General features: G+C 38.1%; 42 protein-coding genes and 1 pseudogene. 21 read left to right on the forward strand and 22 right to left on the reverse strand.

Annotated elements, in window-relative coordinates; all coding sequences use genetic code 11:
• Nucleotides 1-573: FadR/GntR family transcriptional regulator (locus GVN22_RS21330; RefSeq protein ID WP_166553038.1), on the reverse strand; the 573-nt coding region annotated here is incomplete at its 3' end.
• A gap of 354 nt (nucleotides 574-927) precedes the next feature.
• Between GVN22_RS21330 and GVN22_RS21335 the strand changes: the two genes are divergently transcribed.
• From GVN22_RS21335 to GVN22_RS21385, 11 genes are all read left to right on the forward strand, one after another.
• On the forward strand, nucleotides 928-4,200 hold the full coding sequence (locus GVN22_RS21335; protein ID WP_166553039.1) for a TonB-dependent receptor: 3,273 nt from the start codon (nucleotides 928-930) through the stop codon (nucleotides 4,198-4,200).
• An 18-nt stretch (nucleotides 4,201-4,218) separates the two neighbouring features.
• Nucleotides 4,219-5,754 (forward strand): SusD family outer membrane lipoprotein NanU, encoded by a 1,536-nt coding sequence (nanU, locus tag GVN22_RS21340; RefSeq protein WP_166553040.1) that lies wholly within the window; start codon nucleotides 4,219-4,221, stop codon nucleotides 5,752-5,754.
• Nucleotides 5,755-5,870: 116 nt separating this feature from the next.
• A complete protein-coding gene (locus tag GVN22_RS21345) occupies nucleotides 5,871-6,800 on the forward strand; it encodes a dihydrodipicolinate synthase family protein (protein WP_166553041.1) in 930 nt (309 codons plus the stop codon).
• A gap of 3 nt (nucleotides 6,801-6,803) precedes the next feature.
• The gene (locus GVN22_RS21350; RefSeq protein WP_166553042.1) at nucleotides 6,804-7,946 is read left to right on the forward strand and encodes a hypothetical protein; all 1,143 of its coding nucleotides are present in this window, start codon (nucleotides 6,804-6,806) and stop codon (nucleotides 7,944-7,946) included.
• Nucleotides 7,947-8,173: 227 nt separating this feature from the next.
• Nucleotides 8,174-9,394, forward strand: coding sequence for an MFS transporter (locus GVN22_RS21355; protein WP_166553043.1), 1,221 nt, complete (start codon nucleotides 8,174-8,176; stop codon nucleotides 9,392-9,394).
• Between the two features lie 112 nt (nucleotides 9,395-9,506).
• The gene (locus tag GVN22_RS21360; protein WP_166553044.1) at nucleotides 9,507-10,691 is read left to right on the forward strand and encodes an AGE family epimerase/isomerase; all 1,185 of its coding nucleotides are present in this window, start codon (nucleotides 9,507-9,509) and stop codon (nucleotides 10,689-10,691) included.
• A 30-nt stretch (nucleotides 10,692-10,721) separates the two neighbouring features.
• A complete protein-coding gene (locus tag GVN22_RS21365; protein ID WP_166553045.1) occupies nucleotides 10,722-11,876 on the forward strand; it encodes an exo-alpha-sialidase in 1,155 nt (384 codons plus the stop codon).
• Nucleotides 11,867-13,822 (forward strand): family 20 glycosylhydrolase, encoded by a 1,956-nt coding sequence (locus GVN22_RS21370; protein ID WP_166553046.1) that lies wholly within the window; start codon nucleotides 11,867-11,869, stop codon nucleotides 13,820-13,822. Before GVN22_RS21365 ends, GVN22_RS21370 begins: the two co-directional genes overlap by 10 nt.
• A gap of 6 nt (nucleotides 13,823-13,828) precedes the next feature.
• Nucleotides 13,829-15,370, forward strand: coding sequence for a sialate O-acetylesterase (locus tag GVN22_RS21375; protein ID WP_166553047.1), 1,542 nt, complete (start codon nucleotides 13,829-13,831; stop codon nucleotides 15,368-15,370).
• 41 nt (nucleotides 15,371-15,411) lie between these two features.
• Nucleotides 15,412-16,095 (forward strand): GDSL-type esterase/lipase family protein, encoded by a 684-nt coding sequence (locus GVN22_RS21380; RefSeq protein ID WP_205690992.1) that lies wholly within the window; start codon nucleotides 15,412-15,414, stop codon nucleotides 16,093-16,095.
• Between the two features lie 22 nt (nucleotides 16,096-16,117).
• On the forward strand, nucleotides 16,118-16,759 hold the full coding sequence (locus tag GVN22_RS21385; protein ID WP_166553048.1) for a YdcF family protein: 642 nt from the start codon (nucleotides 16,118-16,120) through the stop codon (nucleotides 16,757-16,759).
• Nucleotides 16,760-17,727: 968 nt separating this feature from the next.
• Here the strand turns inward: GVN22_RS21385 and GVN22_RS21390 are convergent.
• Genes GVN22_RS21390 through GVN22_RS21400 form a run of 3 tightly spaced genes read right to left on the reverse strand, consistent with a single transcriptional unit; the run spans nucleotide 17,728 to nucleotide 23,551 of the window.
• Nucleotides 17,728-18,870, reverse strand: a complete 1,143-nt coding sequence (locus GVN22_RS21390; protein ID WP_240915733.1) for an efflux RND transporter periplasmic adaptor subunit — start codon at nucleotides 18,868-18,870, stop codon at nucleotides 17,728-17,730.
• Between the two features lie 9 nt (nucleotides 18,871-18,879).
• On the reverse strand, nucleotides 18,880-22,155 hold the full coding sequence (locus GVN22_RS21395; RefSeq protein ID WP_166553049.1) for an efflux RND transporter permease subunit: 3,276 nt from the start codon (nucleotides 22,153-22,155) through the stop codon (nucleotides 18,880-18,882).
• Nucleotides 22,156-22,159: 4 nt separating this feature from the next.
• Nucleotides 22,160-23,551, reverse strand: coding sequence for a TolC family protein (locus GVN22_RS21400; RefSeq protein WP_166553050.1), 1,392 nt, complete (start codon nucleotides 23,549-23,551; stop codon nucleotides 22,160-22,162).
• Nucleotides 23,552-23,867: 316 nt separating this feature from the next.
• On the opposite strand from GVN22_RS21400, the gene GVN22_RS21405 reads away from it, so the two are divergent.
• Together GVN22_RS21405 and GVN22_RS21410 are read left to right on the forward strand one after the other, a co-directional pair.
• A complete protein-coding gene (locus GVN22_RS21405) occupies nucleotides 23,868-24,551 on the forward strand; it encodes a response regulator transcription factor (protein WP_166553051.1) in 684 nt (227 codons plus the stop codon).
• Nucleotides 24,552-24,724: 173 nt separating this feature from the next.
• Nucleotides 24,725-26,026, forward strand: a complete 1,302-nt coding sequence (locus GVN22_RS21410; RefSeq protein ID WP_166553052.1) for a HAMP domain-containing sensor histidine kinase — start codon at nucleotides 24,725-24,727, stop codon at nucleotides 26,024-26,026.
• Between the two features lie 153 nt (nucleotides 26,027-26,179).
• Here the strand turns inward: GVN22_RS21410 and GVN22_RS21415 are convergent, their stop codons facing one another.
• The 3 genes from GVN22_RS21415 to GVN22_RS21425 form a co-directional block, all read right to left on the reverse strand.
• A complete protein-coding gene (locus tag GVN22_RS21415; protein ID WP_166553053.1) occupies nucleotides 26,180-28,327 on the reverse strand; it encodes a c-type cytochrome domain-containing protein in 2,148 nt (715 codons plus the stop codon).
• A 120-nt stretch (nucleotides 28,328-28,447) separates the two neighbouring features.
• Nucleotides 28,448-29,905 carry a DUF1501 domain-containing protein gene (locus GVN22_RS21420; protein ID WP_166553054.1) on the reverse strand — a complete coding sequence of 486 codons (1,458 nt, stop codon included), beginning with the start codon at nucleotides 29,903-29,905 and terminating at the stop codon, nucleotides 28,448-28,450.
• 364 nt (nucleotides 29,906-30,269) lie between these two features.
• Complete coding sequence (locus GVN22_RS21425; protein WP_166553055.1) at nucleotides 30,270-32,660, reverse strand: PSD1 and planctomycete cytochrome C domain-containing protein; 2,391 nt, start codon at nucleotides 32,658-32,660, stop codon at nucleotides 30,270-30,272.
• 321 nt (nucleotides 32,661-32,981) lie between these two features.
• On the opposite strand from GVN22_RS21425, the gene GVN22_RS21430 reads away from it, so the two are divergent.
• Nucleotides 32,982-33,494, forward strand: coding sequence for a methylated-DNA--[protein]-cysteine S-methyltransferase (locus GVN22_RS21430; protein WP_166553056.1), 513 nt, complete (start codon nucleotides 32,982-32,984; stop codon nucleotides 33,492-33,494).
• Between the two features lie 90 nt (nucleotides 33,495-33,584).
• Here the strand turns inward: GVN22_RS21430 and GVN22_RS21435 are convergent, their stop codons facing one another.
• Nucleotides 33,585-35,741, reverse strand: coding sequence for an alpha-galactosidase (locus tag GVN22_RS21435; RefSeq protein ID WP_166553057.1), 2,157 nt, complete (start codon nucleotides 35,739-35,741; stop codon nucleotides 33,585-33,587).
• Nucleotides 35,742-35,884: 143 nt separating this feature from the next.
• The gene (locus tag GVN22_RS21440; RefSeq protein WP_166553058.1) at nucleotides 35,885-36,778 is read right to left on the reverse strand and encodes a LysR family transcriptional regulator; all 894 of its coding nucleotides are present in this window, start codon (nucleotides 36,776-36,778) and stop codon (nucleotides 35,885-35,887) included.
• Nucleotides 36,779-36,853: 75 nt separating this feature from the next.
• On the opposite strand from GVN22_RS21440, the gene hutH reads away from it, so the two are divergent.
• The 6 genes from hutH to GVN22_RS21470 all read left to right on the forward strand — a co-directional run bounded on the left by hutH (nucleotide 36,854) and on the right by GVN22_RS21470 (nucleotide 44,564).
• Nucleotides 36,854-38,422: a histidine ammonia-lyase gene (hutH, locus tag GVN22_RS21445; RefSeq protein ID WP_166553059.1), complete on the forward strand. Its 1,569-nt coding sequence runs from the start codon at nucleotides 36,854-36,856 to the stop codon at nucleotides 38,420-38,422.
• 4 nt (nucleotides 38,423-38,426) lie between these two features.
• A complete protein-coding gene (hutI, locus tag GVN22_RS21450) occupies nucleotides 38,427-39,671 on the forward strand; it encodes an imidazolonepropionase (protein ID WP_166553060.1) in 1,245 nt (414 codons plus the stop codon).
• 39 nt (nucleotides 39,672-39,710) lie between these two features.
• Nucleotides 39,711-41,717: a urocanate hydratase gene (locus tag GVN22_RS21455; protein WP_166553061.1), complete on the forward strand. Its 2,007-nt coding sequence runs from the start codon at nucleotides 39,711-39,713 to the stop codon at nucleotides 41,715-41,717.
• Between the two features lie 48 nt (nucleotides 41,718-41,765).
• Entirely contained in the window at nucleotides 41,766-42,563 is a 798-nt protein-coding gene (locus tag GVN22_RS21460; RefSeq protein WP_166553062.1) for an N-formylglutamate amidohydrolase, read from the forward strand.
• 10 nt (nucleotides 42,564-42,573) lie between these two features.
• Nucleotides 42,574-43,953, forward strand: a complete 1,380-nt coding sequence (gene hutF / locus GVN22_RS21465; RefSeq protein ID WP_166553063.1) for a formimidoylglutamate deiminase — start codon at nucleotides 42,574-42,576, stop codon at nucleotides 43,951-43,953.
• A gap of 248 nt (nucleotides 43,954-44,201) precedes the next feature.
• Entirely contained in the window at nucleotides 44,202-44,564 is a 363-nt protein-coding gene (locus GVN22_RS21470) for an FdtA/QdtA family cupin domain-containing protein (protein WP_166553064.1), read from the forward strand.
• Between the two features lie 118 nt (nucleotides 44,565-44,682).
• On the opposite strand, the gene GVN22_RS21480 is transcribed toward GVN22_RS21470, so the two are convergent.
• The 6 genes from GVN22_RS21480 to GVN22_RS21505 form a co-directional block, all read right to left on the reverse strand.
• Nucleotides 44,683-45,159, reverse strand: a complete 477-nt coding sequence (locus GVN22_RS21480; RefSeq protein ID WP_166553065.1) for a cyclophilin-like fold protein — start codon at nucleotides 45,157-45,159, stop codon at nucleotides 44,683-44,685.
• Between the two features lie 11 nt (nucleotides 45,160-45,170).
• Nucleotides 45,171-45,584, reverse strand: coding sequence for a cupin domain-containing protein (locus GVN22_RS21485; protein WP_166553066.1), 414 nt, complete (start codon nucleotides 45,582-45,584; stop codon nucleotides 45,171-45,173).
• 135 nt (nucleotides 45,585-45,719) lie between these two features.
• Entirely contained in the window at nucleotides 45,720-46,292 is a 573-nt protein-coding gene (locus GVN22_RS21490) for a DapH/DapD/GlmU-related protein (RefSeq protein WP_166553067.1), read from the reverse strand.
• Nucleotides 46,293-46,592: 300 nt separating this feature from the next.
• Nucleotides 46,593-48,770, reverse strand: a complete 2,178-nt coding sequence (locus tag GVN22_RS21495) for a xanthine dehydrogenase family protein molybdopterin-binding subunit (RefSeq protein WP_166553068.1) — start codon at nucleotides 48,768-48,770, stop codon at nucleotides 46,593-46,595.
• An 11-nt stretch (nucleotides 48,771-48,781) separates the two neighbouring features.
• On the reverse strand, nucleotides 48,782-49,300 hold the full coding sequence (locus GVN22_RS21500) for a (2Fe-2S)-binding protein (RefSeq protein ID WP_166553069.1): 519 nt from the start codon (nucleotides 49,298-49,300) through the stop codon (nucleotides 48,782-48,784).
• A gap of 3 nt (nucleotides 49,301-49,303) precedes the next feature.
• Nucleotides 49,304-50,068 carry a hypothetical protein gene (locus GVN22_RS21505; protein ID WP_166553070.1) on the reverse strand — a complete coding sequence of 255 codons (765 nt, stop codon included), beginning with the start codon at nucleotides 50,066-50,068 and terminating at the stop codon, nucleotides 49,304-49,306.
• 163 nt (nucleotides 50,069-50,231) lie between these two features.
• On the opposite strand from GVN22_RS21505, the gene GVN22_RS21510 reads away from it, so the two are divergent.
• Nucleotides 50,232-51,116, forward strand: coding sequence for an AraC family transcriptional regulator (locus GVN22_RS21510; RefSeq protein WP_166553071.1), 885 nt, complete (start codon nucleotides 50,232-50,234; stop codon nucleotides 51,114-51,116).
• Between the two features lie 192 nt (nucleotides 51,117-51,308).
• Here the strand turns inward: GVN22_RS21510 and GVN22_RS21515 are convergent, their stop codons facing one another.
• The 7 genes and pseudogenes from GVN22_RS21515 to GVN22_RS21545 all read right to left on the reverse strand — a co-directional run.
• The gene (locus GVN22_RS21515; RefSeq protein WP_166553072.1) at nucleotides 51,309-52,313 is read right to left on the reverse strand and encodes a type II toxin-antitoxin system HipA family toxin; all 1,005 of its coding nucleotides are present in this window, start codon (nucleotides 52,311-52,313) and stop codon (nucleotides 51,309-51,311) included.
• The gene (locus GVN22_RS21520) at nucleotides 52,310-52,639 is read right to left on the reverse strand and encodes a HipA N-terminal domain-containing protein (RefSeq protein WP_166553073.1); all 330 of its coding nucleotides are present in this window, start codon (nucleotides 52,637-52,639) and stop codon (nucleotides 52,310-52,312) included. Before GVN22_RS21520 ends, GVN22_RS21515 begins: the two co-directional genes overlap by 4 nt.
• 3 nt (nucleotides 52,640-52,642) lie before the next feature.
• Entirely contained in the window at nucleotides 52,643-52,852 is a 210-nt protein-coding gene (locus tag GVN22_RS21525) for a helix-turn-helix domain-containing protein (RefSeq protein ID WP_166553074.1), read from the reverse strand.
• A 708-nt stretch (nucleotides 52,853-53,560) separates the two neighbouring features.
• The gene (locus tag GVN22_RS21530) at nucleotides 53,561-54,439 is read right to left on the reverse strand and encodes a hypothetical protein (protein ID WP_166553075.1); all 879 of its coding nucleotides are present in this window, start codon (nucleotides 54,437-54,439) and stop codon (nucleotides 53,561-53,563) included.
• The gene (locus tag GVN22_RS21535; RefSeq protein ID WP_166553076.1) at nucleotides 54,440-55,408 is read right to left on the reverse strand and encodes a ParA family protein; all 969 of its coding nucleotides are present in this window, start codon (nucleotides 55,406-55,408) and stop codon (nucleotides 54,440-54,442) included.
• 69 nt (nucleotides 55,409-55,477) lie between these two features.
• Entirely contained in the window at nucleotides 55,478-56,836 is a 1,359-nt protein-coding gene (locus GVN22_RS21540; protein WP_166553077.1) for a replication initiation protein, read from the reverse strand.
• A gap of 586 nt (nucleotides 56,837-57,422) precedes the next feature.
• A pseudogene (locus tag GVN22_RS21545) lies at nucleotides 57,423-57,637 on the reverse strand (FadR family transcriptional regulator); the annotation flags it as partial.

Raw genomic sequence — 57,637 nt, forward strand, 5'->3', positions numbered from 1 at the left:
TAGCAGGCCGCTATTGTGGACATAATCAAAAATCGGGAGTAACATTTTCTGGAAACTTTTGAGCGTTTTGTTGCCAGTAATTTCATAGAGCTTCCCATGAAAATTTATTTCGTGTTCAATGTTGAACAAATGCGATTCGCTAGAAGTAGGTTCGTTTTTGACAATTTCCTTCAACTCATCGATATCCTTTTGCGTGATTTTTTGAAAAATCAAATCAGCCATACCGATTTCCAAAACCAGGCGCAACTCAAAAATTTCACGCAAAGTATCCTCATCCAGAATGTAAGGATTCATGCTTTTGCTCATGATGCTTACAATGTCGGGGCTTGTAATTACTGAACCTTTTTTCTTTTTGGATTCGATAATTCCCATGGTTCGAAGTCGAGTAATCGCTTCACGAATTACGGTTCTACTCACGCCCAAGAGTTCGACTAATTCCACTTCTTTGGGAATTACATCACCAACTTTAAGTTTTCTGCTTTGGAGCAACTCTACCAAATTGGCCTCAACTTTATCTACCAACGAACTATTATCTACTGCGATAAAGCTATCGCTAAAGTCTTCATTTGTCATAATATGTATTACTTATTTTTATAAAAGTAGTATAATCTATCGAATTTGAAAAGCAAAAACCATGAAATTTAGACCTGAAAGGCATTTAATAGCCATTTTATTATTTTGTCTAACATGAAGTATATATTTTTTGATAAATCAACTATTTTGTATAAATAAATCCTCATAGTTGTACTTATAAGTATTACATGTTATTGAATAAAATACATGAAAGTAAGTAGTAATGCCTCAATAAAGTAAGTATTTACTACTAAGTTAAAATAATTTATAAAAATTTTACTAAAAACTTGCATAAATGATTCGCTAGTCTATACCTTTGTTATGTCATACATAATACATTAACTAAGCTATATTATGAAAAACATTTATCAGAGAGTGGGTTTACTCATGATTTGCATTTTGTGGACATTTGTTTCATGGGGGCAAAGCAAAAAAGTGAGCGGAAAAATTACCGCCTTAGAAAGTGGCGAAGCGCTGCCCGGTGTTTCGATTCTCTTGAAAGGGAAAACACAAGGTGCCAGCACTAACGAAAAAGGAGAGTTTGCGTTGGTGGCTTCAGAAGGAGATATTTTGGTGATTAGCTATGTGGGATATATCAAGGAGGAAATCAAAATAGGAACTGCAACAAATCTGAGCATTCAGTTGCGTTCGGATGTTACTTCTTTGGGAGAGGTAGTGGTGGTAGGTTATGGCACACAATCGAGACGAAATATTACGAGTTCGATTGGAAAGCTTGAAAAAGATATATTGGCGAATGCTCCAAGGGCTAACCTTGGGACAGCCTTACAAGGATCTTTGGCAGGTTTGCAAGTCATCAACCGTTCAGGAACGCCAGGCGCTGCACCTACTATTTTGCTTCGTGGGGGAGCTTCAATCAACAGCCCTGGAGCGCCGCTAGTGGTAGTTGATGGTGTCATTAGAGCACTTAATGACATTGCTCCAGACGATATTGAATCGATGGAGCTTTTGAAAGATGCAGCCTCAACAGCCATTTATGGAGCAAGAGCCAACAATGGGGTTATTTTGATTACTACCAAACAAGGAAAAGCAGGTGTGGCAAGAGTGAATTACAAATTTACCTTGGGTTACAACCAAAATCGAGAAGGATATAAGTACATGAATGCTCGTGATTATATCTATTACAATCGTTTGGGAAATTTGAACTCAGGTAGAACATTGGCGCAAGTTAATGCCACTCGTGGGTATGGCTTATTGACGGATGTTGCCAATTTAGGCTTATTTGATATTCGTGCCAATACGCCTGCCAATGCGGGTTTGCTAGCGCAAGGTTGGCAATCGATGGACGACCCTTATGGTGGTTCAATTTTATACAAAGATCATGGTGGCGAAATTGAGAATTTGATTTTTAGAAATACCTATACGCAAGACCATTACCTGAGTGTAGAAGGTGGCAATGATAAAGGAAAGTACTTTGCAAGTTTTGACTATTACAACGAACAAGGTGTCATTGTGGGTTCTGATTACAAACGCTATACGGGAAATCTGAATGGTTCTTACAAAGTAAGACCTAATTTAGAAATTTCGACGGGAGCAACGTTTTCAACTTCGTCTCAAATCGGAACGCTTGGCTCTGAAGCCAATACTTTGTACAGAAGTTTAGCCATTTGGCCAACGATGAATCCTTGGTTAGACTCTTTGAAAACTCAGCCAAATCCTGGCAATGGAGTTACGGATGGAAATCCGCTGTATTGGTTACAGAAAACAAAGCGTGAAAATGAGGTAAATCGTATTACAGTTAATGCTTCGGCGAAGTATGATATTACCAAAGATTTGTATTTGAAAGTCTCAGGCAATGCGTATTTGTTTGAGTCACTGAATAACTCATTTAGTTTAGCCACTCAAAACTATACAAACTTGTACACTAATCCAGTGTCGTATAGTAATACTACTAGAAATGCGTCATCGCTATTCTCTCGTTCGTTCCAACAGCAATACAATGCGATTTTGAATTACCAGAAAAATCTTGGAGATAAGCATCATTTGACTGCCATGATTGGTACGGAATATTTCAAACAAAAAACTTTTGAAATGCAAGTTTTAGGTCAAAATGCACCAACCGATGACATTGAAACCGCCAATGCTTCGACCACATTTGCTGCTGGAAGTAATTATTCTTATAAAGATGAATATCGTATTTTCTCACAATTTGGTCGTTTGAACTATGATTTTGATGAACGCTATTTGTTGAATTTTGTGGTAAGAAGAGATGGTATTTCAAGTTTGGCTTCGGATAATCGATTTGGTATTTTTCCGGGAATGTCGGCAGGTTGGAATTTACACAAAGAGGAGTTTTTTAAAAATAGTAGTTTGAGTGATTACGTGAGTTCGGTAAAACCAAGATTTAGTTACGGGGTAAACGGTAACGTTGCAGGTATTGGAAATTATGAAGTGCAAGGAGTTTATGGTTCTCAAGGAAATTATAATACCAATTTGGGCTTTTTGAGTACAAGTATTATTAACACAGGCTTGCGCTGGGAGAAAAGTACTACTTTGGACGTTGGTGTAGACGTTGGTTTACTCAAAAATCGTATCAGCTTGATGGTGGATTATTATGACCGTCGTACCAGCGATTTGTTGACCAACTTGACCCTACCAAGTTATACAGGATACAGCTCTGTACGTACCAATTTGGGAACGTTCCAAAACACGGGGTTAGAATTGACTTTGAATGCAACAATTCTACAAAAACCAAACGGATTAGTTTGGAATGTAGGAGGTAATGTTTCATTTGTTGCAAACAAAATTTTACAACTTCCATACAACGGCAATGAAAATAATCGCCAAGGCGGATTGCAAGTGTATGACCCTGCACAAGGAAAAGTAGTGTGGGTAGGAGGTTTGCAAGAAGGTCAGCCATTGGGTGCTATTTATGGCTACAAACAAGTGTCGATTTTCAAAAATGATGAAGAAGTAGCTCGTATTGCGGGTAATAGAGTAGATAATATCGCAGGAATTGGCGGTCCATCGACAACGATGACTAATAAAATTGCCCCAGGAGATGTCAATTGGCTCGACGTAGATAACAACAATATCATCGACTCTCGCGACCAAGTGTATTTGGGCAATGTTAATCCCAATGTCATAGGAGGATTTACTTCAACCTTGTCTTACAAGCGTTTTTCTCTCTTTACCAGATTTGATTTTGCATTAGGACATACAATTTATAATGACCTTGTGGCTCGTACACTGGGTAACTATCAGGGAACTTTCAACTATCTCGAATTGCAGAAAAATGCTTGGTCACCAACCAATACCGATACTGATATTCCAAAAGTGTATTATGCAGATCAAGTAGGAGCACCAGCAGGAAAGAAAAACTATACGAGAGCCAATAACGCTGGAGCGGTTTTGAATGGCAACAATTCAAGATTTTATGAAAAAGGTGATTACTTAGCTTGCCGTGAAATTACGCTTTCTTATGATTTGTCAAAAAGTACCATCGTGAATAAACTATTCTCTCAAGCTCGTATTTACGCCAACTTCAATAACCTTTTCTATATCACGAAGTTTAGCGGTCCTTCGCCAGAGCCAGCTTCAGGAGGAATCTATTCGGGTACGTATCCAACGCCAAGAACTGTTGTGATGGGAGTACAAGTGTCATTTTAATATTAAAGAAACCGATTTATGAAAAAGATATTTAAGATAACCTTTTTAGGAATAGCGATAGGTTTGGGAATGACTGCTTGTAATACAAGTCTCGATCTAGCGCCCATCAGTAGCATCAGTGACGCTAATTATTGGAAAACAGCCGATCAATTCGATGCTTTTATTTCAGGAGTTCATTCAAGACTAAGAAGTCATAATGCCAATATTCAAGCTTTGGGCGAAATGCGCTCTGATATATTTGGTACTGAAGCTAATAGTGCCAGTACCTTCACGGGTGAGGCCACACAAGGCTTAGAAAGAATGTGGCAACATACCCTCGATTTAGACAATTCAGGCGTGAGCAATTTTGGAGGATTTTATACCAATATTGTGCAGTTGAATTTATTGATTAGTAAGTTAAATACGACCAATATCGTAAGTACTACCAACAAGAATTACTATTTGGGCATAGCCTACGGTATGCGTGCCTATTACTACTTCCATTTGTATCGTACATGGGGAAGCGTAGTGATTCAGACTGAGCCAGTTTTGTCCATTGATATTGCCAACTTGGCGAAGGAGGCTTCTCCAGAATCAGCAGTGATGGATTTGATAAAATCAGATATTGATAAATCTATTGCTAGTTTTGGTAGCGATTATTCTTTCAGAAATAATAAAGGCTATTGGTCAAAAGCCGCTTCATTGATGCTCAAAGCAGAAGTATCATTATGGAATAGTCAAAGAGGTGGTGGCGTAGCCGATGCTACAACAGCATTGAATGCTTTGAACGAAATCAGAACCAATATCCCAAACCTTACGCTGTTGCCAAGTTTTAGCAATGTTTTTGCCTCAAATAATAAAGGTAATAACGAAATCATTTTTGCTATTCGCTATGTGTTGAATGAAGCAAGTATGGGTTTTGTATCAAGTAGCTTTGTTCCACAAACAGGCTTAATTTCAAACTTTTATGACTTGAATGGCTCTCGCCAGTTCAACGTAAATGTTGACAACTGGAGTGGCTTATTGCGTGCCCCTGTGCGTATTGCCACATTCAAAAAATTTGATGAAGCTGATACTCGTCGTTTGTCTTCGATTCAGCCAGCTTTTGAGAAGCGTAGCACAGGTTTTGAGCTAGTAGGCTGTTTTACCAATAAATTCCAAGGCGAGCAAAATGCAGGCTCACGTGTATATACTAACGATTATCCGATTTATCGTTTTGCTGATTTGTTGTTACTTACTGCCGAAGCGAAAATACTGTTAGGTCAAGATCCTTCTACCGAAATCAATCAGGTGCGTGCTAGGGCTTTTGGGGCTAATTATGTGGCTAGTAAATATGGCTTTCCGAATCAAGCCAGAGATAAAGACCCTAAAAATGCTATCTTAGATGAACGTTTGTTTGAGTTCATTTTTGAAGGAAAACGTTGGTACGACCTTCGTAGATTTGGTAATAGCTATGTTTTTGCCAATACGACTTTATCAAGCAACGAAGCTTATAAAGTGCTATGGCCAATCGACCGTAACTCATTGACAAATAACCGTTCGTTGGTACAAACAACGGGGTATCCAAGCTTTTAATTTGAATTAAGAAAACTATAAAAAAGGCAATTATAGAGGTACAAGTGAAAAGATTTTAGTGTGAAACTGTACCTCTATACCTTTGATTCATTATCCCAGAAATAAATAATACTAATATGAAAATAGCTCATCTTCAAGGACTTATTGCTGCTCCTTTTACTCCTATGCACTCAAATGGAAGTTTGCATCTGGAATTGATTGAAGAATATTACCATTTGCTCAAATCCAATGGTGTGACAGGTGCCTTTATTTGTGGCTCAACAGGCGAAGGGGTTTCGTTGACGCATACCGAAAAACGAGCGGTTGCTCAGGCTTGGGCGAACGCAACTTTAGGTGATCCAGATTTTAAAGTAATGCTTTTTTTGGGCGGTACAAGTATTGCCGATTGTAAAGAGTTGGCGCTATATGCTCAAGAATTAGGCTTGTATGCTATTTCGTTTACTTCGCCCTTTTATTTTAAACCAAGTTCTGTAGAAAAGCTTGCAGAGGTTTGTCAAGAAGTAGCTTCTGTAGTGCCTGAGATGCCTTTTTACTATTACCATATTCCTGTGTTGACTGGCGTTAACTTTGCCATGTATGATTTGTTGAAAGCCATAGATGGAAAAGTACCCAATTTTGCAGGAATCAAATATACGCATGAGGATTTCATGGATTATCAGTCATGTCTAGAATTTCAAAGCAGGAAATATGATATGCTTTGGGGGCGCGATGAAAATATGCTGGCGGCTTTGAGTTTAGGGGCAAAAGGTGCCGTAGGAAGTACCTTCAACTATGCCGCACCTTTGTACCATGATTTGATTGAGGCTTTTGACAAAAATGATTTACCTAAAGCTAGAGCCTTACAAATGCAATCTATCGAAATGATTCGTTTGTTGGGCAAATATGGAGGAATCGCAACAGGAAAAGCCTATATGAAATTAGTTGATATGGATTGCGGAACGTTTAGGCTACCCGTTAGAAATATGACAGATACTCAATTCGAACTTTTCAAGAAGGATGTTGAAGCATTGAATTTCTCTGTATTTTGTTCAAAAATGCATGCTTAAATTATGAAAAATTTACTTATGTCTACGATTATTTCTTGTATAGGATATACCAACGATGTGCTGAGTGATGTACCGCCTCAAATTCAGTGGTCGGTATTACATTCATTGCCAGTAGCCAATGGACATACCAAACAAGCGGGTTTGGCTGGACCAATCGTTGGGGTATCTCAAAATGTGTTGATGATAGCTGGTGGAGCTAATTTTGAAGATGCTTTGCCTTGGGAGGGTGGAAAAAAGAAGTATTTCGATGACATTTATGTATTACACAAAGATACTAACAGGGCGCTTTTCTGGCATTCTCAAACTTTTCGACTGCCTCAAAAAATGGCTTATACGACCACCGTTCAGTCTTCTCAAGGGCTGATTTGCATCGGTGGTGAAGACCAAGAAGGTTATCGAAAAGAGGTTTTTGTTCTCAAATGGAATCCGCAGAAGGAACAACCAGCCATAGAATCTTTACCTGATTTACCACAAGGAATTAGTAATGCGGCAGCCACCATAGTTCATGATTCGGATATTTACTTGGCTGGTGGCGAAACCCCAACGGGTGTTTCGAATCAATTACTCAAATTAGATTTGAAACACATATCACTTGGTTGGCAACTCGTTGCAGTGCTTCCTGTGCGTCTTTCACATTCTTTACTGTTTAATCTCAACCATCAATTATATCTAGTTGGCGGACGCCAAAGGCAAGCCAATGGCATAAGCGACTTTTACGATTCTTGCTATTTTTTTTATAGTCATAAAAAAGCTTGGACTGCACAGAAATCTTTGCCTTATGCTATTTCGGCAGGAACTGGGGTTGTGGTAGGCAAAAATCAATGTATGTTATTTGGTGGAGATAAGGGCGAAACATTTCATCAGGTAGAAATTTTGTTGGCACAAATTGCCCAAGAATCAGACCCTGAGAGGAAGGCTAAACTCATTGCCCAAAAAAATAATCTACAGGTCAATCACCCAGGTTTTAGTCGAGAAATATTACTGTTTGATTCCCAGAAAAATACATGGAAAAAGCTTGGGAAAATTCCTTTTTCTGTGCCAGTAACCACTACGGCAATTATTTGGGATAACAAAGTCATTATTCCCTCAGGCGAAATAAAAGCAGGAGTAAGAAGTGTAGGAATATTAGTAGGAGAAATCAAATAGGGTTTTAGAAAAGGTATGTGTTAGTGATGAGTTATGAATTGTGAGTGGTGATTTAAAGTGTTAGTAGTCAGAATATTATATTTAAAAATCAATGCTAATTAAAATCGAAGTTCCTAGTTCAAGACTTAGTCTTGGACTCACTATTTTAAACAGTTTAAAATTGTTTTTCATAAAACACAATACCGAGGTTGATGTCCGCAATCAGAAATCCAAAATCACCAATTAAAATGTTATCGAATTCCAAAAACTATAAATGGCTTGTTGTAGCGCTACTTTGGGTGGTAGCATTGCTCAACTATCTCGACCGACAGATGCTTTCGACCATGAAAGCAAGCATGCAGGTGTCGATTGTTGAGCTTCAGACTGCTACAAATTTTGGGCAATTAATGGCCATTTTTCTTTGGATATATGGGCTTATGAGTCCTATCTCAGGATTGGCTGCCGACCGGATTAATCGCAAATGGATTATTGTCAGTAGCTTGTTTGTATGGTCTGCTGTGACATTATTGATGGGTTTTGCTCAAAATTTTCCTCAATTATTGGCTCTTCGGGCATTGATGGGCTTTAGCGAATCGTTGTACATTCCTGCCGCTTTGTCGCTTATTGCTGATTATCATGATTCTAAAAGTCGTTCAATTGCCATTGGCATTCACATGACGGGCTTGTATATAGGTCAATCGCTCGGTGGATTTGGAGCAACGATTGCAGCATCTTTTTCATGGCAAGCAACTTTTCAACTATTTGGTTTTGTCGGTGTGGGATACGCCCTTTTACTAATGGTTTTATTAAAAGAAAATCGAAAAAAAATAGAAGATAGTAGTATTGAATTGTCAGAAAATCAGATAGTTAATAATTTGAAAAGCTTGTTTGGGAATACCGCTTTTATCTTGTTATTACTTTATTTTACGATTCCTAGTTTGTCAGGCTGGGGTATCAAAAATTGGCTTCCTACGCTATTTTCTCAAAGTCTCAGTATTGATATGGCTCAGGCGGGTCCACTGTCTACCATCACCATGGCATTTTCCTCTTTGGTTGGCGTTCTTGCAGGAGGATATTTATCTGACCGATGGATACAAACGCATATTCGAGGACGAATTTTTGTGAGTACCATAGGTTTGGGACTCACGATTCCTGCCTTGTTTTTACTCGGTTTTGGTACGGAAGTTTGGCATTTGGTAGGAGCTGCTATCTGTTTTGGGTTAGGATATGGCATGTTCGACGCCAACAATATGCCTATTCTTTGTCAAATCGTTTCCGAAAAACAACGCGGTACTGCCTACGGACTTATGAATATGTGTGGGGTATTCGCAGGAGCATTGATTACCAATATTCTAGGAAAATCTACCGACCAAGGAAATCTAGGATATGATTTAGCGAGTTTGGGAGGCTTAGTTTTTATCGCCTTAGGGATTTTTCTAGCATCAATAAAGCCCAAAATAGCAAAGTGAAAATTGGATAGTTATGGACAAAGAGAAGAGCGATTGATTACCTGATGTGTACATGCTTCATCAAGGTAAGGCTCTCCCTTTTCTTTCAATTTCTAAAAATATACAATCCAAAATGAACATCCAACGACTTACAACATTAAGAGATTTTTATAAAAAACAATTACTAGAAGATACCATACCCTTTTGGTTTCCTCGAAGTATAGATTGGGAATATGGCGGTTATCTGCTCATGAGAGATCAAGATGGATCGCTCATCGACGATGATAAAGCTGTTTGGATTCAGGGAAGGGCAAGTTGGACACTTTCGACTTTGGTGAATACTTTTGGCGAAAATGAAATGTGGCTCAATGGTGCCAAAAATGGGATAGATTTTCTGAACAAACATTGCTTTGATACCGACGGACAAATGTTTTTTCATGTAACTCGACAAGGCGAAGGTATTAGAAAACGTCGTTACTATTTCTCTGAAACTTTTGCTGTAATTGCTCACGCTGCTTATGCCAAAGCATCGGGCGATGAGGCTGCGGCTCAAAAAGCTCGTGAGTTATTTGGTAAATGTTTGGAGTACGCTACCAATCCAACCTTACTACCAGCAAAGTTTACAAATACTCGTCCAACGCGAGGTATAGGTGTACCGATGATTATGATGAACACCGCCCAGCAACTTCGTGAAACCATTGGTGATGAACGCTGTGATGTTTGGATTGAAACTTGGATTCAGCAAATAGAACAGTATTTTGTCAAAGACGATATTCGCTGTGTGATGGAAAGTGTGGCGCTCGATGGTAGTATTATCGACCATATCGACGGGCGTACTCTCAACCCTGGACATGCGATTGAAGGCGCTTGGTTTATTTTGCACGAAGCTCAATACCGTCACAACGACCCACATCTGATTGAATTAGGTTGTAAAATGCTCGATTATATGTGGGAAAGAGGTTGGGATAAAGAACATGGTGGTATTTTGTATTTTAGAGATGTTTACGACAAACCTGTACAAGAATATTGGCAAGATATGAAGTTTTGGTGGCCACATAACGAAACCATTATTGCCACTTTATTGGCTTACTTGATGACAGGAAACGAAAAATATGCACAGTGGCATCAAATGGTACATGACTATGCCTACCAGCACTTTCATGACCCTATTAATGGTGAATGGTATGGGTATTTACACCGTGATGGAAGCCTTGCGCAAACTGCCAAGGGTAATTTGTTTAAAGGACCTTTTCATTTACCTCGCCAAGAATGGTATTGTTATAAAATTTTGAATGACTTTTTAGAAAAAAGAGGATAGAACATCAGCGTTAGATATTTAACTATAACTATGAAAAAAATACTAGTAATCATTCTGAGTGTCTTGTTGACAAGTCAATTGTGGGCGCAAGTGCCTGTTTTTACCTCAGGACAAGAGGGACATAAGTCTTTTAGAATACCTGCCATAATTGGTTTACCTTCGGGTGAATTATTGGCTTTTGCCGAGGGGAGAGTCAACGGAAGTGGTGATTTTGGAGATATTAATATTGTTCTGAAACGTAGCAAAGACCAAGGAAAAACATGGGGTAATATCGAAGTTGCTATCAATTATGATTCTCTTCAAGCGGGTAATCCTGCGCCAGTCGTTGACCTTACCGACCCAAAGTATCCGCAAGGACGTATTTTCTTGTTTTACAATACTGGAAATAACCACGAAGGAGAAATTCGAAAAGGGCATGGAATTAGAGAAGTTTGGTTTGTAACCTCTGTTGATGCAGGTCACACGTGGTCGAAGCCTCAGAATATCACCACGCAAGTACATAGACCTAACCAACCGAAGATTAATCCTGCCTATCAGTTTCAGGAAGATTGGCGTTCGTATGCCAATACGCCTGGGCATGCTACACAGTTTTTGAAAGGCAAATACAAAGGGCGTATCTATGTGGCTGCCAATCACTCGCAGGGCGAACCACAGGCTCATTTTGTAGATTATTTTGCGCACGGATTTTATAGCGATGACCACGGAAAAACTTTTCATTTGAGCGAAACCATCAACATTGCAGGAGGGAATGAAGCTACAGCAGCTCCTTTGTCAGGCAATAAATTGATGTTTAATGCTCGTAATCAAAAAGGAGATATTCGTCAGCGAATTGTAGCGATTAGTAACGATGGGGGACAACATTGGCACGATACCTATTTTGACCCAAACCTTCCAGACCCTGTATGCCAAGGAAGTATTCTGAGCTTTACAGAAGGCAAAAGGACTATTCTTGCTTTTTGTAATGCCGCAGATACCAAAAATAGAGATAACCTTACATTAAGAATTAGTTATGACGAAGGAAAAACGTGGGTGAAAAATTGGGTTATCGACAAAGCCGAAGCAGGGCATTCACGCGACAATGCCGCCTATTCGGATATTGTGCCAGTGGGAAAAAATCAAATTGGGATTTTGTACGAAAAGGACAACTATAAGCAAATTATTTTTCACACTGTGTCATGGAAGTAAGATTGATAATGGTAAGCTTGTGGATGTTCTTGAGCCATTTTTTTGCTTTGAGTCAAACACCACAGTATCCAAGTTTGATTCCTTTGCCCAAACAATTGACTTGGACAACACAAGCATTTGATTTGACTCAGGCAATGGCCGTTTACTACAATGATAAAAGTTTAAAATCCGAAGCAATTTTTTTACAGAAACAGCTTTCAAAAAAGGGATATAAGCTAAAAGTTCTTTTTCAAAAAAATGCTCCTCTACAAGGCATCAGTTTGAGTTTAGGTCAAGTTATTGCCAGCCATTTACCTGAAGAAGCTTATCAACTTGAGGTGTTTTCTCAAAAAGTGATGCTAAAAGCTAATACCTCGCACGGGGTTTTTAATGGTATACAAACCTTTTTACAGCTACAAAAAAACAAGGAAATTCAGGGTTGTTCTATCAAGGACAGCCCAGCTTTTGCATGGCGAGGCTATTTGGTAGATGTTGGTCGTAACTACCAATCTATGTCACAGCTGAAAGAGCAAATCGACGTGATGACCAGTTATAAGCTCAACGTTTTTCATTTTCATCTGACCGAAGATGTGGCTTGGAGATTAGCGATAAAAAAGTATCCCCAACTTACCGATGCCAATACGATGTTGCGTCAAAAAGGGAATTTTTATCGTATTTCTGACATGATGCAATTGATAGATTATTGTAAAGAACGACATATCGAATTTGTTCCTGAAATAGATATGCCCGGTCATAGTCAGGCATTTGAACGAGCGATGGGTGTATCGATGCAGAGTACAGAAGGCGTAAAAATTGTCAAAGAAATTATCAAAGAAGTTTGTCAAACGTATCCGATTAAGCATTTTCATATTGGGGGCGACGAGGTAAAAATCACCAATCAAGACTTTTTGCCTGAAATGACTCAATATGTCAAAAGTTTTGGAAAAAAAGTAATTGGCTGGTCGCCTGGGGGGAATTTACCCCAAAATACCATCAGACAATTATGGATGGGACACGAGTCTATTCCTGAGGGAGAAGTTTATATCGATTCTCGACATTTGTATATCAATCATATAGACCCGCTGGAGGTTGTAACAACACTTTTTCAACGAAAAATTGGCGATCGTTCACAATCAGACCAGCAGGTAATAGGCGCCACTTTGTGTCTGTGGCATGATAGAAACATTCGCCAAGAAAAAGATTTATTAACCATGAATGCCGTATATCCTAGTATGTTAGCTTTTGCGGAACGAACGTGGGTAGGAGGGGGACAAACACAATGGGTGACAAACATCGATGTGAAAGAGGTAGATGCTATTGCTAAATTTGACAATTTTGAAAAGAGATTACTTGTACAAAAAATACAAAATTTTCGAGATAAACCTTTTCCCTATCATCCTCAAGGACATATTCGTTGGCAATTATTTGGTCCATTTTTTAATCAAGGAAAACTTGATAGCACTTTTGTTCCAGAACAGACTAATTTTCTAAATCATAACCCAATACCTAACCAAGAAGCACTAGGCGGTACGGTCGTTTTACGGCATTGGTGGTCACCCGTTGTTAAAGGAATATTATCTAATCCACAAGAAAACACCACTTGGTATGCTATCCAAAAAATCTGGATGCCTACCGATACTACTGCCTATTGCTGGATAGGATTCAATAATATTTCTAGGTCGATGGCTACCAATGTTCCGCCTCTGTCTCAATGGGATACTCGTGCGAGTAAAATTTGGGTCAATGATCGACTCATAGAAGCTCCTTTATGGACGAATGCAGGGCAAAATCCTACATTGGAACAACCCCTAACTGACGAAGGATATGAGTATCGCCAACCAATTAGGATTCAACTACATAAAGGTTGGAACGAAATAAAAGTTAAAGCTCCTGTAGGTACTTTTAAAGGAAGTGATTGGCAAAATCCCGTGAAATGGATGTTTACAGTTTTGCCATTTTTTGAATAAGCAATCATGAAAAAATATCTTTTTACACTTCTATGCAAATTGCTGTGCTTGAGTCAATTGGCGCAAGCACAGCTTGAATTACCCGCTATTTTTAGCGATAATATGGTATTGCAGCAGAAAATGGCTATTCCTGTTTGGGGAAAGTCATGTCGAGGTTGTGAGGTGAACGTTTCGTTTGATGGTTTTTCCCTAAAAACTAAAACAGATAAGAATGGTCATTGGAAAGCCAATATGCCTGCTCATACTGCGGGCGGTCCTTTTCAATTACTGGTTACTTCTCAAAAGCAGCGACTAGTTTTTCAAAATATTCTAGTGGGCGAAGTGTGGCTTTGTGCTGGTCAGTCCAATATGGAATTTCGTTTGGAACAAACCAAAAATGCCAAACAAGAAATATCTCAAGCCAATAATGCTCAAATTCGATTGTTTCGCATGACACCCCGTGCTGTGGCTCGTCCCTTGGCTAAGGTGGTATTTAGTGATAGTCTTTTGTCTGATTTACAAGCAGGTAAGTTTTATGAGCCAACGAGCTGGCAACTATGTACGCCCGAAACAGCTGCTAAGTTTTCGGCGGTGGGTTATTATTTTGGTAAACAATTACAGCAAAAGCTCAATGTACCAATTGGGCTAATTTGTAATGCCGTTGGCGGTACTACTACCCAAGCTTATATCGATTCGGCAAGTTTGGCTTCGCATCCTCAATTACAGCAGTTTGTGGATAAAGATTGGTTACCAAAAGCCCAAGATATTCATCCTTGGGTATTGGAGCGGAGCAATGAAAATTTGGCTCTTGTGTTACAAGATGCTACGCCCAATCGTAAATTATTACATCCATTTGCAGGTTCTTTTTTGTTTAATAATGGGATAAAACCTCTAGCGCCCTTTGCCATCAAAGGCGTGATTTGGTATCAGGGCGAATCCAATGCCACACATCCCGAAATTCACAAGCCTTTGTTTGAAGCTTTGGTAAAAAGCTGGCGAAAAACATGGAATCAAGGTGATTTTCCTATTTATACAGTCCAGCTTCCTGCTATTGCTAATCGTTCTGGCTGGCCTGCTTTTCGTGCAAGTCAGTTTGAGTTGAGTCAAAAAATTAATAACGTTGGAATGGTTGTGAGTATCGACACAGGGGATTCATTGGATGTTCACCCGACTGATAAAAAACCTATTGGCGAGCGACTGAGTTTATTAGCTTTGGCCAAAACCTATCAGTTATCCCTTGATTATTCAGGACCTATTTTTAAAGAATATCAGCAAAAAGGAAATACTATTGAACTTAGCTTTGACTTTGCCAGACAACTGCAAACCAGTGATGGATTAAATCCCAGAGGCTTTATCTTGCAAGGATTTAATCTAGGAGGAACAGAAGCATCTTTCTTTTATCCTGAAAAAATAACGCTCTTTTCTGATAAAATAATCCTTACCTTGCCTTCGGATAAACAGGTTACCCAAATCAATTATGCATGGCTTCCTAATCCAAAATGTAATATTGTCAACGAGGCTAATTTACCATTGATGCCATTTAAAATAGAATTGAATGGGAATTTTTAAAACGGATTTTACGATAAACGAACATATTTAACATTTCATCTATGAAAATCAGATTTGCAATAGGCTGTGTATTCGGCCTATTTTTTGCCTTTATGGCACAGGCTCAACAAGTAAAGTATCGTTTTCCAGATTCTTTATTTTCAACCTATTACCATCAAAGAGTAGCTCTTTTTAAAGTTTTGCCCAAGACCTCAAAAGATATCATTATGTTGGGCAATAGTATTACCGACGGCGGAGAATGGTCTGAAATGTTTCAAAATCCTCATATTAAAAACAGAGGTATCAGTGGCGATATTAGCGCAGGAGTATTGAACAGAATCGATGAAGTAGCTGAAAGAAAGCCAGCCAAAGTATTTTTGTTAATAGGCACAAATGATTTGGCAAGAGGTATTTCACCTGATAGTGTGGTCAAAAATATTCGTCAGATTGTGGCAATTTTGCATGAAACATCGCCTAAAACGCAGATTTTTGTACAAAGTATTTTCCCTGTGAATGAATCTTTCAAGAAATTCGGGGGACATACTAGTAAAAAAGCTGAAATCATTCAAGTAAATCAGTCTTTGAAAAGTTTGAGCGAATCAATGCCATTTGTCTACGTTGATGTATATACAAGTTTGGTAGACGAAACAGGTCGTATGAATCCAAAATTTACCAATGATGGACTTCATTTGTTAGGAGAGGGATATTTAGCATGGAAAAAAGTGATTGAAAAGTATCTCAAGTAGAAATTAATAATAGCTCATTTATATGTTGCCCGAAGAGAAAATTTATAACTATCTAAATAAACGTTGTGTCCCTCAACATCCCGATTTTATATTGGTATTGGGAAGCAGTGATTTGCGTGTACCGAAGTTTTCGGCCGAGTATTTTTTACAAAATCCTGTAAGTTATATCGTCGTTTCAGGTGGTTTGGGAAAAGTCACCAATGAAATCTGGACGGAGACAGAAGCACAAAAGTTTTCCCAAGTCATGATAGATTTGGGCGTTCCATCTGAGAAAATCTATTTAGAAGAAAAGGCCTCTAACACAGGTGAAAATATTCTTTTTTCCAAAAAAATTATTGAACAACACGGCTTACCACATCATGAAGGTTTGTTGATTGCCAAACCTTATATGACTCGCCGAGCTTATAATACTGCTTCTCAACAGTGGACTGAGGTAAAATGGTCGACCGCAGCCGAACCACTGACTTATCATGAATATTTAGAATTGGTAGACGATCAAGAAACCTTTATTCACTTGATTGTCGGTGATTTGCAACGTATAAAAGTATATGGAGAATTGGGCTTTCAGATTCCAGAGCAAGTTCCTGAAGATGTTTGGTTTGCATTTGAAGAGTTAGTCAAAAGAGGGTATAATCGATATGTTTTCCGTCAAGAAAGTAGGTGAATAATATAACATTACTACCAAACTTCACCAGTAATGGAATGACAATAAAGTGGTTAGTCTCTTTCCCTTTTCTGATGACTTTATCGGAAACTGCTTTTACTTTTTGACTCCTACTGCAAGACAGATTGGATTAAAGTCGAGTTCTCGTGAAATATTGCTGAATGAAAAGCTCAAATCGACATCGATACGTTTCTTAATAAGCCAAGAGTGAGAATCTTGATTATTAGAAATTTGTAGAATAAAATATAATAGTTATGGCATGCTAAGAATAAAAAACGCTGGTTTTCGGATACAGCTCATTCAATTACTATCAAGTTCTAAAAACGTTTAAAATACATATCATAAACTTGTACCAATAACAAAGTATTTTTTATGGCAAATAAATTAGGTAAAAGGTACAATATACAGTCATTTGATATCAAGATGATCAAAAGGCATCTGTGCTGGAGACAAGTGTAGAAAGCTGATATTTTATACTGCAACTTTATCAGTGTTAATTATAAATTTTGCCTAGATTCGTTGGAGGAATAGTTTCTATTTCTCAATCTATCTTTTCATGGTATGTCATAGGTCTTCTTATTACTCTCACAGCAGTTGTAATCTTGAGTATGGTGCTGATGATTTAAGGAAATCTCATTGAGTGATTACTCGTTTACTTTTCATCAAACATGAGTCATTCCTAATTTAGCGATTGAATGAATGATTAATTTAAAATTTGTATTCTGGTAGTAGAGACGCAATGATTGCGTCTTAAGCTGAGTAAAATCTAGCATAGTAGCATCAAAAAAGCAGTCGGAAAATATTTTCCGACTGCTTTTTTGATGAAAACTTAGAGAATAACCCCAATCTTAAAATTCGGGATGACTCATGTTTGATCCTATATTTCGAATGACATCTCTTTAGACGTAAAGCATTACATCTCTACAAGTAAAATCAATCACTCATTCACTCAACCACAAATCACTCAATTACTTTAATTTAACAGGAAAACCATTTCTGATTTCTTCACTGGCGGTTTTTACAAGCTTATCGCCTTCTTTTAAGTCTCCAAAAATTTCGATTTTGCCATCTGATTCACGACCTTTTTCTACGTCTATCCACTCGGCATTGCCATTGACAATCTTGATGATAAAAACTCTTTCTGGCGCACTTACTACCGCAGATTTTGGCACCACAAAAGTAGGAACTTGCGAAGGCATATTCAAATTGACTTCCGCAATCATGCCTGGAAGTAGTTTCTTACTTGAATTATCAATATCCATCTCAATGCGTTCTGCACGGAGTTTGGTGTCCAATGCTCCTGCTACACGTTTGATTTGTGCTTTGAATAGTTCATTTGGGCGAGATCTTACTCTGAAACTAATCGTACTCTGTGGTGATAAATAGGCAGTGTACATTTCAGGAATTGCTACAGCCAAACGAAGCACTTTTTGATTTTGTAAGAAAAACATCGGTTTGTCCGACCCTTTGCCCGATGGACCTACATAGGCGCCCAAACTAATATTACGCACCGAAATCGTACCATCAAACGGAGCACGAACTTCTAAGTAGTTCTTGGTATCTGCAATTTCTTTGTAATTGGCTTTTGCTGCTTCTAACAAAGCAAAATCAGCATTTTTGCGTGCCAAAGCTTGATCTAATTCGTTTGGTGAGATAGTCCCAGGGGTTTGGGAGGTATGATACAAACGATCATAATTGGCCTTGCTAGCAATATAAATAGCTTCTTGTGATTTTAAACGAGAAGAAGCTGCTGTCAACTGCGCTGTGATTTCTGGTGCGTCCAAGCTTGCCAATAATTGTCCTGCACGTACTTCAGAACCTACATCGACAGTCATTTGGCGCACAAAACTGTTGACTTTTGCATAAAGTTCTACGTCTTGCTTGGCAGTTAGCTCACCCGGCAATTGTAGAGAAGCAGTCATTTTTTCTTTTGCTAAAGAAAAGCCTTCTACGGTGGGAATCGTTGGAGCTGAAGCCGTTTTTTCTTTATGCTCAGATTTGGCTTCAGACTCGCCACAACTTGTAAATATCACAGAACTTAATACTAATCCCGTGGCAAAAAGAGTATATCTAAAAACAGTTGGATAATTCATAACTTTTGTCAGTTGCATGTTGGAATCTTATTTTGATTGATAGATAGTCGGGATAAAATGCTTACTTTCCTCATCTTCAGGGTCGAGTGAAACCGATTCAGTCGTGGTTGTTTCTTGGAACCAAGCAAAAACCAATGGTAAAAATACCAAGGCAGCGAAAGTCGAAGCCAATAGCCCTCCAATTACAGCACGTGCTAAAGGTGAGGTTTGGTCTCCCCCTTCGCCCAAACCCGAAGCCATTGGAATCATACCAACAACCATCGCTACACTGGTCATCAAAATCGGACGCAGACGCAATGACGCCGCCTCACGTGCAGACTTGAGCGCATTGCCATTATGTTTACGCAAATGCTCCGCATTGGTAATCATCAATACAGCATTGGCAATAGATACCCCCACCGACATAATAATTCCCATATATGATTGCAAGTTCAGGGTCGAGCGAGTCATTACTAGCATGAGCAATGCTCCTAAAATTACCGCAGGAACCGTTGTAAGTACCACGAAAGATACCTTGAACGATTGAAAATTAGCGGCCAACATCAAGAAAATTACCACAATGGCTACTAACAAACCCGACTGTAAACTATCTAGTGTTTCAGTCAATACTTTACTTAAACCTACTGGCTCAATCGTCAAACCACGAGGAAGTTCACCAAGGGAATCCAAAGCTTTGGTTACGCCTGTAGTAGCTGTACCCAAATCAGTTTTGTACAAATTGGCAGTAACCGAAATCACTGGAACTGCACCTAAGTTATCATTTTCGCCATACGTTTTACTTGGTGTAATCGTAGCCACATCACTCAATACAGGTCGGCTAGCGTTTCTTGTAATAGGAATCTCGCCAATATCCTGAATACTTTTAAGCTGATTTTCAGGGACTTGAACTTGAACACTATAAGTCTGGTTTGATTTTTCATCTACCCAAACACTTTTATCTGTATAGCGCGACGACGAAGTTGAGGCTGTAATAGAACGAGATATTTCGGCAATATCAATACCCAATTGTGCTGCACGAACACGGTCGATAGAAATATTGATAGCAGGATAGTTGGTTGATTGACCGATTTGGACATCTCTCAAATAAGGTAGCTCATTCAATTTCTCTATGACCTTTTTGGCATACTCTTCGTTATTTTTCTTATTTCTTCCCGAAATTCGAACCTCAATTGGCGTTGGCGAACCTTGACTTAATATCTTATCTGTCAATTCAATAGGCTCAAATGACAGTTGAATATCAGGCACTTTTGCTTTTACTTTTTCTCGAAGCTCTTCTTTTAAATCTTCTAAATTCACTTTATAGTGCTCTTCCAGTTGCACTTGTAAAACCGCCTCGTGTGGTCCACTCATAAACAAATAGATAGGACTGGTTGAAAATAACCCAGGGTGTTGTCCCACAAAAGCCGAAGTAATAGAAATGTTTTCTCGACCTACCATTTGTTCTAAAATACTCACCGTCTGAATCAATTTTTGCTCTGTGCGCTCAATACGAGTACCTTCTTTGGCACGAATACGTACCTGAAACTGACCGCCATTGGCTCTTGGCAATACATCACGACCAATATTTTTGAGTAAAAAGAACGCCGCCACACTTGCCAACACTAAATAGCTACCTACAACCAATTTGCGATGCGGTAATAGTCTATCCAGAAAAGCCATAAAACGAGTTTTGAATCGGTCAAACACTCCTAATTTAGTAGGTTTTGGTTCTACTAATACTTTTTTCTGATTCAAAGTATCTTTTTCTGACTCAGGACTTAAACCTGTCATTTGGAACTCCTCATCTTCTGTTATAGGATGACCCGCTTGTTTGGCATGGGCTTTAGCATGACCTTTCATCATCCAGTTGGCCATGATTGGGACAAAAGTTTGAGAAAGTAAAAACGAAACCAACATTGAGAAACCAATGGCTAACGATAAAGGCAAAAACAAAGCACCTGGAATACCTTTCATAGTAAAGGCTGGTGCAAAAACCGCCAAAATACAAAAGAGAATCAGCAATTTTGGAAAAGCAATTTCTTTACAAGCATCCCAAATGGCTAGTGCTTTAGGTTTGCCCATGTCCAGATGCTGGTGAATATTCTCAATCGTTACGGTAGACTCATCTACCAAAATACCAATCGCTAGTGATAAACCACTCAATGTCATGATATTGATGGTTTGTCCACTCAAATACAAAAATAGAACGCCTGAAATAATCGAGGTCGGAATGGTCATAATCACAATCAAAGCACCACGGGTATCTCCCAAGAAAAGTAATACCATCAAACCCGTCAAAACCGCACCGATGGCGCCCTCGCTCATCAAGCTTTTTACGGCATTCATTACATATACACTTTGGTCAAATTCGTAAGACAACTGTACATCTTCAGGCAATTGACTTTTGAATTTGGGAAGATTCTTTTTCAAATCTTGGACTACATCCCAAGTCGACGCATCAGCCGATTTGGTAATAGCCATATATACGGAGCGCTTGCCGTTGACCAAAGCGTAACTAGTAGTAATATCCGCAGCATCTTCCACCTTTGCTACGTCACGTAGGTACAAGTTGGCAACGCCTCCTTTAAAAATTGGAATATCCTGAAAATCTTCAATCTTTTTAATGGTTGTATTCACTGGCGTAATATAATTGACATCGCCAATACGAACGTTTCCAGAAGGTGAAGTTTGGTTGTTGAGTCGAATAGCTTCGACAATTTGATCAGGCGTAATATTGTGTGCCCGCATCAACTCAGGATCGGCTTTTATTACCACCGTTCGGATATTACCTCCAAATGGTGGTGGCGCCACCAACCCTGGGATTGAAGTAAACGACGAACGAATGTAAGTATTTGCCAAATCGAGCAATTCGTTATTTGACCGAACATCACTGGTCAACACCAACTGTCCAACGGGCAAAGTAGAGGCGTCAAAACGCAAAATAAAAGGAGGTTGTGAACCAGGAGGAAATATGGCTTGAGCACGGTTACTAAACGCCGATACTTCGGCGGCAGCTTGCGCCATATTAGTACCCTGATAAAAGGTCAACTTCATTAGGGTAAGTCCCTGAATGTTTTTGGTTTCGATACTTTTTACCCCCGAAACATACAATAATAAGTTGACATACTGCTTACCAAAAAAAGCCTCCATTTGAGTAGGAGTGTATCCACCAAAAGGGTGCGAAATATAAATAACAGGCAAGTTCATATCTGGAAAAATATCCACTTTAATATTGCGGACTGCATTTATTCCAAAAAAGACCATACCTGCCACCAATACCAAAATAGTAATGGGTTTGCGTAGGGCTGTTCTAATTAAGTTCATAGAATTATCTAGCTTGTTTCATGAGTAAATCGGCATCACCAGAACTGGCTGCTTTGAGCAATAAGGCTTGCCATACATTGGCATAAGCTACGTTGATATTGGTTTCGGCTCTGTTCAATACAAAAAGCGCTTGAGTTAGGTCGATGATATTCGACAAACCGTTTTTGTATAATAATGCCTTTTGATTATAGGCAGTACGTGCCGCCTCCAACTGAATAGGTGCTTCGTGATAACTTGCCAACGCATTTTGGATACGCTGATCTGCCAAAACAACCTGATTTTGCAACTGCAAACTCATTTGTTCGTATTCATAGCGTAACCCTTCACGTAATAATTTTTGTGCCTCTATTTGCTTGTTGATTTTGGTTGGAGCCATAAAATTCCAGAAAATCCCTGCACCTACTAAAAAGTTGCTTCTAGTTGGTACAATGCCTCCAAAGTAAGAACCATCAATATGATGATTATCAGGTGTGTAGTCATTTTTAAAACCAGAGCCTTTGGTCTGAAAAGCACCAAAAAGATTTACTGTAGGAAGCTTATTTCTTTCATATAAAACTTGTTGTTTTTCGGCTAGAGTGATTCTTGAAGCATACCATTGAAGGGTTGGATTTTGCTCGATAGACTGAGACGTTTCCAAGCTTTTGGGAATACTGATAAAATATAAACTGTCCAAATCAAAGGCTTGAGGAGATTTGTTGAGAAATTGTGCCAACTGTGCATTTGCCTGAACTTCAAGGTTTTTGGCATCAATAATCCCCTGACGAGCATTAGATACTTCGGCATTAGCTATTGATGAATCAACCCCAGCATTCAAGCCATTTTTGGCACGTGCTTTTACTACATCTTGTAAAGCAGTAACACGTTTGAGATTTGCCTGACTGACTTCTACAAATTTTTGTGCGGCCAATACATTAAAATAAGCTGCACCGATTTTCATGCTGTGCGCAAATTTTTCTTGTAGTACATCCAACGAATCACGCGCTACCTGCGACTTTGCCAAGTCGAGCGTAGCATTCAAACGCCCAAAAGAATATGCCTCCCAGTTGATATTAGTAGCATAAAGCGCCCCAAAAGCGGTGTTCCAGTTTTGGGAAGTTGAACTTGGTCCTGAAGCCGCTATACCTACACCTTTATACGAGTACAGCGGACCAAATTGTCCGTTGGCTGTTCCGTAGTTTTGTTGAATGGCAGTGTTTACATCAGGCAAAAATTGTCTTCTGGCATTTTCAACCATAACAGTTGAAGCACCCTGATAACTCTTTTTAGCCTTGATAGAATTATAATTTTGTAAACCCGTTTGGATAGCTTCCGAAAGAGTAAATACTGGTTTTTGTGCAAAAGCTGGCCGAAGCAAGCAAAAGCAACACAAAAACATGAACAAGGATTTTAGAGACATAGTTTTATAAGAAATTAACGACTTTGGTATCTTTGCCACAAAGCCTCATATCATTAATAATTGTTGAGAAAATGGACGAATTAACGCTTGATTAATTCAAATTTTCAGCAAGATTTTGAGGAGATTTTGAAGTTTCAACAAAATTAAACAGTTTTTATACTGTGTCCTGTTCTATAGTACCAATATGATACAATAATTGTAGTATTTTAAGAAGAAGGAATTTGATTCGTTAAAGGAAAAGGATAAAATCAAGAAAATATTGATACCGTTGGAACTTCAAATTTGCTTCAAAAAGAATTTTCTATTTTAGGCACTTATGAAAATATTAATCGTAGAAGACCATCCTGAACTGGCTCAAAATATTTTCCAGTTTCTCAGCAAAGAAGGCATTGTATGTGAACTTTGCGCCACTGCCCAACAAGCCGAAGACCGCTTGCTGGGTTTTGAATATGATTGTATTGTATTAGATATTATGTTGCCTGATGGCAATGGTTTAGATATACTCCGTTTTATCAAACGGAATAAGATTCAAAGTTGCGTACTGATTATTTCTGCCAAAAACTCCTTAGACGATAAAATCACAGGATTAGAAATTGGAGCAGACGATTATCTCACAAAACCCTTTCATTTGTCGGAGCTATTGGCCAGATTACGAGCACTTTATCGTAGAAATCATTTAGGAGGTGACAACGTGGTGACCTTCAATGAAATAACCATTAACACCACTACCTACGAAGTACAGGTAAACCAACAAACTTTAGATTTGACCAAAAAGGAGTTTGATTTATTGGTTTATTTTTTAGCGAATAAAAACAGAGTTATTACTCGCCAGTCTATTGCAGAGCATCTTTGGGGAGATTATACAGATACTTTATCTAATTTTGATTTCGTTTACCAACATGTAAAAAACCTGAGAAAAAAGATAAGCAATTTTGGCGGAAACGATTATATTTCAACGGTTTATGGTCTTGGATATAAGTTTGATACAAATGTAAAATAAAATTAGTGGGCTTTAGACTGTAAGCTGTAGGCATTAAGCTTAATGCTCGTTGTAGGCAAGAAGATGGGTAAAGCATTAAACTTTCAGCAAAAAATATTTTAAAACTATCTGCCTAATGCCTCTTGCCTGATAACTCACATATTACACAATCCTTTTTGTTGCTACCAAACATTATGAAACTCATCAATAAATTCACTTCTTGGTATTTGGGTATTTCGGCCTTTGTATTTTTGGTCGGAGGCATACTGACTTTTTATAGTTTTGAATCTCATATCGAAATAGCCCAAGCGAAAGAACAAGAAAAGCTTTTGCGCCATATTTGTCAAAAAATTGAGAATGGCGTTCCTTATGAAAAACTGGTAAGAGAACAATTACACATTGCTGAAATTCCATACAATTCTCAGATCAAAAAGGTTTCGCTTTCGGATACTTTGGCATGGAGTCCACAACTACAACGTATTGACCGTCAGATAAAAGCCTCAGCATCGTACAAAATCAATGGGCATCATTATGATATTTCTGTGTACAATATGATGATTAATACCGACGATGTTACCAAAGTGGTGTTTGAGTCGATGGCGGGTATTTTCCTATTGCTCATTGTGCTTTTGTGGGTTTTTATCAGGTTAGGTTCAGAAAGAATTTTAGCGCCTTTTCATAATACTTTAGCAGAAATACATCGATTTTCTTTGAAAAATAAACAAGCCATTCACCTTCCTGAAACTAGCACCAATGAGTTTAATCGATTGAATCATTTTCTGGAAAAAATGATGAACAAAGCCATTTGTGATTATAATTCCTTGAAAGAGTTTTCTGAAAATGCTTCTCATGAGTTGCAAACGCCTTTAGCGATTATTCAAGGAAAATTGGAGTTGCTCATGCAATCGCCTATAAGTGATGAACAAGCAGGTTTAATATTATCTTCCCTAAATGCCCTCGACAAACTCAACAAAACCAATCAATCGTTGATTTTATTGACAAAGCTCGAAAATCAAGAATATGAAAGTATCGAAGAAATCAATTTTTCGCAATTGGTCAATGAAACGCTGGAAGGCTTTGAAGAACTTTTAGAGATGAAATCTATTACGCTTCAAAAACAAATCGAACCTCATATTTCGCTCAGACTACATCCTGTGTTGGCTTCTATTCTTTTGAATAATCTTTTTAGCAACGCCATCCGACACAACATTTGTAATGGAACAATATCCGTAACCTTAACGCCTAAAAAACTTTATATAGAAAATACAGGTAAAGCCCCAAGTATGCCAACCGAAGAGCTTTTCAGACGATTTAAGAAAGAAAACCCTGACTCTATCGGTTTAGGGCTATCCATTGTGAAACAAATTTGTGAACTACATTTTTTTGAAATTACTTACAAATACATCGACTACCGCCATGCGTTTGTGGTGTGTTTCAAAAATGCCAAAACTCAAAAAGAAGCTGAATATATGGAGGTAGCATCATCGGGCGGATAGCTACTTTTTCTTTACAATATCATGCCTTGATCAATTACCTAAACCCTAAATGAGTTCCTATGGACCAATATCTGATTCTATAAAGATATTTCCCAATAATAGATCACTTGGTGGCGCTTCTGATTCTTATCAAGTAATGTTAGCCATGAGGGGTTAGTTGAAAAACACTTCATCAATAAATACCCATCCTGGTTGACCTTTGCCATTATGCCAACTAGGTAATTTGGTTACGGGACGAGCGATGATTTTGACAAATGCATAGTTCCCCGCTCTCAAAGTAGTCTCTATTGGATCTATTCGCACAGGTTCATCTTTCGAAGGCTGAACAGGATTGATTTTCTGTACTAATTGCAAACTGCTTTTACTATTGCCAGCCCATATTTCTACAGAAGTAGGAGGAAAAATAAAGCCTCCTATATTTCTTCCGAGACTAAGCATTACCGATTTGATTGGAGTTGGTGTGTCAAAGGTAAAAAGTGCTTCAAAAGGTTTTTCACGATAACCCAACCATGCCTTATTTTTAAAGTCATTGGCATCGCCTTTTTTCAAATTAATGAGTGTGTTTCCTCCTTCACCCATGTATTGAGGGTTGGGTTGATTGATTAGCTCTACACTTTTAGGATGATATTTTCCTTTAAAAAAGACATATTCAACCATATCACTGGCATACCAATGTGCTTTGACGGCCTTTGCTTTGAGTACAGTATAAGTATTGAGCTCGAACGGCTTTTGGTACGCAGGTGAACTCAGTGAATCGGGTTGTTGACCGTTGATAGTATATCGAATGGTAACACCCTTCAATGGATGTTTAAATGAAATGAGCGTAGGTTTGCTCAACACAAAATCTTCATTCTCAAGAATTGGAGGGGTAAGCTTGAGCATTTCTGTATCGGTTGGAATATACCCTTTTTCAAAGCGAATCGATGGAAATTGTTTCTGTATTTCATTCACTTCTACTTCGGTAAGTGAAGTATTCCAAACGAATACCTGCTTGAGAGCTGGTAATTTTGCCAACTGAGCAAGGGAGTTTTTAGTCTGCTTTGTACCAGATAAAGACAAAGATTTTAAGTTGGTCAAACTTTGTAGGCTAGATAAATTTTCGCCAGTGATGTCGGTATTATTTAAGACAAGTTTTTCTAAATGTGCAAATTGCCCTATGGTTTTTAGGTCTTCATTTTTGATGGGCATATTTGATAAATTAAGAACGACCAATTGTTCTTTAATTTCTGTTAATTCTGCTAGTTGCTCAGGTTTAAAAGCTTGACGCACAAAGAAATCCGCTTGCAAGGCAGGAGAGCCATTTGCCAATGGAAAAATCACTCTAAAAGGAGTGTTGAGCTTCTGGCGCGTTTGTTCATTTGCTGGTTCAAAGTCGTAAGAAATCTCAGGAGTGGAAGAATGGCTCTTTTTATTTTTCTCCCAATATGCTTTTATAGGACTATTGACAGCCAATTGTTTAAGTGTCTTTTGTGTATTGGTTCCATCGTTAATCCAAGCGCTAAGTACCGCAATTTCTTCAGGAGTAAGCTGAGTTTTCCCCTTGGGTGGCATGTGCTTTTTGTCGTCAAGAGGCAAATTGGCACGTTCAATCAAATGACTTTGAAGTGCGTTACCACTCATCCAGATAGGTCCGTTTTTGCCTCCTTTTTTTAAGCCATCGAGAGTTGTCATCAGTAAGCCACCTTTAGTTTTTTGTTCATTGTGGCATTGATAACACTTTTCTTTTAAAATAGGCTGAATGACAGCTTCGAAAATGGGTGAATCTTCTGTAAATACAATGTCAGCTTCTACTTTATTATTAGGAAATAAATAATCCTCGCCATGAGTCAAACTTGCGCCATAATGCCCTGTAATCAATAGAACGGCAATACTCAATACTAAAGCTGAAGTAAAAATGCGTGGTTTGGTTGAGGGTTGATCAATGAGCCAAAGTCCATAACATAAAAAACTTAATACTATGCCAGCATATTTGTGCCAAGTGAGCAAGCTTGCCGTATAACCTTCTTCTTTTGACAAAAAGAAACCCATTAGTGCTGCAATATTGGCCGTAAAAGCTGTAATTGCTAAGACAAACTTCAAGAGCTTCTCAAAATTTTCCCCTTCAAATTTTTTCTTAAAAAACCAAAATAAACCCGCTACTAATAGCAATCCAATAGGCAAATGTAAAACCATAGGATGCATCCGACCTATGGTTTGTAAACCAAGAGGGATATTTACTTTTTCTTGAAAAACTAGCAAGAATAACAACAAAACATGCAGTGCAAAAAGTAAATAAGAAAGTATATGCTGAAAACGAGACATGTAAACGAATCAATATTTAGAAAGAAAATTGGTTTTAGAATAGGATAAAATTGATGAGATAAAGTATTAGTAATCATTAAATTACACTTAAATCTCATCACTCACAATTGAGCACTCATACTAAGCCATTAAGCCTGGTAATACTTTCCCTGCTAAATCGGTAAGTCGGTAACGACGCCCAAGGTGCTTGTATGTGAGTTTTTCGTGATTAATCCCCATCAAGTGCATCACAGTCGCATGGAAGTCATTGATATGTACGGGGTCTTTGACAATATTATATCCAAAATCATCCGTTTCGCCATAGACAGTACCTGGTTTTACGCCACCACCAGCCATAAACGTACAATAGGCTCTTGGATGGTGATCTCGCCCATAGTTATCTTTTGAGGCTGTTCCTTGTACATAATTGGTACGTCCAAATTCGCCACCCCAAATCACGAGTGTTTCGTCGAGTAAGCCCCTTTGTTTGAGGTCAGTAATCAAGGCAGCTGAAGCACGATCTGTGTCCATGGCTTGCATCGGCATTTCACCAACCAGATTACCGTGTTGATCCCAACCCTGATGATAAAGTTGAACGAAACGAACTCCTGCCTCAGAGAGCTTTCGAGCTAAAAGACAATTAGCTGCAAAAGTTCCAGGAACAAGACATTCAGGGCCATACATTTTGACAATATAGTCAGGCTCTTTACTTAGGTCGGTTAGTTCAGGAACAGCTGTTTGCATGCGATATGCCATTTCATATTGCTGTACTTTAGCTTTAATTTCAGGGTCGCCAAAATCGTCATAAGCCATGTTGTTGAGCTCTGCAAGATGATCTAACATTTTACGATGCGAAGCTCTATCAGAATTAGCAGGGTTATTGAGATACAAGATAGGATCCTCGCCGCTACTAAATACCACACCTTGATGGGTTGAGTCTAAAAATCCATTCGACCAAAGCTTAGAATATACCCCTTGTCCATTCCCTTTTCCTCTTGACAGCAAGACTGAAAATGCTGGTAGGTTTTTATTTTCACTCCCAAGACCATAGCTTACCCATGCACCCATACTTGGACGATTACCCTGTTGTGCACCTGTTTGCATAAATGTGAGGGCGGGGTCGTGATTAATGGCCTCAGTATGCATGGTTTTAATCATACAAATATCATCTGCAATATTGGCAATATTGGGAAACAACTCACTCATCCACATACCCGATTGACCATATTGTGCAAATTTAAAGTAAGACCCAACCAATGGAAATTTAGCCTGACTAGCCGTCATTCCCGTTAGGCGTTGCCCCATACGAATAGAGTCAGGCAATTCTTGACCAGCCATTTTGTTGAGTAAAGGTTTGTACTCAAAACTTTCGTATTGTGAGGGAGCACCATTTTGAAACAAATAAATAACACGCTTTGCTTTTGGGGCGAAATGGGCTATCCCAAGAGGTAAACCTTCAGCATCATCAGCCGAACCTCTAAACAAATCGGGCACCAACAAAGAGCCTAGTGCAAGTCCACCAATACCCGCAGCCATTTTTCCCATGAAGTGTCTGCGGTTAATATTCAGACGATTTTCTATAAATTCATTCTTATTCATCTTATATGATTGGGTGCTTTATTCTGTTGAGTATTAGTATAAAAGTAGGAAGACGTTATTAGTTAATAGTCTGATTACTGGACAAAACGAGAAAAGGTATTTAGACTTTTTCAATGAATGTTTAAATACAGTTTAAAACTGTTAAAAAAATGAGTCCAAGACTAAGTCTTGAACTAGTAAATTCAATTTTGTCCAGTAATAAGGTTAATAGTATGTTGGTCATTTAAAGGCATTCATATTCAAAAGGTTATAGTCAAATTACACCTCAGATATACTATTAATTTAATCTTTCCAATTACTTAAAGGATATTTATCAGAGGTATCAAAGGTGAATATTTTCTGCCGTATGCCCATAGCCGACAGCTTATTTCATAATTGCCTCTTCGAGATTATACATCATAAGTACCGATTGCATGAGGGCTGCGGCAGTAGGACGTAAATTGGTCTTATCCTGCGTTTTTGCCGATGCTAACAAGGACGGCTTCTCTCCTACTTTCAAGAGTTTCAGTGCTTTTTGAGGATTTTGACTAAATACTTCTTTTTCATTGGTAAAATATTTTTCAAATATTGTCAGCTCTTTTTCTTTTCCATTTCGACAAAGAACCGTGCGGAAGGCCTTTTTGATTTTATCCTCATCCGTAGTATTTTCAAGCGCTATTTTTTCTGCTAATACTCTAGCCGATTCTAAAATGACAGGGTCATTTAGCATCACTAATGCTTGTAATGGCGTATTGGTTCTTGAACGTTTTACTTCGCATTGATCTCGATTTGAAGCATCAAAAATCAACATAGAAGGTGGTGGAACAGTACGTTTGATAAATACATACATTCCTCTTCGGTAAAGACTATCTCCGTGGTCTTGGATATAACTTTTGAGGCTTCCTCTGCCAGAGGTGGCTACTTCCCAAAGACCTTTAGGCTGGTACGGTTTTACGCTTGGTCCACCAATCACAGGGCTTAACAAGCCACTAGTAGTGAGTACAAAATCACGTACCAACTCGGCTGAGAGACGCATACGAGGTGCACGAGACAGCAAAATATTTTCGGGATCTTTGGCTAAATGTTCTTTGGTGATAACAGCCGATTGTTTGTAAGTAGCTGACATGACAATTTGTTTCACCAAGCGCTTGATATTCCAGTGATTGGTACGAAAATCTACAGCAAGCCAGTCGAGTAACTGAGGGTGAGACGGCAACTCGCCTTGCATACCAAAATCCCCTACAGTTTTGACTATCCCACGAACAAAAAACTCTTGCCATATTCGATTGACAAAAACTCTTGCCGTAAGAGGATTTTTCTCATCTGTAAGCCATTGAGCTAAACCAAGGCGGTTTTTCGAATATTTCTTTTGATTAAATGGCAGTAAAAAATTAGGCATTTGAGCCTCAACAAGCTCAGAAGGCTGGTCATAATTCCCACGACTCAGTACATGCGTTTTTCGCAGGGTATCCGCATCTTGCATTACCATTACCGAAACATCGGCGGTATCTCTTTTATTGATAAATCTCAGAATGCTTTTTATGTCCTTAGTTGTTAACTTAAGGTTGGGAGGATCGGCAAAAGAGGCATCAATGGTACCAAACAGACCTTTTTCGGGCACTTGATTGAAAAAGGCAAACGCGCTGTAATAGTCTTTTTGTTTGATAGGATCATATTTATGGTCATGACATTTGGCACATTCGTAAGTGAGGGCCAAAAAGGTTTTACCAAAGGTATTGGTACGATCAGTCACATATTCGACACGGTATTCCTCATCAATTACGCCACCTTCTTGTGTAATTTTATGGTTGCGGTTGAAGCCAGTAGCCAACACAGCCTCTTTCATGCGTGGATTTTGGAGATTACCTTTTTGATTTTTGACAATGATATCTCCAGCCAATTGCCATGTCAAAAATTTACTATAACTATAATTTTTATTGAAAGCATGAATAACCCAATCGCGCCAAGGCCACATGGTACGTAGTCCATCATCCTGATAGCCATGTGAATCGGCATAACGTGCAACATCTAGCCAAGAAATCGCCATTTTTTCACCATAGTGTGGCGAAGTAAGTAATTCATTGACTACTTTTTCGTAGGCATTTGGGGAAGGGTCATTCAAAAAATGTTCTTGTAGTTCGAGTGAAGGAGGAAGCCCTGTAATATCTAAACACACCCTTTTTAAGAGTCTTTCTTTATCCGCTTCTTCGTTGGGCTTTAGGCCATTTTCTTCCATTTTTGCTAAAGTAAAATAATCGATAGGGCTTTGAGGCCAATCGGTATCATTTACTTTGGGTAATTGAGTTTTTTGAGGTGCTGTAAATGCCCAATGAGGTTTGTATTTTGCCCCTTGTTTAATCCACTTTTCAATCAAGGTGATTTCTTGCTCTGTCAGTTTGAGGTTCGAGTTTAATGGAGGCATTATATCAGCAGTATCTTTTGTAACAATGCGTAACCACACAGCCGACTCATGGGGTTTTCCTGGTACAATAGCATGAAATTTGGGATTATCCTTAAGACCAGCGTAGGCAGCTTCTTCGGTATCTAGACGTAAATTAGCTTCTCTTTTGTTGGCATCGGGACCATGGCACTGAAAGCAGCGATCGGAGAGAATGGGGCGAATATGATAATTATAATCTACCTCACCCGCAACAGTATCAGTCGACGCACTGCTTCCATTTCTCAGAAAACAAGCCGAAGTGATACAACACAAAGACACGAATAAGATTAGTAAAAGCTTGTTAGCCAACAAGTATGTCAATAGTTTGTTGTTCATGAAATGACAGAAATAGTTTGATATTGATGAACATTATTACTTCTAAAGGCCAAAACAATATCGTAATACCCAAACACTTTTTTAGATAAAATTAAATTCTATCTAGGAATTGTAATACTGTTTTATCCTGAATCCCTAGTAATAGTCTCTCTCATTTCTATGAATCTGTTCACTTCTTATCTCATTTTAGCAAATCTCTTTTACTTTTGTAACCTGCCTTTAGCTCTAGGTGTTATGCCGTAGGCTTCTTCATGAAATAGTAGAAGCTGTTCTGCATAATGCCTACGGCTTATAGCCCAAAGCGCATTAATACAATTTTACATGAAAGAATACAAACAGCTGTTTTTTAAAGATATACAGTCACCCGTAGGAGAAATTAGGTTGGTAGCAACAGGCGAAGGGCTTACAGCTATATTATGGGAGGGGGAAGATTATCAACGAACCAAACTGCCTGTTCCTGAAAGAGATGATGCGAATCCAATTCTTTTACAAACAGAATTACAACTGGCAGAATATTTCGAGAAAAAAAGAACGACATTCGATATACCACTGGATTATTACGGAACAGACTTTCAAATGAGTGTTTGGAATGCCCTGCTTACAATACCCTATGGCGCAACAAAAACATACGGTGATATTGCTCGTTTATTGGGTGACATAAAAACCGTGAGAGCAGTTGGTGGAGCACTGAATAAGAATCCGATTTCGATTATTGTTCCTTGCCATAGAGTAGTTGGAACATCTGGAAAGCTGGTAGGTTTTGCAGGAGGATTGAGAAATAAATCTTTGTTACTCGATTTGGAAAGTAGCCTCAGAACTCCAATGCTTTTTTAGTACATCCATGTCAAACTAATTTGTTACACCTTATGATAGAGTTTGCTGTCATACAAAACTCTATCATAAGATGTAATACTGTCTTACAGATTATTCTATCACTAACCAAGTGTAGCCTTCTGCAGGTATTTTTACTTTTACCTGAATTTCATGGTTTTGGTTCAATAAATATACCTTTGAGGAGCCTTCTTTTTCTCTGACTTTTGCTTCTTTAGTCAAGCCCGAATAGTACAAAGGAAGCGTAATAGTTCGCTCAATATCTTCTTTATTAGGATTATACAACATTGCTAGCCCTTTTTGTAGTAGCGTACTCGATACATGCAATAGTCCATCCCAATCCCGTCCATCGGCACGACGAAGCTGAATCATGTCGGCATTCAAAATGTCTCGATATTTTTTGTACCAGCTAATTGTTTTCTGAACTACTGCTTTTGTAGCGTCTGTATCATACAAGCGTGGTCCTCGATAGCAGGCTTGTACACCAGCTCCATAGTAAATCATCATCAATTGCTCATAATCGCTAAGATGCTCATTGAGAGGCTCTAAGATTGCACTTTCATCGCCACCTTGGTATTTTGTTAATGGTACAAATCCCCAACTCATTGCACTCGTTTTTTCGATTGTGCCATCATGAATATTTTGTCTATTGAGGATACGTTGTTGTTCTCTACTTAGAGAGAAATTTACCTCACGATACCCCAAGGCTATTTTATGAGTTCCATCCAAAAAATACCAATCAGGCGCATTGATATATACGCCTCTTTCGTTTAACCAACGATAAAGCTCTTTTTGAATATTCATCTGTTTCCATTGAGAATCAGCCAATCCTTCATGACCAGGGTGCTGTGTAGAAGCACAGACATCGCCAGGATAAGGGCCATCATTTTCCCATATATCAAAATGGGTTACTTCAAAAAATTGCTTGATTTTATCTCGATAATTAAGTCCCCATTTACTCCCAAAACAAGGAGCATTACCAAAAAATGCGTGCCCAGTTTTTCCCGTAACTGGGTCAACAACATCATTTTCGTCATCGATTCGTCGGCTACTAAATAGAGAATATCCTCCCAACAAAATTCCTTTGCTATGTGCATAATCAGCCAGTTTTTTCCAGCGAGTCAAATTCGTTTCGCTAACATCTTCCATATTGAGGTGACTCCCAAAACTCAAAATCAGCGCTTCGTATCCTGTTGATGCGCACTGATTAATACAATTAATGACTTGTTCATCATTTTGACTAACTAAGTGCATAAAAATCGGATTTTGAGTAGTCCAAGGAGCGATGGTTCTATACATTTTTCGAATCATCATACCTCTACGCTGACGATCATACGAATCCATTAAGAGCTCATGCGTGCGCACTGATTTGAAGCTTTCACCATGAACAATCTTGATATGGGATACTTTTTCTGGATATACCTCAAACAAACATGGGGTTTCGTAATTATAATTTACCTGAGAGGTATAAGTCGAATCTGTTAGCCAATGGGTGGTTTGATCGCTAATGTCATAGCGCATAGCATTGTTAAAAGCATAATTGGTTTCGAAATATATACCATGTTGTTTTTTCATCTGAGTAGGGCTTCCTACAACAGCACTTTCTTCCTCTACAAGACCCAATATTTCATTGACTACCCTATCAACATATATCGTCTTACCAGTTTGGTTCTCTATCTCTACCCATTTGATAATCAATGGAATATTATCGTATATCTCATAGTTGACTTGTACTTTTATCCCTTGCAAACCTTGGTCTTGAGGCACAAAACTTAGTTTCAATCTTTTACCTTCGAGACGCTTCGTATTGGGTACCCAAGTATTAGCTTTCCAATTAACAAAAGGCTCTACGGGTTTTACTTCAAAAGATTGATAAACAAAATCCGATGTACCCTTTTTCAAATCTTTCAACCATTCTTTCTTCAGATAAGCGTTTTCTTTTTGTCCCTGTAGACCCCCTACTTGATATATTTTACCATTGATTGTCACACGAGCTTCGGGTTTGACAGACCGAATCAATTGTTGCTGAGTACTTTGATTAAAATAGTCATAACAGGCCAAGTTTTCACCTAGAAAAAAGCTTCGTCGAACCAACCCGTTATCTAGCACTATTTCAGAATTCGTAATGTTGACTTGGGATTTTTGGGGAATAGAGCCGACAAGCCAGTCTTTGACAAGAGCTTGATGTTGAGCCAATAAAGAAATTGTTGCTTTCGCCAAGAAAGCAATAATTAAGATGATTTTTTTCATGAGTTAAATATATCTAAGGTTTGAAAATTGGGATTAAAGGGAGCGAAACAAAAGGTTATTTCTTTCCTTTTAACTTTTAGAAAAGAAGAACGCTAGAAAAAATACCCTTTGTTGGTAGTCAATTTACACAGCAAAATGGGGTTCTAGTTAATCATCTTTTTGATTACCTCCAACAATAGCGGAATCCCTGGATTTCGATTATCCTTGTTCCAAACCAATGATAACGTAGTTCGCTGTGGAATATCAATTAAGTCTAAAAACTCCACATTGATGTTATAGCCGTTCTTGAGTGAAGAAGGTACAATAGCAACCCCTAATCCTTCTGACACTAAATTGAAGATACTCAGCGCATTGACGGTTCTTAATGTTACGTTTGGACTAAAATCATAATCCTTGAAAATACTCATCACCAAGTCATAATATGAGGTACTGTATTGTCTAGAAAAAAGAATGAATGACTCCTCTTTAAAATCCAGTAAATCAACGGGCACTTTATTTTTTAGGGGGTGGTCTTTAGGAACTACCAGTGAGAAGTGTTCTTTCGAAATAGCTACCGAATTGATATGCTCATGCGATTCGCTGATGCGTACAAAACCAAAATCAAGTTCTTTTCGCTGTAGCATTTCTATTTGTATTTCATTACTCAGCTCGTTGAGTGTGATATCTATCAAAGGTTGCTTATGTTTTAGTTCAACCAATAATTGTGGGAGAATAGTCTGAACTGCCGAACCAATAAAACCAAGCTTTAGGGAGGTAATTTTTCCCTCTGTAATTTTTTCAACCTGCGATTGAATATTATCTATTTGGGTAAAAAGTAAATCTACTTCTTGTTTCAGATACGCGCCAGCGGGCGTTAATGCTACAAATCTTTTGCCTCTTTCAAACAAGGTAGCGTGATAAATTTCTTCCATTTGCTTGATTTGTCGAGTCAGCCCAGGCTGCGAAATACAGAGTCGCTCAGCGGCTTTTCGAAAATGTAATTCCTCTGCTAATATCTTAAAATAAAGAAGATGACGAAGTTCTATTTGATAATTCATAGTTATCAATTATTGACAAAATTGGTATTTCTAATTATTAAAGATAGAATATACATTTGTGAAAGACTAAAACTTATGGAACATTTTCATTACGGAGACGATTTTTTGAAGAGCTCCACCGCATTACATATTGCCCAAGGTAAAGTAAAGGGTATTTTGAAGGAATCAACCAAGGAAGGTATCAGACAAAGTGCTGAATATGTGGCAACTATTGTCGAATCAGGAAAGGTTGTTTACGGTATCAATACAGGATTTGGCTCGTTGTGTACCACGATCATCAATCCAAAAGACACACATCGATTACAAGAAAATATCTTAAAAAGTCATGCTGTAGGCGTTGGCGAACCCATCGAGGAATCCTTGTCCAAATTGATGCTGATTTTAAAAGTTCATGCCCTAAGTAAAGGCTTTTCAGGGGTACAACTTAGCACCATTGAGCGGATTATTTGGCATATCGAAAACGATGTAATTCCTGTTGTTCCCAAACAAGGTTCTGTCGGAGCTTCGGGTGATTTGGCGCCTTTATCGCACTTGTTTTTGCCTTTAATTGGTTTAGGAAAAATATTTTTCAACGGAAAAATGCAAGATACAGCCTCTGTCCTTCAACTATTTGGCTTAGAACCAATAGCCTTGCATGCGAAGGAGGGTCTAGCCCTTATCAATGGGACACAATTTATGGCAGCCCATGGCATTAAGGCAGTTGTTGAAATGAATCGCTTGATGGATAACGCCGATTTGATTGCAACGCTTATGGTAGAAGGGCTAAACGGTTCAATGAAACCTTTTTTCCAAGAAATTCATCAATTACGACCTTACAAAGGAAATGTTTTTGTAGCCAGTACGATCTATAATCTCCTTCAAGGCTCTTCTATTGTGGCTTCGCATGCACATTGCTCTCGTGTACAAGACCCCTATTCTTTGCGTTGTATTCCGCAAATTCATGGCGCATCACGAAATGCTTGGTTACATCTCAAGGAAGTTATTGAAATAGAAATCAATTCGGTGACTGACAATCCTATCGTCATTAATGATGAACTGACCATCAGTGGGGGCAATTTTCATGGTCAACCTATTGCTATGCCAATGGACTACGCTACGCTAGCAAGTTCAGAATTAGGAAATGTCTCTGACCGACGTGTGTATCTATCTCTGGAAGGCGCAACTAATGGCGTACCTAGGCTATTGATGAAAGATACAGGGCTCAATTCGGGTTTCATGATTTTGCAATATACAACCGCTGCGTTGGCGAGCGAAAACAAAAGTCTGTGTTTCCCTGCCAGTGCAGATAGTATTCCTACATCGATGGGACAAGAAGACCATGTGAGTATGGGTTCTATTTCGGGTAGAAAACTTTTGCAAGTTATTGACAACGTCGACAAAATCATGAGTATAGAATTACTCTGTGCAGCACAAGCCAAAGATTTTCATACGCCGCTGACTTCTACGCCTATCATCGAAGCTATTCATGCGCATATTCGCCAGTCCATTCCACATATTGAAGAAGACCAACCTATGCAGGAGCTTTTAGACAAGGCTTTAGTATTGATAAAATCAGGCGTTTTGGTTGAAGTGGCAAAACAAACCGCACAAAAACAGCAAATCGAGTTTTGGGGTACAGGGGTTGAACATTTTGAAAACTTCTAAGCAAATGGATAATACTTTTTTAATAGGACCTTTCAAGCAATTATTGACTTTGCAAAACCTCCCGATCAAAGGAGCTTTGAGAGATGATGATTTGGAAATACTAGATAACGGAGGTTTGTATATAAAAAATGGTTTGATTGAAGAAGTAGGTAATTGGGGTGTATTAAATCAAACGCTTTCTCCAGATATTCAAAGAGTTGCTATTGATGAAAATAGCATTTGCTTACCTTCTTATATCGACTGTCATACACATATTGCTTTTGGAGGAAACAGAGCCAATGATTTTGCCATGCGCAATGCAGGTCGTTCTTATTTAGAAATTGCCGAATCAGGTGGTGGTATTTGGAGTACCGTTCAGCATACACGTGCTTGTTCACAAGAAGAACAAACGCAATTAATTCTAGAAAGAGCGTACCAGCTATTACAGCAAGGAATTACCACCATTGAGGTAAAAAGTGGTTATGGATTAAGTATCGAAGAAGAACTTAAAACGCTTCGAGCTGTTCAAAAAGCCCATCAACGTTCTAGTGTCGATCTGATAGCTACTTGTTTGGCGGCGCACATCAAGCCCAAAGATTTTGATGGTACTTCTGAGCAGTATTTACAGAAAATCGCCCATGTGTTGTTTCCCATTCTACAAGCTGAAAATCTTTGTCATAGAATAGATGCTTTTGTAGAAAAAAGCGCCTTTTCGGCTCAAGAGATTTTGCCCTATTTACAAAAAGCCAAAGTACTTGGTTTTGACATAACCCTTCATGCCGACCAGTTTACAACCTCTGGTTCACAAGTTGCCATCAACCTAGGAGCATTGTCAGCCGACCATCTTGAAGCCTCAGGAGACATTGAAATACAAAACCTTGCCAACTCCAATGTCGTAGCCGTGGCATTGCCCGCAGCATCGTTGGGATTAGGCTGTGATTTTACCCCTGCTAGAAAACTACTTGACGCAGGCGCGTCGCTAGCCATTGCAACAGACTGGAATCCTGGTTCGGCACCGATGGGGCAGCTAATCGCTTCGGCAAGTATTCTGGCAACGATGCAAAAACTTAGCAATGCCGAAATTTTGGCAGGGATTACTTTTCGTGCAGCCAAAGCTTTAGGATTGGCGGATAGAGGTAGGTTGCAAAAAGGGTATCTCGCTGATTTTGTCTTGTATCAAACCAATCATTATCAACAAATTATCTACCAACAAGGGCGTTTACAGCCTTTTGAGGTATGGAAAAATGGTCAAAGAATTTTCAATAAATAAAGTAGTTTTTTCTGATAGACTAATAAAATACTTTTCCAAATGACTGATTTTCAAAGACATATTCTTCAAGGTATTCCAGCTACATTACCTCCCAAGGCAGTTTATGACCCTTCTGTGAGTCATGCGCCTAAGCGTAAAAGTATTTTGACAAAGGAGGAAGAAAAGTTAGCCATTCGCAATGCGCTTCGCTATTTTCCGAAAGATTGGCATATCGAACTAGCCACAGAATTTTTGGAAGAATTACGTAGCTATGGACGAATTTATATGTATCGATTTCGTCCTCAATACCCCATGTATGCTCGTCCCATAGAGGAATATCCTGCTCAATCTCAGCAAGCTGCGGCTATCATGTTGATGATTCAAAATAATCTCAATCCTGCGGTAGCACAACATCCGCACGAGCTTATTACTTATGGTGGCAATGGGGCTGTTTTTCAAAACTGGGCTCAATATTTACTGACCATGCAGTATTTATCCTCCATGACCAACGAACAAACCCTACATATATACAGTGGTCATCCAATGGGGCTTTTCCCCTCATCTCAAAATGCCCCTCGAGTTGTGGTAACCAATGGCATGATGATTCCCAATTACTCAAAACCTGACGACTGGGAAAGGTTTAATGCTTTGGGCGTAACGCAATATGGGCAAATGACCGCTGGTTCGTATATGTATATAGGTCCTCAGGGAATTGTTCACGGCACAACGATTACGGTCATGAATGCGTTTCGTAAAACACTTCCAAAAGGGGAAAATCCCCAAGGAAAAGTCTTTGTAACTTCAGGTTTAGGCGGTATGAGTGGTGCACAACCCAAGGCTGGCAATATTGCGGGGTGTATTACTGTTTGTGCTGAGGTAAATGCAGTTGCTGCTCATAAAAGACATCAACAAGGTTGGGTAGATGAACTCATCGACAATATGCCCTCCCTCCTATCTCGTACCAAACAAGCCATTGAGCAACAAGAAGTTGTATCCATTGCCTATGTTGGAAATATTGTAGAAGTATGGGAATCTTTTTACGAAAACGATATTTTTATTACCCTCGGTTCTGACCAAACTTCTTTACACAATCCTTGGTCGGGCGGTTATTATCCAGCAGGATTATCGTTTGAAGCAGCAAACAAAATGATTGCTGAAAGTCCTGATATTTTTGTTAAAAAAGTAAAAGAATCCCTCGTAAGACACGTACAAGCTATTAATAAACACACAGAACGAGGAACCTATTTCTTTGATTATGGCAATGCTTTTTTGTTGGAAAGTAGTCGAGCTGAGGCTGACATTTGGGCAACAGATGGCATTAGTTTTAAATATCCTTCCTATGTACAAGACATTTTAGGGCCCATGTGCTTTGATTATGGCTTTGGTCCTTTCAGATGGGTATGTACCTCTGGAAAAGAGGAAGATTTACTAACAACAGACCAGATTGCCCTTCAAGTATTAACCCATTTGCGCAAAGAAGCTCCTGAAGAAATCACCCAACAAATGGATGATAATATCAAATGGATTACTGAAGCTGCCAAGAACAAATTAGTGGTCGGCTCGCAAGCCAGAATTTTGTATGCCGATGCCATAGGTCGAATCTCTATTGCCCAAGCATTTAACCAGGCTGTAAAAGATGGTATTCTGAGCGCACCAGTGGTATTGGGTCGCGACCATCATGATGTAAGTGGAACCGATTCGCCCTACAGAGAGACCAGCAATATTTATGACGGCAGTAGATTTACGGCAGATATGGCAATTCATAATGTGATTGGAGACAGCTTTCGGGGTGCTACTTGGGTTTCTATTCACAACGGTGGTGGCGTTGGTTGGGGCGAAGTAATCAATGGAGGTTTTGGAATGCTGTTGGATGGCTCAGAACAGTCTGCTGAAAATCTGCGAAAGATGCTATTCTTCGACGTCAACAATGGTATTGCTCGCAGAGCATGGGCACGCAATAAAGAAGCCATGCAAGCCCTTGAAACAGAGCTTGCACGTACTTCTTCACTCAAAGTAACAAAAGCCCATTTGGTAGATGATGAGGTAATCAATTACCTTTTCGAGTAGCGATTAGACATTTCCTACCATATTTTTATTTACTCTTTCCCATAGATTATGGACATTTTTCATATCATCAAACCTACAGCGCCAGTTGTACCCATGGTCATCAGCTGTCCGCATGTGGGAACTTATATTCCTAATTTCATTCAAACAAAGTTAAACCCTGAAGTATTATTTCATTTGGATGATACCGATTGGTTTGTGCATCAATTATATGATTTTGCTCCAGCGTTGGGCATCACAACGATAATGGCAACTCATCATCGTTGGGTAATAGACCTCAACCGTGACCCTAACAATCAGGCATTGTATAACGATGGTCGAGTCATAACGGGCGTAGCTCCTACTACAGATTTTAATGGAAATCGTTTATACCAAGCTAACCAAGAGCCTAATGATGATGAAATACAAAAACGAGTAGAACAATTCTTTATTCCTTATCATCAGAAATTAGAGGTGCTTTTACAACAACTAAAAAAACAATTTGGTCATGTATTATTGCTCGATGCCCATTCTATCCGTAAACAAGTATTAGGTATTCAGTCTTCGCCATTTCCTGATTTAATTTTAGGAAATAACGATTCTCTAACTTCTACTTTGGCTTTGGATGTGTCGGCACAAGCCATTTTGTCGGGCAGCGATTATTCTTTTTCATATAATCATCCTTTTAAAGGGGGTTACATTACAAGAAGTTTTGGAAAACCAGCGCAAGGTTTTTATGCTCTTCAATTAGAAATGGCTAAAACAAATTACATGGATGACTCCGAAATAAAATATGACGAAGCTCGTGCAGACAAAATCAAAGTACTTTTAAAAACCCTTTGTGAACAACTTTTGGAACAATTGAAATAATAATTCATGTATGAAAATCCAAAAATATCTATTCAAAGCCCTTCTCTCTCCAGAAGGTTGGTTAGAACAGGCAGTCGTAACAGTTGATTCGTTGGGAAAAATAGAATCTATCAAACAATATATTGCTGATGAAACCATTGATGAGCGGGTAAAAGGATATGTTTTACCCGGTTTCCAAAATGCTCATTCTCATGCTTTTCAATATGCTATGGCGGGTTTGGCTGAGTATCATGAAGGGCAAACTGATGATTTTTGGAGCTGGCGCAATGCCATGTATGATTTGGCTCTGCGTGTTTCGCCAGAACAACTCGAAGCCATTGCGACACAACTATATGCTCAAATGGCCTGCATGGGCTATACTGCTGTAGCCGAATTTCATTATTTACATCATCAACACAACGGAAAGCCTTTTGAAAATACCTCAGAAATGGGACAAAGTCTCATGCGGGCAGCACAGCGAGCGGGACTTCATTTGACTTTAATACCAATTCTGTATCAACAAGGTGGTATTCATCAGCCTCCAACTGAAAAACAAAGGCGGTTTATTCATGCAGAGATAGAAGATTTTTTTACCCTAATCGAATCTTCAAAACAAGCATCATCAACATTCGAAAGAGTGAATATTGGCATTGGTGCTCACTCGATTCGGGCGGTTAATCTAGAAAATTTAAGAAGGCTTGTCGCCTATCGTTTGCCTAATCAAGCATTTCATATTCATATTGCCGAACAGCTCAAAGAAGTAGAAGATGCACAAAGAAACCTAAAGCAGCGACCTGTAGAATGGCTTTTTTCAAATATCGAAGTAGACCAGCATTTTCATTTAGTACATGCTACCCATATTACAGCAAAAGAAATGGAGATGATTTCGACCTCACAAGCCAACGTCGTGATTTGTCCCTCTACAGAAGCCAACTTAGGAGATGGGATTTTTCCTTTTAATGCTTTTTATGCTAAAAATGGGAATTGGAGCATCGGTACTGATAGCCATATTGGGCTCAATCATTTAGAAGAATTACGTTGGCTCGATTACGGACAAAGGCTTATCCATCACCAGCGCACTTCCTTTATTCATCAAGGTCAGCCAGATGGTGCACAAAATGCCTTAATAAGTAGCTGGAAAGGCGGAAGAAATGCAATGGGCTTATCTGCAGCACATTTTTTTGAAATAGGGGATTATTTCGATGCCGTCGTGATAGATGCCTCTGAGCCTTTAATTGCGACTACCTCTTTGAAACACCTTTGTAATACTGTACTTTATGCTCAAAATCAAAGTATGATTTACGGGACTATTTCAGCAGGAAAATGGATTGTGAAACAAGGAAAACACCAACATGCAGAATCTATTAACAAGAATTTTGTTGAAACTATTCGTAAAATGGCTAATCGATAAATCTGTTTTCTAAAAAATATTGCTCGAATAAAGAATCAAGGTAATCAATTCTTCATTCAAGCAATATTTTTGTGGGCTTAACAAATGTTCATAAAAAAATAAGTATAAATACCCTATCTATTTCCTTTGTGGTTATATTTCCAATAAAATGTAATAGATTTAAAAATATTTACATTTTCTCGTTAAACAGACATATACTTCTCTTCCAATTAACCACATTATTAATATCTTATTTAGCCTTATTATAAATGAGTCAATTGTTGTTATTGGATAGTTATAGCTCAGATACTGGTGATTTAACCGTTTTTGAAAGAATCTTTCCCGAACACATCAAAAGAGTGTGTTTTATTCAAGGAGATGACAATATCACTTATGGGGGATATCGTCATAAATCCACTAAATTAGCATTAGTTTGCCTTTCTGGAAACTGTCGCGTCAATTGCAAAAATACCTCTGTACAAGAACAATTTGTGTTGGATTCAGCACAGAAATGCTTGCTTTTATGTCCAGATGACTGGTTTTTAATTGATTATTTTTCAAATGATGCCAAACTTCTTGTCATAGCTAATCAGCCCTATTGTACCGAAGAGCTGGTTCATGAGCCTTGTTAAAAAGATTTCATATCTACAACAAAACGATATTTGATGTCTCCTTTTTCCAGACGCTCAAAAGCCTCATTGATTTGCGATACACCTATCAGTTCAATAGTTGTACCCATATTTTTTCTTTTTATTTTATGTCAAAATGAATCGTTACATCACTATTTCCCACAGCAGAGGCAAGTCCAGAGGTATCAATGATACTGCCAAGTTTGGTATAGCTATAGGTAGTTGATAATGGTTGGTAAAAAAGTACGAATGTATTGGCACCATACATCATCAAATCACCAGTACTAATACCTGAGGGAACAGTTGGAGTAATAGGTAAGTTTTTAGGGAGACTAGCATATTTTTCATTGGCATTAAGCTCTGTCATCTTCAAGGTCAAAGGCAATAGCGCTTTAAATGACTTTGCTGTTTCATTATTCAAAAGAACAGCCGTAAATGATTGATTACCAATCTTCACTACAATGCTATCTTCTTTCATGCTAATTGAATCTTTGGGAGCTTCTTCTAAAACGATACTCTTATTGGGGAGTGTAGCACTTTTCTCACACGCAATACCACCTGCCAAGATGCTTCCTATCAGTACTATTTGTTTTATCATGATAAGTATGATTATGAAGCCTCCTGATTTACCAAAGCGTACTCCTCTGCTGTTACTGGCTGTAGCCATGTTACTTGGACACCTTCTTTAAAGTTGGTAATAGCAATATGCGTCATTGCTGAACTGTTTGAAGCGCCGTGCCAGTGTTCAATATTTTCAGGGATATTCACAACATCTCCTTTGGTAATTTTACGAGCAGGGTTTCCTTTTTCTTGATAAAATCCTTCTCCTTCAATGACGATAAGCACTTGTCCTTTGGGATGTGTATGCCAGTTGGTTCTGGCGCCAACTTTGAAAGTTACACTCCCTGCCGAAAATTCGTTGTTATGGTCTTGTCCGACCAATAGAGTTAAAAATGCTTCCCCTGTAAACCAGTCTTGTGGCAATGGTTGTCCCAAGGGAAAGAGGCTATTTTCTGCTGACATTTTCGTAGATGTTTTCGTGAAAGATATTTGCAAAGGTAGGTTGAGAAAGGCTCTACTATTTTATAAAAAATACGGTTTTCATTACCAATTTTACCGAAGTATTTCCCATTATTGACTAGCAGATTAATCGTAAGGTTATTGTTCAAAGCTTTTAATTACCCTCGCAGGAACTCCTGCTACCACGGTATTGTTAGGAACGTCTTTACTCACGACTGCTCCAGCAGCAACAACAGCGTTTTCGCCAACCGTTACGCCAGGTAAAATAGTTGCCGCAGCCCCAATCCAAGCATTTTTCTTGATATGTACCTTTCCTAATACCAATGCTTTTCGTTCACTCGGATGCAACGGATGACTTTCAGAAATAAGACTTACTTTAGGAGCGATCATGACGTCATCTTCGATAATAATTCCTCCCAAATCCAGAAACGTACAATCGTGGTTGATAAAAACATTTTTCCCTAGCTGGATAAACCCACCAAAATTGGTATGAAAAGGAATAAACACAGTGGTGCTCTCATCTATGTTTATTCCTATAATTTGAGAAAGTGTTTCTCTTGCTTGTTGTATATCAGTGGCGGTATTTAGTTTTGCAGACAGTTGCATTGTTTGCGATACTTTTTCCATGATTTTAGGATATTCTGGGTCATGGAAAGAAATCGTCTCGCCTGCGAGCATTCTTGTGAAAATATCGTTTGAGGATGTATTCATTTTAAAAGATTTTGTGAATCATAGGTTGGTAGTAAGTGTCAAAGATAAATTGTGAGTTAGGACTGTACGAAGGATTTCAAACTATTGCGGATTTGAGATTTCTGATTTCGGAAATGAAGCAAAATACTTTTATTTTTTACAAAATATAGAAGCTTACACTTCCGAAATCCAACATCCGAAATAAAAAGTTTTTATAACCTTTCGTACAACCCTAACCCTCAATTCATCATTAGCATATTGGAATAGCTTGACGAATAACAGCTCATAAACTAATGCCTAACAACTTACCCCTATTTCGTACTAACTTAAGTTATCTATATCAAATGGCATTTTACGTACACGGATACCTGTTGCCGCAAAAATTGCATTGGCTAGTGCTGGCGCTACAGGAGGCAGACCGGGCTCTCCAACACCTTTGATTGTTTTACCACCTTCTGCCAAGATATGTACCTCTATTTGAGGAACTTCGTTTATTCTTAGTACAGGATTATCATGAAAATTGCTTTGTTCTGTTTTCCCTTCAGCAAAGGATATTCCGTTTTTGATAGCGGCCGTAATACCCATTATCACGGCTCCTTCCATTTGTGCTTTTACAGTATCTGGATTTACTACTGTTCCTAAATCTATTACAACATAGACTTTATCAATCTTTACAGCCTTGTTTGATAGTTTTGTTACCTCTACGACGTGTCCACCCAAACCTGCAAAAAACTCCCATTGAGCTATACCACGTCCTTTACCTTTAGGAAGAGGTTTTTCCCATTTGGATACTTCTTTTAATTTGAGTAATAAACGTTTAGTATCCGATTCCTTGGTCAACATTGCTAATCTAAACTCCAAAGGGTCTTTACCTGCTGCGTGTGCCAGTTCATCAATAAAGCACTCGTGTGAAAAAGCCAAGGTCGAGCTGGTTACCGAACGCCACCAAAAAATAGGAACATGAATATCTGAATACACGAAAGTGTTTTTCATATTCGGAATTTCATATTGCTGGTGACTAATGCCTTCAGTCATATTTTGGTCAAGTTTCGTTTTGTCATGATTTGGGTCTAAAAATGACATAATGGTTGGCGAAATAACTTTATGTTGAAAAGCCACCAATTTACCATCTTCCGAAATAGCGCCTTTCATCGCCGAGAAGGTAGGCGGACGGTAAGGGCCAAACTGCGTATCGTCTTCTCTTGTCCAAATGAGCTTGACAGGCTTTTGAATAGATTTAGATAAATTGACCGCCTCAATAATAAAATCGATAGCTAATCTACGTCCAAAACCACCACCACTCAGTTGGCTATGCAAGGTAATTTGCTCTTCTTTTAACCCATATCTACCTGTCAAATCTCGTATAATATCAGAAGGTACTTGCGTTGATACCCAAATTTCTAAGGTATTGTTCTCTTTCCAATGTGCCGTACAATTCATTGCCTCCATCGGCGAGTGCGACACAAAAGGAGTTTCATAGAAAGCTTCTAATTTTTGGGAAGTGTTTTGATAGGTCTCATCAAATTTTCCCACATTAGCGTCTTCTACTCCTTCTTTTTGGGCTAATTGATGCAAAGAGTCTGTATAATCTTTTGAACTAAATGTTTCTTTTCCTTTATAATCCCAAGAAATTTTCAGGGCTTTTCTTCCTTGTAAAGCTGCCCAATAGTTTTTGGCGACTACGGCAACTCCTGTAGATTTATATACCCCAAATATGCGTTCTACTTCTATTACCTGCTCCACTCCTGCTATGTTGAGTGTTGCGGTTTTATCAAAGCTTTTTAGACTTCCTCCAAAAACAGGACAGCGTTCTACAGAGGCATATACCATATTTGGCACTTCTACGTCTATTCCGAACACTGCTTTGCCTGTCACCTTCAATGGAACATCTTGACGCTTGATGGATTTACCAAGTATCTTAAAGTCTTTGGCATCTTTCAAAGTTGGATTTTTAGGAACTTCCAATTTTGATGCTGTTTCTACTAATGCCCCATACTTTAAACTTTTACCTGTTGGTTTATGAAAAACCTGCGCTTTTTCGGCATAACATTCCGTAATAGGAACATTCCACTGCTGACTTGCGGCGGTAATCAGCATTTCGCGCGCAGCGGCTCCCGCTTTGCGCATATCAAAATAACTCGAACGTACCGAAAAGCTACCTCCCGAAAACTGAGCAGGACCAAACTTACTTTCTCCTCCTGTTTGTTGGACAATATATTGCTCTGGAGAAACTTCCAATTCTTCCGCAATCAAGGCTGTAATGGACTGATAGGTACCTTGTCCAATTTCTGGTTTGGAATTAAAAATGGTAATTTTTCCTGTATCCTCGATAATAATGTATGGTGTGAAATTGTAGGGTGTCGATGCTACATCCAGAGATGTCATTACCTCTAATTCTTGAGCTTTTGCTGAAGAATTAGAAACACCCAAAATAATTGCCGCTCCCGATAAACCTGCATATCGTAAAAAATCACGGCGCTGAATCTGTTTAGATGACATAGTTGTAAAGTTTAGCGAGTGTTTGAAGGGCGTTTAGTAGTACCTTTTTCTGTTTTCAACTCCTTAGCAGCTGAATGAATAGCCTTACGGATACGCTCGTAAGTACCACAACGACAAATATTCCCCGCCATATAGGTATCAATATCTTCATCTGATGGATTAGGATTGGCTTTTAATAAAGCCACAGCTGACATTATCTGACCTGACTGACAATAGCCGCATTGAGGCACTTGTTCTTCAATCCATGCTTTTTGTACCACATGATCGATTTTGGCGGCGTGGAGTCCTTCCGAAACACCTTCGATGGTAATAATTTTACTACTTGCTTTTACGGTAGAAATTGGCGTTTGACAAGAACGAATCGCCTGTCCATCTACGTGAATTGTACACGCCCCGCACAAGCCCATACCACAACCAAACTTGGTACCTTTCAAACCAACATAGTCACGAAGTACCCAAAGCATAGGCGTTTCAGGTTCGGCTTCGACTTTAATCGTTTTGTTGTTGACAGATAATGTGTAAGTTTTCATTTCTTATTTCTGATTAAAGTTTTTACTAAAATTATAACTTAACATTACATTCCACATAAATTGTTTATTATCTGGAATAGTAGAAGTAAATGTCTGATTTATTGTTGATTGTATGGTAAAAGGACTCTCTTTTTTTGATAAAATACCTGTTAATGAGAGATATTTACCTGTGTAACCATCGGTATTCAAAAAATAGAAAGATGGTACAAGCTGGAATCTCAAATCACCTCCCAATTTTATGTTAGAAATACTGGTATTCAGAAACAAAACTTTGGTTTCTTGTGGTCCATGCAATTGTAGCGCATTTCCTTGCAAGTAAACAGCACTCACACTCCAATTGGATGTAATTTGATAATTGGGCATAATTTCATAGGCCAAAAATCTCAACATTTCCGTAATTTCTTGCGACGCAGTGTTATCTGAAACAATTCTTTTGACAAGCGTAAAAGCTGGATGTGCACTTACGCGTAAGCTAAACTTTTTTTGTTCGACTAATTGGTATCTCAACCAAAAAATCATTCCTCCTTTGCTGGCATCCGACACTAATCTTATGTCAGGATTGAAACTAAATCGGTTTTTACGCCATGCGAAATTGGTTACTACCGCTGGTCGATTTAAAGAGAAGGTTGGAATAATCGAAAAACCATTATTGGTCACTCCCACAAAACCGCTAAAGGTATTAACCGTTTTGGTACTGTCCTGTTGCCCATAAACGAGCCTACCCATGAGAGCAAATGCCATCAGGGTACATAATTTCATCAAGTTCATTTATATTGTGTTTTTGGATAATGTAAATCAGTTTCAAAATTATACTTTTGAAAGTCTAGTTTTTTTATAAATTTTACGGTTTTACTTACCACTTTTACTGGTCTATGCCTTACGAATATTTTTCTTCCATAATTTAGAAGTATCAACAAAATGGAAAAAGACCATGGTTATTTATGATACCGTCAAGCAGTATAGTCAGACATTCAACAACTCGGCGTTCCATCCTCTGATTAGTTTAGTCGATTTGGGAAAATCGAATCCCTTACCCCGTAGCAAATTCAAAATGGGAATTTATGCTATCATTATTAAGGAATCCAAATGTGGTGACTTGCGTTATGGCAATACTTATTATGATTATGACGAAGGGACTATTGTATTTTTTGCTCCTGAACAAATCATTTCAACTGAGCCAGAAGGAGAAATGCATCAGCCCTTTGGCACTGCTTTGGTTTTTCATCCAGACTTAATTAAGGGAACATCTTTGGGGCGACAAATTCATGAGTTTAATTATTTTTCGTATCAGTCAAACGAAGCATTACACGTATCTGAACGAGAAAAAGAAACTATCATGAATTGTATCGAAAATATTTCTTCTGAAATCAATCAAAATATTGATAGACATAGCAAAAAACTCATTATTGCTAATCTTGAGCTATTATTGAAATACTTTTCAAGATTTTATGACCGACAGTTTATCACTCGAGAGGAAGTTCATCAAGGTATCCTTTTGCAATTTGACCAACTACTGACCGATTATGTATATGGGAAAGATTTGGCGACGAAAGGGCTTCCATCGGTAGCATATTTTGCAGACTGCCTGCATTTATCCGCTAATTATTTTGGAGATTTAATCAAGAAGGAGACGGGGAAAACGGCACTAGAATATATCCAATTAAAATTATTGGATTTCGCAAAGGAACGAGTTTTGGATACCACCAAATCGCTAAGTGAGATTTCGTATGAATTGGGCTTTAAATATCCCCAACATTTTACCCGATTTTTTAAGCAAAAACTAGGTGTTACACCATTAGAATATCGTTTAAATTAGCCATGAGCCATTCTTAATTGAGTGAATTGAGATTGAGTGAATGAATGATTATTTTCAAATTAGGATTGTATTCCAATTTTTTGATAATACAATACTGGATGACACAATTTTATTACGTCTTCACAGGTGAAATATTTATTTTTAAAAAAAACCACTAAATCATTCAATCTCAATTCACTCAATTCAAGCTTTTTATTTATTCAGACTATTCCTTCGAGTATTATACATTTGCCAATAGCCTCGTCTATTATTTTCATTCAAAAAAGAATGATTGATTAGGGTTTCAACTAATGGTTGTTTCTCTAGAAATGGCATAAGTATTTTTTCTATTCTGCTTTCCAATACGCCTATTCTTTTACCTAATTCCACAAAATCTGCTTTTGCTGGGTGCCCTGATTTTTTGAATTCTACGCTTTGAAAATCATCTATGAATAGCCCTCTATCCAAGGCAAAATCAGTATCATCGACATGAAGTCTTGTATTGATTAAATCATAAGCGGGACTCAACAGATAATCTCCGCCGGAAGATTCAAGCAAGGAAAAGTTTTTCAAATGGGCATCGCCGTTGCTAAACAAATAATTGAATACCACCAACACAAAATACTTTTCAATCTCTACACGCCACGCTGGTACGTACTGTTTTATGAGTGCGCCAATTTCTTCATAGCTATATTCATATTTGAAATTAGCACCCGCATTATCTTTTGTTTTTCCAGCCAAGGTTGCAAAATCCTCCTTACCCCATTTTCCTCCATCTTTCTTTACATCAAATCTTTTGGTGATATAGGCTGGCGAGCCATCTTTAAAAAATATCAAGGCATTTTCTGCTGTATTGAGTCCGTACACTTGTTTAGCAATTTGCATGGTCAAATGCTCATTTGCAGGCACTTGATCAACTTTCTTTAAATCTCTCGGAATTGGTTTCAAAATATAAGTACCTTGTTCTCCTTGATGTGTTAAGCGAAGTTGATTTTTTTCGAGTACCAAACTCAATTTTTCTTGTACCCCCGAAATAGAAATGCGTTTACGATTTTCTATAAATAACTCGGCGACTTCCTCATTTTGCTGAGCTTGTTCATAAGGCAAAATATGGTTTACTTTTTTGCCATTAAACATATTTCTCAAGCAACTCGGACTGTAAGTGTTAAATCCTTCCGCTAATGTTCCAGGGCAATATGTTAATTCATGTAGATTCATTTTTCTATCAAGGGTTTTACCGTTACGGCTCCGATGGTATCGCTTTGGGCTGTCGCCATCAATAGACCAAAACTATCGTCTTCATCTATGCGTAATTGTGTGCTTTGTAGTTTACGATTTACCCCTTCACTGAGCATATTAAAAAAGAAAGGGAACAGCACCTCACTAGTGTATTCTTGCTGGCTCTTAGGAAGCGTCAGACTTATAGCTGGCATTTGGGAGTCATCGAAATAATTTTTATCGTATTTGAAAACAAACTGCTTTCGATTTTCCTCTATGAGGATTCCTGCAAAAATACCATTTCGATAGACCGCTACTTTTCTCATTATTTACGCATTTTTTTTAATGTCCATGGATAAAACCAAACCAAGTACTTCTGCCAATTTATTGAGAACCTCTAAAGAAGGATTTCCCTGTCCTCGTTCGAGTTTATACAGAGTGTTTGTACTTATACCTGCCAATTCAGCCAAATGTGGCTGAGTAATTTTCAACTCCTTTCGTCGTGTCTTGATGATATTTCCTAAATCCTGAACTAACATTATATTGTGATTTTTATGTAAAAATATCTTTTTTCAGCAGAAATTCAAGCACAAAATCACATTATAATATGATTTATACGTAATTTCTATTTCAAATGCTTATTCATTAAATAAAACACACATTATATTGTGATTTTATCGTTATTTCCAGTATCATCAATCTATTAAATAAGTTGATGTTGTACTCAAAAACAGACATTTTACTAAACTGAAAAACGACTTTTATAGGGATTTTTACTTTCCAAAAACCCCTATACACTTCATATTGCCCAAAAGGACAAAATGTCCGCTTGCATAAAAGCTTACTCCAAACCTTCAATTAAAAACGACTTTTATGGGTATTTTAAAAATGGAGTTTTTGAAAACACTTACTCAAAATACACCAAGAGGACAAAATGTCCGCTAGGTATTCTTTATTGAGAATTTTATACCGTGCACAGATTTAACCTCAAAATTTTCATGTTATGGTTTTAGTATTTTTCTCAAGCGGACATAATGTCCTCTTGGGAAAAATACCACTTTGAGTCATTTTAATAACGACTTTTATGGGGTCTTTAACAATAAATGAGCTATTGACATTATCTTTTAAAACTATAAAAAATACAATTTTATTTATATAAAAACATTGTAAAACTCAAACTATTAAAATAATAGCCCAAGCGGACAAAATGTCCACTTGGGCTATTATTGAAAAAAGGACTTTATTATTTAATCAATCATGAAGCCTTCGAGTGAATTTACCAATTGCTTGAGCTGGTCAAAATGAGTTTTTGATTTGGATGCTTGAACCGTCTTTAGCATAGCGTTAATATCCTTGAACACTTTATCAGGAGTAGCTTCTGACGAAGAAGTAGACAAAGAAGCTGGCTGTGACACTACCGAATCCAAGGCTGCAATACTCGAAATAGGTTGCTCCACAACAGCTTTGCTCAATTGTTGAATAACTTTTTTGGGTACCTTTACTTCTCCTGAGAGGACTTGTTTGCGAAGATCAATATCCAATTTTTCAAGACCGCTGGCAAAGTCACCATCTCTACGAATAGTTTTTTCATCAACTTTAAACTGTTGCGCTATTTTTTCAGAGGTTTTTAATTCCATTCCCTCTGTTGAAAAATTAGATTCCTTGCTTGTCAATTTTTCAGCATTGTATCTCAATCCACGGTAATAGGCCATCTGTGTCGGGCTCAAATTGCGACGCCCCATTTGAAGGTCAAGCATATAATTACGAGCTTCAAGGATGGTCTCAAAAAACATCAGCACAATATTGAAAGGCAGATTATGTTTTTGACAAATCAAGTATCTATTGTGACCATCTACCAATACAAATAGCTCTTGGTCAGTCTCCGAATTGGGATTGACTTTCTGCTCGGTAGTTTGCCAAATCACTAAAGAGTCCTTACAACCATTAGCCAAAATATTAGCTTCAAGTCCTTCTAATTCTTCTGTTTGTAAGGGTTGAATCAAGTCTTTGAGTTCGTCCAAAATCGTGATTCGCTGCTTTATATTCTCATTCGAAATTAAACCAGAAGTTACAGTCTTAGTAACGTTCGATTTCATTTGAGCCTTAAAATCTATCTTCTTAGCCATCTATTTCGAATTACGTTTTGAATTAATATTATTGAGAAGTTCTAGCGCCAACTCATCATACGATTTGGCAGCGGCAGAGTTTTTATCAAAATCAAAAATTGGCGCTTTCAAAGCTTGTGCTTTTTTAATTTCAATGCCTTTTTTGATTTCAGTATCAAAAATATTGACGCTTTGATAGTTTTCTCTAACTGCTTCTTTCATACTGGTATGCACAGTGTTTTTTTCAACTATCGTAAACAAAATACCTTCAATATGTAAAGTTGGATTTGAGAAAATTTGTGTCTCATAAATTACTCCAAAAAGTGAGTTAAGACCATTTACCGCATTCATTTCTGGTTGCATAGCCACAATGCACGAGTTGGCCGCATTTAATGCATTGAGAGTCAAAACCGATAGGGAAGGAGGACAGTCTATTAAGATAAAGTCATATACATCCAGAAATGGAACTAACGCTCTTTGCAAACGCTGTTGGCTAGCTGGAGCTGAAAGTAGCGTTTGTTCAGCTTTTTGAAGTTCTAAGTCAGAGGGAGCAATATGTAAGTGTTCCGTAACTTCTTCGATATGCAATGGAATGGTATAGTTGACCAAGGAATTAAACACTTGTCCATTCTCGGTAGTCACATTGAATATCTGACTTAAGTTGCCTTGAGAGTCAAGGTCAATTAATAATACCTTCAAACCACGATTCGATAAGGCTTCACCCAAGTAAGCAGTTGTGGTTGTTTTTCCAACTCCTCCTTTATTATTGGCAATGGCAATGACTGTAGCTTTAAGATTGAAAGCTTCATTATAACCATATTTCATCAGAACAGGCAACAATTTGCTACGTTGCTTATCGGTAAGTTCGCGCTTAAGAGAGATAATTTGAGTGAGCGAGCGAATCGCCATGCCAGCTTCTTTTTCTATACCCGTGATGGTAAGGGCTGGATTTCTATTGAGAAAACGAATTAGTAAGTCTGTAGTAAGCATAAAAAAGCATTTATTGTGTAAATATAATATTTGTATTTTATCTATACAATAAATGTCATTTTTTATATCTTATAAAACTAAGCCAAATTCTTTTGCTTTGGGAAGATAAGGATCCTTAATTTTTTGAAAATCTGCAATAAAATGACTTTTACACCAAGTTACAACAAAACTCGTTACCATAAACTGCTGATTCTGAATCGCTCCATAAAATTTCATGGGAATAGAGCTTTCATTTGAGGCTAATATATATTCCCAAACTAGCTCGTCGGTAACTGTTTTGGGTCCATTTTCTATTTTGTTTTTAAGCTCATTATAAATCGCAACTCCCACAGTAGGATCAAACCTCAATAAATGAATCGCATATTCCAAACAGTCATCGTAATAGGCCTTGAGTAATGAATCTTTTTGATAAGTAATCGATTTTTCTTGAACTTTGATATTCTCTGTAATAATCAGTTGTTCTTGGTGAGCTCGAATCTTTAGCTCTTTCGTTTCTTGCTGTTTGACAATGTCTTCGGCACTCACCATCTTTTGTAAGTAACGAGCTGGATCTTGTACTTTTCCTTGTTTTATTTCTTTAAGCGTATATTCTACTCCTGCCAAAATTTGGGCGTAAGGGTATTTCTTAAACCAAGTATTCACCACTGCTTCTGTAACATACTCTTTCACAAGTGTATGTATCTCCACAATTTGAAGTTGCAAACTTTCATCCACTTTTGTCTTTTGGCGATTTTCAATAATGATAAAACGCAAACGAATAACTTTTTTCCCTGATTTAATTTCTTCAAAATCAAAATATAAATCCGAACTACTTTCCAATTCTGTTCTGGCTTGTTGCAGGACTTTGAGCTTGAAATCAAAATAGTTTTTGTATCTGGTCGAAAGCCCTAAACGATCTTTCAAGTCTTCAACATCTAACTCAAACGAGCCAAATCTTTCATACTGTTTACAGAATTCATAAAATCGAATAGCGTAGATACTATCTAAAAAAAGTAGATTACGTATATCTAATACCGTAAAATTTTCTTTAATCTGTAAAAGGAAGGGCTTGAGCTTATTAGAAAACTCAAAAATGAATTTTGCCTGAACTTTATCGTAAACGATTGAACTAAAGAAGTTTGCTTCTAATTTGATTTTATCATCTTCGTAATAAATATCTTTTTTACGAAGCTTGGTCAATTCTTCTTGTAAGTATTTTAATAAGTTTTTGGTTTTGCCACCCACAAAGTTTTGAAATTCTTTCAGAGAAATCTGCACGTCAGGCAAATCATCATTGCTCTGATCGACAGATGCAATGACTTTCAGAAAAACTTTCATCTGTACTGCAGTAATGTCAAACTTAGCATTGATAATTGGATTGGTCTTGACTAATCTGTTGGGATCTCTTGAAATAACTTCAATGGCTTTTTCTCTATGCTCTTTACTCATGGACGATTTGGGCAACGATTTAGATGGTAGAACGACTAAGTATTTGTTTAGTCGTTTTTACGAAATTAGTAGCTCTAAGTCACAAAAAAAAGTAAAAACGACACATTTTATCCACAGTCGTTTTTACAAAATGTGGATAATTCCCTATAAAAGTCGTTATTGACCCATAAAAGTCGTTTTAATATCCCATAAAAGTCGTTTTATGACCCATAAAAGTCGTTTTACATCCCATAAAAGTCGTTTTATGACCCATAAAAGTCGTTTTTAGCATACTTAAAATATTGAAAATCAAATAGTTATGAAGCCTGAAAGAATAGAAAGAAAAGGAAAGAAATGAAAGTATTTGACAAACAGCGTTGATTTTTTTTTATTTTTTTAAAAGTTTAAAAATAAGGATTTTTTCATTCAGTGATTTAGAAAGGATTGTCTATTGCGGTGCCCCATAAAAGTCGTTTTTCTTTGCTCGGTGAAAGAAGAAAAACAAAAAAGAAATCATGTGAAAATTTGAGGTATTACTGTAATTCTAAAAAAGCTCTCATATTTTGATTTTAAGCGCTCAAAATATGAGAGTAAGGTGAATTGTTGTCTATTCAGCAAAAAGTCTCGCAAAATGATTTTCTAGGTGGTTTCTCATGCCATTGCGGAAAAGTTCTGGCGAGCCATTCTCCAAAATATCTACTAAACCTTTGTGAGAGACAAACTTCCGATGAGGCAAATCTTTTTTTAGCAGGCCGCTATTGTGGACATAATCAAAAATCGGGAGTAACATTTTCTGGAAACTTTTGAGCGTTTTGTTGCCAG

The organism is Cellulophaga sp. BC115SP, assembly GCF_009905545.1.
GTDB lineage: Bacteria > Bacteroidota > Bacteroidia > Cytophagales > Spirosomataceae > Flectobacillus > Flectobacillus rivi.

Coding starts and splice junctions, on each gene's coding strand:
- GVN22_RS21335 (WP_166553039.1), top strand. CDS start 928: ATGAAAAACATTTATCAGAGAGTGGGTTTACTCATGATTTGCATTTTG.
- nanU (WP_166553040.1), top strand. CDS start 4,219: ATGAAAAAGATATTTAAGATAACCTTTTTAGGAATAGCGATAGGTTTG.
- GVN22_RS21345 (WP_166553041.1), top strand. CDS start 5,871: ATGAAAATAGCTCATCTTCAAGGACTTATTGCTGCTCCTTTTACTCCT.
- GVN22_RS21350 (WP_166553042.1), top strand. CDS start 6,804: ATGAAAAATTTACTTATGTCTACGATTATTTCTTGTATAGGATATACC.
- GVN22_RS21355 (WP_166553043.1), top strand. CDS start 8,174: ATGTTATCGAATTCCAAAAACTATAAATGGCTTGTTGTAGCGCTACTT.
- GVN22_RS21360 (WP_166553044.1), top strand. CDS start 9,507: ATGAACATCCAACGACTTACAACATTAAGAGATTTTTATAAAAAACAA.
- GVN22_RS21365 (WP_166553045.1), top strand. CDS start 10,722: ATGAAAAAAATACTAGTAATCATTCTGAGTGTCTTGTTGACAAGTCAA.
- GVN22_RS21370 (WP_166553046.1), top strand. CDS start 11,867: ATGGAAGTAAGATTGATAATGGTAAGCTTGTGGATGTTCTTGAGCCAT.
- GVN22_RS21375 (WP_166553047.1), top strand. CDS start 13,829: ATGAAAAAATATCTTTTTACACTTCTATGCAAATTGCTGTGCTTGAGT.
- GVN22_RS21380 (WP_205690992.1), top strand. CDS start 15,412: ATGAAAATCAGATTTGCAATAGGCTGTGTATTCGGCCTATTTTTTGCC.
- GVN22_RS21385 (WP_166553048.1), top strand. CDS start 16,118: ATGTTGCCCGAAGAGAAAATTTATAACTATCTAAATAAACGTTGTGTC.
- GVN22_RS21390 (WP_240915733.1), bottom strand. CDS start 18,870: ATGCAACTGACAAAAGTTATGAATTATCCAACTGTTTTTAGATATACT.
- GVN22_RS21395 (WP_166553049.1), bottom strand. CDS start 22,155: ATGAACTTAATTAGAACAGCCCTACGCAAACCCATTACTATTTTGGTA.
- GVN22_RS21400 (WP_166553050.1), bottom strand. CDS start 23,551: ATGTCTCTAAAATCCTTGTTCATGTTTTTGTGTTGCTTTTGCTTGCTT.
- GVN22_RS21405 (WP_166553051.1), top strand. CDS start 23,868: ATGAAAATATTAATCGTAGAAGACCATCCTGAACTGGCTCAAAATATT.
- GVN22_RS21410 (WP_166553052.1), top strand. CDS start 24,725: ATGAAACTCATCAATAAATTCACTTCTTGGTATTTGGGTATTTCGGCC.
- GVN22_RS21415 (WP_166553053.1), bottom strand. CDS start 28,327: ATGTCTCGTTTTCAGCATATACTTTCTTATTTACTTTTTGCACTGCAT.
- GVN22_RS21420 (WP_166553054.1), bottom strand. CDS start 29,905: ATGAATAAGAATGAATTTATAGAAAATCGTCTGAATATTAACCGCAGA.
- GVN22_RS21425 (WP_166553055.1), bottom strand. CDS start 32,660: ATGAACAACAAACTATTGACATACTTGTTGGCTAACAAGCTTTTACTA.
- GVN22_RS21430 (WP_166553056.1), top strand. CDS start 32,982: ATGAAAGAATACAAACAGCTGTTTTTTAAAGATATACAGTCACCCGTA.
- GVN22_RS21435 (WP_166553057.1), bottom strand. CDS start 35,741: ATGAAAAAAATCATCTTAATTATTGCTTTCTTGGCGAAAGCAACAATT.
- GVN22_RS21440 (WP_166553058.1), bottom strand. CDS start 36,778: ATGAATTATCAAATAGAACTTCGTCATCTTCTTTATTTTAAGATATTA.
- hutH (WP_166553059.1), top strand. CDS start 36,854: ATGGAACATTTTCATTACGGAGACGATTTTTTGAAGAGCTCCACCGCA.
- hutI (WP_166553060.1), top strand. CDS start 38,427: ATGGATAATACTTTTTTAATAGGACCTTTCAAGCAATTATTGACTTTG.
- GVN22_RS21455 (WP_166553061.1), top strand. CDS start 39,711: ATGACTGATTTTCAAAGACATATTCTTCAAGGTATTCCAGCTACATTA.
- GVN22_RS21460 (WP_166553062.1), top strand. CDS start 41,766: ATGGACATTTTTCATATCATCAAACCTACAGCGCCAGTTGTACCCATG.
- hutF (WP_166553063.1), top strand. CDS start 42,574: ATGAAAATCCAAAAATATCTATTCAAAGCCCTTCTCTCTCCAGAAGGT.
- GVN22_RS21470 (WP_166553064.1), top strand. CDS start 44,202: ATGAGTCAATTGTTGTTATTGGATAGTTATAGCTCAGATACTGGTGAT.
- GVN22_RS21480 (WP_166553065.1), bottom strand. CDS start 45,159: ATGATAAAACAAATAGTACTGATAGGAAGCATCTTGGCAGGTGGTATT.
- GVN22_RS21485 (WP_166553066.1), bottom strand. CDS start 45,584: ATGTCAGCAGAAAATAGCCTCTTTCCCTTGGGACAACCATTGCCACAA.
- GVN22_RS21490 (WP_166553067.1), bottom strand. CDS start 46,292: ATGAATACATCCTCAAACGATATTTTCACAAGAATGCTCGCAGGCGAG.
- GVN22_RS21495 (WP_166553068.1), bottom strand. CDS start 48,770: ATGTCATCTAAACAGATTCAGCGCCGTGATTTTTTACGATATGCAGGT.
- GVN22_RS21500 (WP_166553069.1), bottom strand. CDS start 49,300: ATGAAAACTTACACATTATCTGTCAACAACAAAACGATTAAAGTCGAA.
- GVN22_RS21505 (WP_166553070.1), bottom strand. CDS start 50,068: ATGAACTTGATGAAATTATGTACCCTGATGGCATTTGCTCTCATGGGT.
- GVN22_RS21510 (WP_166553071.1), top strand. CDS start 50,232: ATGGTTATTTATGATACCGTCAAGCAGTATAGTCAGACATTCAACAAC.
- GVN22_RS21515 (WP_166553072.1), bottom strand. CDS start 52,313: ATGAATCTACATGAATTAACATATTGCCCTGGAACATTAGCGGAAGGA.
- GVN22_RS21520 (WP_166553073.1), bottom strand. CDS start 52,639: ATGAGAAAAGTAGCGGTCTATCGAAATGGTATTTTTGCAGGAATCCTC.
- GVN22_RS21525 (WP_166553074.1), bottom strand. CDS start 52,852: ATGTTAGTTCAGGATTTAGGAAATATCATCAAGACACGACGAAAGGAG.
- GVN22_RS21530 (WP_166553075.1), bottom strand. CDS start 54,439: ATGGCTAAGAAGATAGATTTTAAGGCTCAAATGAAATCGAACGTTACT.
- GVN22_RS21535 (WP_166553076.1), bottom strand. CDS start 55,408: ATGCTTACTACAGACTTACTAATTCGTTTTCTCAATAGAAATCCAGCC.
- GVN22_RS21540 (WP_166553077.1), bottom strand. CDS start 56,836: ATGAGTAAAGAGCATAGAGAAAAAGCCATTGAAGTTATTTCAAGAGAT.